This is a genomic window from Curvibacter sp. EU05-FHT14A10, from assembly GCF_058791075.1.
In genome coordinates, this window is the sequence record NZ_JBYTDE010000008.1 from 1 (window position 1) to 56,753 (window position 56,753).

Consider the following 56,753-nt stretch of genomic DNA (forward strand, 5'->3'; position numbering starts at 1 on the left):
AGTTTAGCGGGGACCCCCCTGGCGCGAGCAGCGCAGGGAACCACGAAGTGGCCCTGACTTCGGGTCGCCTTTCTTTGGGGTACTTTGCTTTGGCGAAGCAAAGAAAAGTGCCTCGGCCGCCGGGACGAACCCCCGGCCTCCGCCCTTCAACAAAGAGCAGAAGGCACCGAGCGAAGCGGCAACAAAGAACCCACAACAGGTGGACAAGGCAAATCAGCCATTCCCGCAACAAACCCAAAAGCTGGCTTCAAAAACAAAAAGCCGGGCAAGCCCGGCTCTTTCAACCCGCGACCGGCGATGCAAACCACATCGCCAGCCAGCGTCGGCGATGCCCCTGCATCACCAGTTGTTGTCGTCCGACGACGACCCACCCCCACTGTCCCACGAGTCGCTGCCGCCACTGCCGGCATCAAACGAGCCATAGTCTGGCGGGTTGTCGATCGGGCTGTAGCCGCCGCCACTGCCCAGGTTGCTGCCACCACCGCCACCGCCCGAGTCGCGGTTGCCGCGGTCCTCGTTGCCGTGCTCCAGCACCTTGGCCAGCCCGTAACCGGCCGCGGCGCCGGCCAGGCCGCCAAGCACCACGCCACCGATGCCGGGGCCGCTGCTGGGCGGGGCACCGTAGCCGGGTTGGCCGTAGCCTGCCTGGCCGTAGCCGGGTTGGGCCACGGGGCCGCGACCGAAGGCGGTGTCAGCCGCCATGCCCGGGGCCGGGCTGGGCGAGGGCAGCACGCGGGTGGCCAGCTTCCAGACCACGAACAGCACACCGCCCGCGATCAGGATGTAGCCCCAGGGAAACGAGGAACCCGGGTTGGCCGGGGCCGGCGCACTCTGGCTCACCACGGCCGGGGTGTTGTGGGTCGGGGCCGGCTTGGCGGCCGGGCTGCCCAGCGAGGCGCCAGGGGCGTTTGACGACAGCGAATCGGTCTTGGGGATCTTGGCGAGCAGGTCGTTGAAGCGCTGCGGGCTGGAGGCGAACTTCAGCGAGGGGTCCAGGCGCTGGGCCTCTTGCAGGGCAGCGCGGGCCTCGATGTTGCGGCCTTCGCGGGCCAGCACCTCACCGAGTTCGTACTGGGCCTTGGCGCTTTGAGGCTTTTCCTTGATCACCTCGCGCAGCAGGGTTTCGGCCTGCCGGTACTCGCCGGCGTTCACGGCCTGTTCGATGTCCTTGGGGGTGGGCAAGGCCCAGGCGAAGGACGCCGCCAGGGCCAGCGCCAAGCCGGCCAGCAGGCGCCGCCCGTGGGCGCCGGTGCGGCTCGCGGCAGAGGGTTCAAGGGCAGTCAGCATCATGTTCAAGAGCTCCTTCAAGCGGCTGGCAGCGCGTTCTGTGCGTGTTGCCCAAAATTGGGCTGCCGGCTTCAAAACGCCATATGGTGCCACCTGGCTGACAAACAAGGCCTCGAAAAGCCCTTCAAGGTTGAATCAATTTGATACAGCGAGCGGCGCCGTGGCGCTCAGGCCCAGCATCTGGCGGGCTTCGGCTGGCGTGGCCACCTCGCGCCCGGCGTCGCGGGCGTAGCGGGCCAGTTGCTCGATCAGCGGTCCGTTGGACTGCACCTTCTCGCCGGTGGGCAGGTAAAAGGTGTCTTCCAGCCCGCTGCGCAGGTGGCCACCCAGCTCGGCGGTACGGCGGTGCACCGGCCAGATCTCGGCGCGGCCGATCACGGTGCTCTGCCACTGGGCGCCGGGCAACTTGAGCTTGAGCAGGATGGGCAGCAGATCGGGGTCGGCGGGCATGCCCGACTCCACGCCCATGACAAAGTTGTACTCGGGCAGGCCACTGTACATGCCGGTCTGCACATACATCTCGACGCAGCGCACGATGCCCACGTCAAAGCACTCGAACTCGGGCAGGGTGCCGGTTTCGCGCATCACGTCCAGAAAATCCTGCACCTTGGCCGGGGGGTTGTCGAACATCATCGGCGGCCAGGCCCACTGGCCGTTGCTGCGCACCTTCAGGTAATTGAGCGAGCCGGCATTGCAGGCCGCCATCTCGGGGCGGGTGGCGCGCAGGCAGTCCAGCGGGCCCTGGTAGTCGGGGCCGACCACGCCGGTGGTCTGGTTGATGATCAGGCCTGGGCAGGCCTCGCGCATGGCTTCGGTGCAGGCCAGCGCCACGGCCGGATCCCAGCTGGGCAGGTGCCCTTTGCCCGGGCTTTGCTGGCGAAAGTGCACATGCACCACCGAGGCCCCGGCGTCGTAGGCGCGGCGCGCCTCGGCCGCGAGTTCGGCGGGGGTCACGGGCACATGGTGCTGGCCGGGGTCGGTCAGCACGCCGGTGATGGAGCAGGTGATGATGGCCTTGTCGCTGGGGGTCATGGAAGTCTCCTGAGGTGACGCCGGCACGGCGAGGCCATGCCGTCGGGTTATGAAACGATGTAGGCGGCCGTGCCGGTCGACATCAAGGTGCCGTCGGGGCCGCGGAACTCCATGCGGGTCGAAGCCACCCGTGAGCCCAGGCGCAGCACCTCGGCATGCAGGGTGAAGAATTCGCCAATGGCCGGGCGCAGGTAGTCGATGCGCAGGTCGATGGTGCCCAGCTTGGAAAAGCGCTTGAGCCTTTCCAGAGGCGGCTCGTCCATGTGGCGTGCGCCGATGGCCGCCATCACGGCCAGGCCGGCCAGGGCGTCCAGGCCCGACGCGATCACGCCGCCGTGCAGCCGGTTGTAGCTGAAGTGGCCGATCAGCTCGTGCTTCATGTCGATGCGCGCGGTCACGTTGTCGGGCTTGAGCGAGGTGATCTTCAGGCCGAGCACGGTGTTGAAGACGATCATCTCCTCGAAGATCTTCTTCAGGCCGGTTTCAAACTCGGGCTCGAAGGCCAGGGGCAGGGGGGCTGGGTGTTTGCTCATAAGCCCCATTGTCGTGCGGCCAGGTCTTTCATGATTTCCTCGGCGCCGCCCCCGATCATCATCACCTTGACCTCGCGGTAGATCCGTTCGCTGACCGTGCCGCGCATGAAGCCCATGCCGCCGAGGATCTGCACCGCCTGGTCGGCACAGAACTGCATGGTCTGGGTGCTGTGGTTCTTCAGCAGGCAGACCTGGGCCACCCAGTCGGGGCCCGTGTCACCTGCGTCGGCGCGGGCCGCCACCTGCTCCAGCCAGGCCGCGGTCGAGTGGATGCGCATCTGCATGTCGACCAGCTTGTGCCGGATCACCTGGCGTTCGACCAGGGCGGCGCCAAAAGTCTTGCGCTGGCGCGCCCAGGCCAGGGCCTCGTCGTAGCAGGCCTGGCTGAAGCCCAGTGCCGCGGCCGACATGCCGAAGCGCTCGGCATTGAAGTTGCCCATGATGATGCGAAAGCCGGCCCCTTCTTCGCCCAGCAGGTGGCTGGCGGGCACGCGCACGCCGTCGAAGTGCAGCTGCGCCGTGTCGGAGCACAGCCAGCCCATCTTCTGCAGGGGCTGGCGCGTCAGGCCGGCGCTGGCGCCGGGCACCACGATCATCGAGAGGCCCCCTGCACCCTTGCTGCCGGGCTCGCCGGTGCGCACCGCCAGCGTGATCCAGTCGGCCCGCAGGCCCGAGGTGATGAAGGTCTTCTCGCCATCGATCACATAGTGGTCGCCCTCGCGCCGCGCCGTGGTGCGCAGGGCGGCCACATCCGAGCCGCCGCCGGGCTCGGTGATGGCCAGCGCCGCGATCTGCTCGCCGCGCAGCACCGGCGGGATCACCTGCTCGCGCAGGGCCTCGCTGCCGTGGTTCAGGATGGGGGGCAGGCCGATGTTGTGCGACAGCAGGCTGGCCAGCACGCCACCGCTGCCGCCGTGGCGGCACAGCGCCTGCCACAGCGACAGGCGCAGCGCGTAAGGGGCCGGGGTGCCGCCATAGGCCTCAGGGTAGCCCAGGCCCAGCAGGCCCAACTCGCCAGCGCGCTGGTACAGGCTGCGCGGGAACTCGCCTGCCGCGTCCCAGTCGCCCACGTGCGGGGCAATTTCGTGGCGGGCAAAGCGGGCCACCAGATCGCTCAGCGCAGTCCGGTCGGCCTGCAGGGTGTCGTCGGTGCGTTCACTCATGGCTGGGCCTCCTGGGCTGGGGTGTGGAGCGGTTCCAGGCGAAGCAGGCACTGGCCGGGCCCCACCTGCTGGCCTGGGCTCACCAGCAACTCGGCCACCCGGGCCGGGCCGGCCGCGGCCAGGTTGTGCTCCAGCTTCATTGACTCGATCACCACCAGCGCGTCGCCTGCGGCCAGCACCTGGCCCACTTCGGCCGCGATGCGGATCACCCGGCCATTGAAGGGCGCGCGCAACGCCAGGGCCTGGGCTCCGCCGGGCCCCCGCCCGGGGGGCTCGAACGAGGCATCGTCCAGCCACAGGTCTGCGCCGGCCACCTGCACATGCCAGCGCCGGGCATCGAGGGCCACGCCCTGCACGCTCAGGTGGCGGCCTTGCAGGCTCAGCAGCCAGCCGCCACCGGGCCGCGTCTGCAAGCCGATCTGCAGCGGGGTGGCCTCGCCCTGCCGGGCCTGGGCCTGGCCGGCGCCGGTTTCGCGTACCTGCCAGTCGTGCAGCCGTTCGCGATGGCGCACGCGCAAGGGGCGTTCCAGCGCGCAGGCCAGTGGGCTGTGCAGCCCTTGCCGCCCCCACAGCAGCAGTGGCCAAGCACCGTTCAGGTGCGCGGCCTCCTGGGTGCTCAACTGGGCGCGCAACTCATCACCGTGCTCAGCCAGGAAGGGGATCAGGGCCTGACCGGCGCGGAACTCCGGGTGGTCCAGGCAGGCAGCCAGAAAGGCCCGGTTGCTGGGCAGCCCCAGCAGCACGGTGGCGGCCAGGCCCTGGCGCAGGCGGGCGATGGCCTGATCCCGGGTGGGCGCATGGGCGATCAGCTTGCCCAGCATCGCGTCGTAGTGGGGGCTGACCTCGGTGCCCACTTCAAGCGCATGGTCGAAGCGCAGCCCGCCCCGGGCGTCGGGGTTCTGGAAATGCAGCACGCCCGGCGGTTCGACAAAGCCCAGCACGCGGCCGGTGTGGGGGCGGAAGTGCTCGTCTTCGGCGCACAGGCGCACCTCGATGGCATGGCCCTCGAAGCGGATCTGCGCCTGTTGCAGCGGCAGGGGCTCGCCCCGGGCCACACGCAACTGCCACTCGACCAGGTCCAGCCCGGTCAGGGCCTCGGTCACCGGGTGTTCGACCTGCAGCCGGGTGTTCATCTCCATGAGGTAGAAGTCGTCACCGTCGAGCAAGAACTCCACCGTGCCGGCGCCCACGTAGCCAGCCGCCCGGGCCAGCGCCACGGCGCACTCGCCCATGCGCTGGCGCAAGCCGGGGCCCACGGCGGGGCTGGGGGCTTCTTCGATGATCTTCTGGTGGCGCCGTTGCACCGAGCAGTCGCGTTCGCCCAGGTGCACGGCGTGGCCGTGGCGGTCGGCAAACACCTGCACTTCGACGTGGCGGGGCCGCAGCAGCGCCCGTTCGATCAGCAGGCCACCATCGCCAAAGCCGGCCAGGGCCTCGCTGTGGGCGCTGGCCAGTGCGGCGGCCAGTTGCGCCGGGGCGCTCACCAGGCGCATGCCGCGTCCGCCGCCGCCGGCCACGGCCTTCACCATGAGGGGGTAGCCGATGTGTTCGGCCTCGGCGGCAAAGCGCTCGGGGCGCTGGTCTTCACCGGCATACCCAGGCAGACAGGGCACGCCATGGGCCTGGGCCAGGGCCTTGGCACCGGCCTTGCTGCCCAGTGCCCGGATGGCTTCGGGGGGCGGGCCGATCCAGTGCAGACCCGCATCGCGCACGGCCTGGGCAAAGTCGGCGTTCTCGCTCAGAAAGCCATAGCCCGGGTGCAGCGCGTCGGCACCGGTGGCGCGGGCGGCCTCCAAAAGCCGTTCTACCCGAAGGTAGCTGTCGGCCGAGCTGGCGCCCCCCAGGGCAAAGGCCTGGTCGGCCTCACGCACGTGCAAGGCCTGGGCGTCGGGTTCGGAGAACACGGCCACCGTCTCCAGGCCCAGGGCCCGGGCGGTGCGGATGATCCGGCGGGCGATCTCGCCCCGGTTGGCGATCAGCAGTCGTTTGAACATCAGGCCCTCGTACTTCCATCTGGGGCGCGCCAGGGCGCGGGTTGCTTGCGGGCAAAGGCCTGCAGGCCGGCGGCCGCCTCGGGGCCGCGCAAGGCACTGGCGAAGGCCTGGGCGGCCTGGTCCAGCCAGGCCGGCAAGGGCGGCTGCCCGGCTTGCAGCAAGGCCTTGGTGGCCGCCACCGCGCCCGGGGCGGCGGCACTCAGGGCCAGCAGGCGGGCCGCCAGGCCGGCTTCCAGGTCAGTCACCACCTCGGTCACCAGGCCGTCGGCCAGGGCCTGGGCGGCCGAGTGGCGCTCGCCGCCGAGCAGCCAACGGCGGGCCCGGGCGTCGCCCAGCCGGCGCAGCACAAAGGGGGCGATCTGGGCCGGCACGATGCCCAAGGTCACCTCGGGGGCGGCCAGCACGGCGCCCGGTGTGGCCAGCACCCAGTCGGCGCAGCACACCAGGCCCAGGCCGCCGCCCATGGCGGGGCCGTCCACGGCGGCCAGCAGGGTCTGGGGCAGGGCGCACAGCGCCTCCAGCAACTGCCCGAACTCGCGGTTCATGGGCACCAGCGGGTCGGGCTGGCCGGGGGCCAGAGCCTGGCCCAGGCTGCTGGCAAAGCCGCCCAGGCTGCCGCCAGCGCAGAAGCTGCCGCCAGCGCCGCGCAGCACCACGGCGCGAAGGGGGGTGTCTTGCGCGGCCCGGGCGCACGCTTGCAACAGGGCTTGCACCAGTTCGGCCGTCAGCGCGTTGCGGCTGGCCGGGTCGTTCAGCACCCAGTGTTCCACCCAGCCCGGGCCCAGGGGCTGGCGGTCGATCAGCAAGTGGGACATGGCGGGTGCCTCAGCTGCGTGCACGCTTGGCGATGCCCATGACCTTGGCCAGGATGCCCAGCATCACCTCGTCGGCGCCGCCCCCGATCGAACCGAGTCGGCCGTCGCGGTACAGCCGCGACACCTTGTTTTCCCAGGTGAAGCCCATGCCGCCCCAGAACTGCAGGCAGCCATCGGGGATGCTGCGGTTCAGCCGGCCCGCCTTGAGCTTGGCCATGCTGGCCAGCTCGGTCACGTCCTGGCCTTGCACGTACAGCTCGCAGGCGCGGTAGGTGAGGGCGCGCAGGCACTCCAGCTCGGTCTTCATCTCGGCCAGCTTGAACTGCACCCATTGCTGGTCGGCCAGGGTGGCGCCGAACATCTTGCGCTCCTGGGCCCATTCGATGGTGGCTTGCAGGCAGTTCTCCAGCGATTGCAGGCAACTGGCGGCCGCCCACAGGCGCTCTTCCTGGAACTGCTGCATCTGGTAGATGAAGCCCTGGCCCTCCACGCCGATCAGGTTGCGTTGTGGCACCCGCACCTCGTCGAAGTAGATCAGGCCGGTGTCACTGCTGTTCATGCCGATCTTCTTGATCTTGCGCGCCACCTCGATGCCGCGGGTGAGGCGGCCGTTGCGGCCTTCGCGCATGGGCACCATGATCAGGCTCTTGTTTTTGTGCATCGGGCCTTCGCCGGTGTTGACCAGCATGCACATCCAGTCGGCCTGCAGGCTGTTGGTGATCCACATCTTCTGGCCGCTGATGAGGTAGTCGTCGCCATCCTTGCGCGCCACGCTCTTGATGCCGGCCACGTCGCTGCCGGCGCCGGGCTCGGACACGCCGATGCAGCCCACCACATCGCCTGCGATGGCCGGGGCCAGGAATTCGCGTCGCAGGGCGTCGCTGCCGAAGCGCGCCAGCGCGGGGGTGCACATGTCGGTCTGCACGCCGATGGCCATGGGCACGCCGCCGCAGTCGATGTGGCCCAGGGTCTCGGTCATGGCCAGGCCGTAGCTGTAGTCCAGGCCGGCGCCGCCATAGGCCTCGGGCTTGGTCAGGCCCAGCAGACCGAGCTGGCCCATCTTCTTGAACACCTCGTGGGCCGGGAAGATCTCGGCTTCTTCCCATTCGTCCACATGGGGGTTGATCTCGGTGTCGATGAAGCGCTTGAGCGTCTTCTGGATTTCGCGGTGCTCATGGGTGAATTGCATGGGGTGTCTCCGTTTTTGTCGTTCATGAGAGGGGCGCGGCGGGCCTGGGGTGGCATGGGGTGGCCGTGGGGGGATGGGCTTACATGCGGGCCACCCCGAACTGCATCGGCCGCACGGGGCGGGTTTCGGCCTCGGCGCACAGGGCCAGGCACTGGGCCAGCACGGCGCGGCTGTCGCGCGGGTCGATCACGCCGTCGTCCAACAGCAGGGCGCTGGTGTGGAACACATCGGCCTGGGCCTCGAACATGGCCACGATCTGCTCGAACTGGGTCTGGGCCTGCTGCGGGTCGGGGGTCTGGCCTTTGCGCGCCAGGGCCGCCTCGGTCACGATCTGCATGGTGCGGGCCGCCTGCTCGCCACCCATCACCGCGGTGCGGGCCTGCGGCCAGGTGAACAGAAAGCGGGGTGCATAGCCGCGCCCGCACATGCCGTAATTGCCGGCGCCAAAGCTGGCGCCGCATTGCAGCGTGATCTGAGGCACTGTGGCGTTGGTCACGGCCTGGATCATCTTGCTGCCGTGCTTGATCATGCCGCCTTGCTCGCTGTCCTTGCCCACCATGTAGCCCGTGGTGTTCTGCAGGTAGACGATGGGGTGGCCCAGCTGGCACATCCACTGGATGAAGTGCGTGGCCTTGTTGGCACCGGCCACGTCGATGGGCCCGTTGTTGCTGATGAAGCCCAGTGGCCTGCCCTCGATGCGGGCCTGGGCGCACACCGTGGCGGCGCCGTACAGGGGTTTGAATTCGAGCAGGTCGGAGCCATCGGCCAGGCGGGCCATCACCTCGCGCATGTCCACGGGCTGGCGCAGGTCGTCCGAGATCAGGCTCAGCAGGTCGTCGGCTGGGTACAGCGGCGGCGGGGCGCTGGGGTCGACGGGGGCGGGGGCCCAGGCTATCCCGGCCAGCACCTCGCGCGCCAGGGCCAGCGCGTGGCGGTCGTCCTCGGCCAGGTACTCGCCCAGGCCCGAGGTGCTGCAGTGCATCTCAGCCCCCCCGAGCTCTTCTTCGGTGGCGATCTCGCCGGTGGCGGCCTTGAGCAGGGGCGGCCCGGCCAGAAAGGCCCGTGAGCGGGCGCGCACCATGATCACCACGTCACTGAGGCCGGGCATGTAGGCCCCGCCAGCAGTGCCCGAGCCGTGCTGCACAGTGATCACCGGGATGCCGGCCGCCGACAGGCGCGCCAGGTTGCGAAACAGGCTGCCGCCATGCACAAAGCCTTCCACGCGGTAGCGCATCAGGTTGGCGCCGGCGCTTTCCACCAGGTGCACAAAGGGCAACCGGTTCTGCAGGGCGATCTCCTGCACGCGCAGGATTTTTTCCAGGCCCATGGGCTGGATGGCGCCGGCCTCGATGCCGGAGTCGCTCGCCACCACCATGCAGCGCACGCCGGACACCTGGCCGATGCCGGCGATCATGCCGCCACCGGGCACCGAACGGGCCGGGTCTTTCACGTCGTGCAGGTAGCCTGCCAACGAGGCCAGCGGCAGCCAGGCGCTGCCCGGGTCGAGCAGCAGGGCCACGCGTTCGCGTGGCAGCAACTGGCCGCGTTTTTCGAACACCGGGCGCGAGCGGGCCGAGGCGGCGGCCGCCCGGTCTTCCAGCGCGCGCAGCGCGGCCAGCCGGGCCAGCACGGCCTCCCGGCGTTGCTGGGCGGCCGGGGCCTGGGGGTTCCAGCGGGTTTCGTACCGGCTCATGGCTGTGGCTCCTGCTGGGTGGTGGGGGCGGTTGAGGGCGGGGGCGCTGCGAACACGCGCGGCACCTGGGCCCGGTGAAAGCCATCAAAGGGGTGCACGGCGGCGCGGTCGCGCTGGGCCGGCGTGGGCACTGCCATGGGCCAGCCCAGGCGGGTCTGGGGCCGGGCACCGTCGACCCGCAGCGTGCTGCCGCTGATGAAGCTGGCGGCCGGGCTGAGCAAAAAGACGATGGCGGCCGAGACCTCGGCCTCGTTGCCGAAGCGGCCCAGGGGCACGGTCTGGCGCATGGCGCGCAGGTGCTCGGCGGCCTCGGGCGGGTAGTGGTCCATGCCGCTGGAGGCGATGTAGCCCGGGGCCACGGCGTTCACGCGCACGCCGTCGGCGGCCCATTCGAGCGCGGCGGTCTCGGTCAGGCTGACCATGCCGGCGCGCGCGGCGCCACTGTGGCCCATGCCCGGCATCGAGCCCCAGATGTCGGCCACGATGTTGACGATGGCCCCCCCATGAGCGGCCATGTGCTGGCGGTAGCACTCGCGCGCCACCAGGAAGCCACCGGTGAGGTTGGTGTTGACCACCGCCTCCCAGCCTTTGGCCGAGATGGCCGCCAGCGGGGTCATGTACTGGCCGCCGGCGTTGTTGACCAGGCCGTCCAGGCGTCCGTGGCGGCTCAGCACCCGCTGCACCATGGCCACCACCGCGTCCTCTTGGCGGATATCGCACAGCTCGGTGCTGGCCTGGCCCCCGTCGGCCTCGATCTCGGCCTGCACGGTGGCCAGTTTGGCGGCTTGGCGCCCCAGCAGCACGACCTGGGCGCCCAGGCGGGCCAGTTCGTGGGCGGTGCAGCGCCCGATGCCCGAGCCGCCGCCGGTCACCAGGATCACCTGGTCCTGAAACAGTCCGGGCGCGAAGGCCGAACGGTAGTGCGGGCCGGGGGGTGGGGTGGGGGTGTTCATGGCGTCTCCCGGGTGAACAGGGCCAGGGCCTGATCGGTGAGCTGGTCCAGGCTCATGCCGCGTTGCGGGTCGAACCACTGCACCGACCAGTTGAGGGCCCCGAAGATGAAGAGGCGCGCCACGGCCGGCTCGGCCTGCAGCGCCCCCTGGTCGGCCAGGGCCTGCAGCACGGGCATCCAGAGGTTTTCGTAGTCGTCCTTGACGCGGGCGATGCTCTTGCGCTGAGCCGGGCTCAGCGAGCGCCACTCGTACAGCATCACTGGAATGAAGTCGCTGTGGGGGCCCAGCAGGATCTCGAAGTGGTGGCGCACCAGCACGCGCAGGCGTTCGCGCGGCGGGGCGCTGGGCGGCAGCAGGGCCAGGGCGTTCTTCTGGCTGTGCAGGGCCAGCACCATGCCCTCGTCCATCACGGCATGCAGCAAGGCGCTCTTGCTTTCGAAATGGTAGAAGGGCGAGCCGCTGTGCATGCCCGCCGCGGCCGCGATGTCTCGGGTGCTGGTGGCATCGAAGCCCTGGCTGCGGAACAGGCGTGCTGCGCCCTCGATGAGGGCGCGACGGCGGTTGCCGTCGTCCAGCTCGTCCACGGTCTTGCGCGGGCGGCCGCGCGGCCGCCGGGCTTCGGCGACCTCGGCCGCAGGGGTGTCAACCAGCGGGGCGGCGGGTGCCGGTGCGGTGGCTTTGGGGGGGGCTTTCGAGGGGGCGCGTCGGCGTGCAGGGGCTTCCATGCACGGCACGATAACAAAACCTTTTATTTATAGCAAGCAGTTGCTTTGTGAAAATAAATGGATCAAAGGCGGGGCTGTTGGCTCAGTTGCCGCACGGTCTCTTGCAGCACGCGGGCATCGGCGCTGGCCCGGTGGCGCTGCAGCTGCAGGCGTTGGGCCACTTGAAGGCGCGTGGTGTCCCAATGGGCCAGGCGGGCCTCGTCCAGCAGCACGAAAAGGTTGTCCAGCCGAAAGCTGGGCAGCAGGTCGGCCGCTTCATAGAGGCGGCCCAGCCAGCTGTAATCGTGGGCCCAGCCATCGGTGTAGACCGTCAGGCCGCGCAGGCGCCGGTTGAGCAGTTCGGCCAGGTCGCGGCACGATCGGCCATGGCGCTGCAAGGCCTCCTGCGTGATGTGATGTACCTGCTCGGCGGCAGGGTCCCAGTGCAGCCAGTCCGGCTCGGGGCGGACCAGGCTGCACCAGGCCTCACCATCGGGCAGCACAAAGCCAACCTCGATGGGGTAGCTGCCGCGTCCGAATCCGGAAGCTTCGATATCGATCACTGCGGGGGCCAGGGTGGCCTCCTCCAGCGTGGCGTCTGCGTGCATGCCGCGCTCCTCCCTTTGTTGGTGTGACGGGCCGCCGCAGCGGCCCTGCTCGGGGGTTAGCAACTTTGAGGCCTGCCGGCTGGGGGCATGAGGTGGTCGCGCAGGGCGGGGCGTGGGTGGGGCTGCTGGTCAGGGTTGGAAGCCTGATTTGCGCACCACCGGCGCCCACTGGGCGGCATAGGCCGTGAGCATGCGACGCGTCTGCTCGGCGCTGCTGCTGACGGGCTCCATGTCGGCCGCGGCAAAGCGGGCCTGCAGCTCTTTCTGGGCCATGGCGGCGGTGACGGCCGCGCCGATGCGCTGGGCCCGTGCGGCTGGCAGGTTGGCCGGCGCGTAGAGCACATTCCAGCCCAGTGCCGACAGCTTGAGCCCCACATCGCGGAAGGTGGGCACGTTAGGCAGGGAGGCCGCCCGTTCGTCGCTCGACACGGCCAGGATGCGCAGCTTGCCGGTCTTGTGCAGGGGCTCCAGCGCGTCCAGCGTGTCCACGGCCACAGGCACATGGCCTCCCATCAGGTCGTTGAGCAAAGGGGCCGAGCCGCGGTAGCCGACGATGGGCAGGCTCAGGCCGAGTTGTTCGCCCAGCATCAGGGCAAAGAAATGGGGCAGGCTGCCGGTGGCTGGCACGCCGGCCGCTACCTTGTCCTGGTTGGCTGTCATCCAGGCGCGCAAGTGGGCGAACTCGCGCACTGGCACGCCTGCGCCCACGGCCAGGCCGAAGGAATAACGGGTGATCTGGGCCACCGGGCGGTAGTCCTTGTCGGGGTCGTAGCCCACGTCCTTGAACACCAGCGGGGCCACCAGCATGGTGGCGGGGTTGGCCAGCAACAGCTGATTCTGGCCCGAGCTGTCGCGCCACAGCTGTTGGGCTGCCAGGCGGCCACCGGCACCGACGTGGTTCTCGACGATCACGGGCACGCCCAGGCGCGGGGCCAGGGCGTCGCCCAGCAGCCGGGCGGCACGGTCGGACGTACCGCCAGCCGGGTAGGGCACGACGATCTTGAGGGGGCCGCCTTCGAGCGGCGCTTCGGCGCGGGCGGGGCCGATCAGGCTGGCGGCACCCAGCAGGCTCAGCGCTTGCAGGGTCTGACGGCGGTCTAGGTCTGGACGGGGCTTGTGCATAAAGGCTCCAGGATTTCAGTGCAGCCAAGAATGTAAGCGCATGTCACCCGTCTTCCGGGCCGGGATAACCAGTCCCTGCAGCACCCGCTCAAGCCTTGCACTAGAGCTCGAAGCCCATCCACAGCAGCATGCCTTCCAGCAGGTCGCGCACCAGGCCCGGTGGCTGGGCCCGGTAGGGCCGAGCCCCCTGGCGTTCGCGTTCGAACCAGGCGGCAAAGCGCTGCACGTCGTGGGCGGACTGAAAGGCCACCATCAGCTCGTAGTTGAGGAACAGGCTGCGGCTGTCCAGGTTGGCCGAGCCGGCCAGTGCCAGTTGGTCGTCGACCACGGCCAGCTTGGCATGCAGCATGCCCGGTAACAGCCAGACCTGACCGCCGGCCTGCACCAGGGCCCGCAGCGCCCGGGCCCGGGCCAGGTCCGACAGTCGGTGGTTGGATCGAGCCGGCAGCAGCAGTTCGACCTGGACCCCCCGACGTGCCGCCAGGCACAGGGCATTGAGCAGGGCCGGGTCGGGCACGAAGTAGGGGGTGACCAGGCACAGCCGGCGGCTGGCCCGGTAGGCCGCCGTGAGCAACATGGCGTAGACCGTGTCGTCGGCCTGGTCGGGGCCCGAGGCCACCCACTGGGCCTGACCGGTGGGCGCACTGGGGTTGTCCCCCCGAGGGTGGCTTGGACTGGGCGGCGCGCGGCGACCGCTGGCAAAGGCCCAGTCGTGTTCGAACTGCCAATGGGCCAGCGCCACCAGCGGGCCTTGCAGGTCAAAGCTCAGGTCGCGCCAGGGTGGCTGATGGGCCTCTCCCTCGAAATACTCGGCCGCCAGATTGCGACCGCCGCACCACAGGCGGGCCTGTGGCCCGCCGGCGTCGGCCACCACCAGCTTGCGGTGGTTGCGCAGATTGATGCGGCCCTTGAGGGGCGAGTGCAGCGGCGGAACGAACAAGACCAGTTGCCCGCCGGCCCGGGTGAAGCGGCTGAGTCGAGGGCGTCCGGCCATCAGGCTGCCCAGGCCGTCGAGCAGCAGGCGCACGCGTACACCCGCCACCGCCTTGGCGCACAGGGCATCGATCAGGGGGCTGCCCAGGGCGTCGTCCTTGAGGATGAAGGTGGCGATGTCCAGGCTGTGGCGGGCGCCTTCGATGACCTGCAACAAGGCTTGCCGGGCCTCGTGCCCGTCGGCGTGCACCTGGAGGCTGTGGTAGCCCGCAGGGCCGGCCTGGCCCAGGGCGAGCAGGGTGTCGCAGGCCCAGTGCGCCGGGGTGTCGCTGCTCGGCGGGGCATCGCCTGCCGTTGGGTTCTTGGGCGCCGGCGTGGGGCGCTGGCGCTTGCGGGAGCCAAAGGTCAGGTAGGCCGGCAAGGCCACGTAGGGCATCAGCAGGATGAAGAACACCCAGGCGATGGCGGCCGTGGGGTGGCGGCGCTGGCGCATCACATGCGAGGTGACCACATAGATCAGCACCGACACCACCGTGACCAGGCCGTGCAGGGTCAGCCAGTCGAAGGGGGTGAGAACGAAGAGCATGAAAGGGGCCCAGGGTTGCGGCGCATTCTAGGCGCGGCCTGCGGCGGGGCACTGCGTTATCACAACTGCTTGCGTTTGGCGGGTCGCCTTGCGGGGTTTTCTACAACAGGCAGTAGTCGACCGGTTGCAGTGGAGGCGGCAGATCGGACTCGCCCAAGGCCTCGCGCAGGTGGATCTCGATGTGGCGGCACAGGGCGTCCAGCGGCAGGTCATTGGCCAGCAGGCCGAAGGGCTCTTCGATCTCGTCGCCCAGGGCGTCCAGGCCGAAAAAGGTGTAGGCCACGATGGCTACCACCACCGGGGTCATGAAGCCCAGGGTGTCCACCAGGCCGAAGGGCAGCAGAAAGCAGTAGGCATAGGCCGTGCGGTGCAGCAGCAGGGTGTAAGAAAAGGGCACGGGAGTGTTCTTGATGCGTTCGCACGAGGCTGCGGCCGAGGTCATGGCCGACAGGGTGGCGTCGATGTGCACCAGTTCGTTGGGCCCCAGCAGGCCGGCGCGGCGGCAGGCGGCCAGGTCGGCGCCCATGCGCATCATCAGGGCCTGCGGCTTGTTGCTGCTGGGCGCCACGGCCGTCCATTCTTCGGCGGTGACCAGGGCTTGCAGTTCGCGCGGGTCGCCCCCGTTGCGCAGCAGCAGGCGCAAGGCATGGCAGAAGGCTGCGGCGCGCAGCACCATGATGCGTCTCAGGTCGGGCTGCCCGGCGGGCGGCGCGTCGATCAGGTGCAGGCACTGACGCGCCAGGTTGCGGCTGCGCAGCACCAGTTCGCCCCACAGCTTGCGGGCTTCCCAGTAGCGGTCGTAGGCGGCGGTGTTGCGAAAACCCAGGAAAATGGCCAGCGGCAGGCCGATCAGTGAAAACGGAATCGCTGTGAGCGTGACCTTGGTGTGGAACAGGGCCCCATGGGTCACGGTGACCACCGTGGCCAGCAGGATGTTGAAGGCCAGCACGCGGAAGATGCGCGGCATGATTGAGCCGCGCATCAGCAAGAAGAGCTTGAGGCCGTTGGGCCGGTCGCGGACGATCATGCGGGCCACCCGCCGGGCTGGTGGCCCGGCTGGATGATGTGCGGCACCCAGGGCTGTGTCATCGTCACATTTTGCCTGTTTCGAGGAAGCGGCTGTGCCAGCTCAGGGCCTCGTTGAGCAGGTGCGGTGTGTGCAGGCCGGACGAACTCTTGGCTGCGCGGTCCAGGTAGTCCTGCAACTGGGGCCTGAAGCTGGGGTGGGCACAGCGTTCGACGATCAGTTTGGCTCGTTCCGTGGGCGCCAGGCCACGCAGGTCAGCCAGACCCTGTTCGGTGACGATGATCTCGACGTCGTGCTCGGTGTGGTCCACGTGCGACACCATGGGCACGATGCACGAGATGGCACCGTCCTTGGCCACCGAGGGCGTGACGAAAAAGGACAGGTAGGCGTTGCGGGCAAAGTCGCCCGAGCCGCCGATGCCGTTCATGATGCTCGAGCCCATGATGTGGGTGGAGTTGACGTTGCCGTACAGGTCGGCCTCGATCATCGCGTTCATGGCGATCACGCCCATGCGCCGCACCAGCTCGGGGTGGTTGCTGATCTCTTGCGGGCGCAGCACGATGCGTTCTCGGTAGAAATCGATGTTCTGGTTGAAGTCTTCGGTGGCCTGGGGGCTCAGCGACAGGGCGGTGGCCGAGGCAAAGCTCAGCTTGCCTGAGCGCACCATGTCGAGCATGCCATCCTGCAGCACCTCGGTGTAGGCGGTCATGTTCTCGAACGGGCCCTTGTTGAGCCCGGCCAGCACGGCGTTGGCGATGTTGCCCACGCCCGACTGCAGCGGCAACAGGTTGTCCGGCAGGCGGCCTTGCTTCACCTCGTGCTTCAGAAAGTCGATGATGTGCGCGGCAATCTGTTCCGAGACCGCATCGGGCGCTGCAAACACCGAGTTGCGGTCGGATTGGCGGGTGCGCACGACGGCGATCACCTTGGATGGGTCGCAGCGCAGATAGGGTTCGCCAATGCGGTCACTGGGGTGGGTCAGCGGAATGGGCTTGCGGTTGGGGGGCAACTGGGTGCCGTAATAGACGTCGTGCATGCCTTCCAGTCCGGCGCTTTGCAGTTCGTTGACCTCAAGGATGATCTTGTCGGCCTGGTCCAGCCAGGTCTTGTTGTTGCCCACCGAAGAGGAGGGGATCAGGCGGCCGTCGGGCAGAATGCCCGCCACCTCGACCACGGCCACATCCAGGTGGCCCAGGAAGCCGAACCAGGCCATCTGGGCCACGTGGGACAGGTGCATGTCGATGTAACGCACCTGGCCGTTGTTGATCAGCTTGCGCAGGGTGGGGTCCGACTGGTAGGGCAGGCGTTTTTCGATGCCATTGACCTTGGCCAGTGCGCCGTCCAGTTCAGGCGCGGTGGAGGCGCCAGTCCACAGGCCGATGCGGGCCTCGGTGTGGCCTGCCGCATGGCAGGCCGCCAGGCGTTCGGCCAGTGCCTGGGGCACGGCCTTGGGGTAACCAGCGCCGGTGAACCCGCTCATGCCCACGTTGGCGCCCAGGGGAATCAGGGCGGCGGCTTCTTCGGCGCTCATCACCTTGGACAGAAGTTCGGGGCTGCGGATGCGATCAGTCGGGCTCATGCGGTCAGGTCTCCAGTCGGTTTGCTGGCGTCTGGGATTGCGCCAGAAGCGCGGGAGTCTAGCAGGCAGAAACTTACAAATTAGTAGAAACCCTTGCTATTTCCTGAACAACATTTGACCAAATGTGCTTTGTCGAAAAAACGGATTAAGAGAACAAAGGATTAAATTTTGATGAAAATAATGAATCTTAAGATTGTTTTGTCGTCGGACAGCGCAGTCTCAACTTGATTTTTCAGTGGTGATGCATCAACAAAAAAGGTTTCCATGTCACAGTCCTTGAAGCCGTTCCGATTGACTTGGCGTCGTCGCCTGACCCCCTGGCTCCTGGTCAGCGCGGGCTGGGCGAGCGTGTTGGCAACAGGTGCCCACGCGGCGGAGCCCGCCGCGCTGCAGTCGATCGAACGGCTGGATCTGCCGCGTTATCTGGGCACCTGGTACGAGGTGGCCAAGTTTCCGAACCGGTTCCAGAAACAATGTGTGGCCGACACCCGTGCCGACTACCAGAGCAACCCTGATGGGACGGTGCGCGTGGTCAACCAATGTCGCCTGGCCGACGGCCGTGTCGACAAGGCCATGGGGCAGGCCCGCCAGATCGGCCCGGCCGACTCGCCCCGCTTGCAGGTGCGTTTTGCGCCGGCCTGGTTGTCCTTCATTCCGGCGGTGTGGGGGGATTACTGGGTGATCGACCTCGACGAGGCTTACCAGTTGGCGGCCGTGAGTGAACCGCGCCGAGAATACCTGTGGGTGTTGTCGCGCACCCCCAGCGTACCGGCGCCCGTCTATGAAGCCTTGCTCAAGCGCCTGGCGGCACAGGGCCTGGAGGTGGGGCGCCTGGAGCGCTCCCCGCAGGGCGCTGCGCCCTGAGAGCCTGTTCAATGTCTGCGCGACCCGAGAGAGGCTTTGAACAGGCGCAGAGCGCCCCGGCCTAGCTCAAGGCTTCACGTAGTCCGAAACCACCTTCCAGCGCCCGTCCTGGATCTGCGAGAGCCGGCTGAGGGTGTTGCCCAGGCGTTTTTGCGGGCCAAAACTGGCCTCAGGGCTGCCGAAGATGTCGGGCGGGATGACCATGGTGTCCATGGCCTTGATGAAGCTGTCGGTGCTCAGGTTGGGGCCGGCTTTCTGGGCCGCACGGATGAACGCGTCGATCGCGTTGTAGCCATAGACCGAGAACACGGTGGGGTCTTCGTTGAACTTGGTCTTGTATTTGTTGGCCCAGAAACGGATCGGCTGCGCGGCTTCGTCCAGGTAAGGGTGCTGCACCGTCATGGTGGCGTACAGCCCATCCATGGGTTTGCCGCCCAGTTTGTGGATCAGGTCGGTGTAGGCGGCGCTTGAGCCCAGGAAGGTGGGGTTGAAGCCGATCTTGCGCGATTCGCCAATGGCGCCGATGGTCTCGCGGATGATGGTGCCCAGCACCACGAAGTCGCAGTTGGCGGCCTTGAGCTTGGCCACCTGCGACGAAAAATCGGTGGCGCCACGCTTGTACGAGGTTTTTTCTGCGAAGTCGGTGCCCATGGCCTTGAGGGCTGCCTCACCCCCGCGCAGCACCTCCAGGCCGAACTCGTCGTCCTGGTACAAGGCACACACCTTCTTGGCCTGCTTTTCCTTGATCAACTGCGGTGCGGCCAGCCGGATCTGGTCGTAATAAGTGGCGGCGAATGAGTACTTGAGCCGATGGAAGGGCTCGTACATCTCTCGCGCGGCGGTGACCGGGAAGAAGTTGATCACGTTCTTGTCAAACTGCACCGGCATGGCCGCCAGGTTCTGGGCCGTGCCGATGTGCGCCACCATGGCAAAGATCTTGTCCTGATTGACGAGTTTCTGGGCCGCCAGCACCGCCTTCTTGGGGTCGTAGCCCGAGTCTTCGACCAGCAGCTTGATCTTGCGGCCGTTCACGCCGCCTTGCTCGTTGATTTCGTCCACCCGCAGCATCATGCCCAGGCGGTCTTGCTTGCCGAAACCGGCCAGCGGACCGGACAGGTCTTGAATCGATCCAAGCACGATGGTGTCCTTGCTCACCCCCTGGCTTTGGGCCAGGGCGGCGGTGGCGCTGAGGGTGAGCACGGCGAAGGCCGGGGCGAAACGTCTCTTCATGCGGGTCTCCTTTTTGGGTGCTTCCGTTATACGGCTCGCCCCTGTCTGCGCCACCGGCACTTTCCCTAGGACGGATGGGGGTGTGGGGCGCTTGTCGATAATGGGCGTTTTGTCTGAGCTCTCCACGCATGCGGTTTTCATTCCCTGACTCCCTCCGACCGGTCCGCCTGGGCAGCGCCTTGCGAGTGCATTGGCGCCGGGTGCTGGCCTGGGGGGCGCTGGCGCTGGTCCTGTTGTCGGTGCTGACCGTGGTGGTCGGCGTGCTGATGTACCCGAACCTGCCGGACACCAGCGCCCTGTCCAACTACCAGCCCAAGCAGCCGCTGCGCGTGTACACCGCCGACGGGGTGGAGATCGGCGGCTTCGGCAGCGAGCGCCGGGTGTATCAGCGCATCGACCAGATTCCCCAGCTGATGCGCGACAGCCTGCTGGCGGTGGAGGATTCGCGCTTTTACCAGCACCACGGCATCGACCCCATCGGCATCGCTCGGGCGCTGACCTCCATCGTCACCGGCGGGCGGCTGCAGGGGGCCTCCACCATCACCCAGCAGGTGGCGCGCACCTTTTTTCTGAACCGATCACGCAGCCTGGGGCGCAAGTTCAAGGAAGCCTTGCTGTCGCTGAAGATCGAATCCCAGCTCAGCAAGGACCAGGTGCTGGAGCTGTACATGAACCAGATCTACCTGGGCTCACGCGCCTACGGGTTCGAGGCGGCCGCACAGACCTACTTTGGCAAGACGCTGGCCGCGCTGACGCCGGCCGAATGCGCCATGCTGGCCGGCCTGCCGCAGAACCCCTATTTTGTGAATCCGATCCGCAATCCCGAGCGGGCCCGGGCGCGGCAACTGGTGGCGCTGTCGCGCATGCATTCCCAGGGGGTGATCAATGATGCACAGTACGAACAGGCCAAGGCTCAGAAGCTGCTCATCCGCAAGCTCAACGAGGTGGATGTGCACGCCGAGTACGTGGCCGAGATGGCGCGCCAGCAGGTGTATGCCCAGTTTGGTGAGCTCAGTTACACCACCGGTCTGAAGGTTGAAACCACGCTGCGTGCCGATGAGCAGGAGGCCGCTTACAAGGCCCTGCGCCGCACCTTGATCGAGCGCGAGCTGCGCCAGTCCTGGCGTGGCCCCGAGGGTGAAGAGACCTTGGCGACCGGGCTGTCCGACACCGACCCGGCCGTGGCCCAGAGCCTGTCTGACTACGACGACGACGATGAACTGCGCGTGGCCATCGTGACCCAGGCGGCGTCGAAGGCGGCCACCGTGGTGCTGGCCTCGGGTGAGGTGTTGCACCTGGAGGGCGCCGCCCTGCGTCAGATCCAGCCTGGCCTGGCACCCAATGCCAGCAACAAGTTGCGTGTGCGCCGCGGCGCTGTGCTGCGGGTGCTGCAGCAGGGCAAGGGCTGGGTACTGACCCAGTGGCCCGAGGCCGAGGGGGGGCTGGTGGCGCTGGACCCGGCCAATGGTGATGTGCGGGCCCTGGTGGGAGGCTTTGACTTTCACCGCAACCAGTTCAACCACGTGACCCAGGGCTGGCGCCAACCGGGCTCCAGCTACAAGCCTTTCATTTACGCCGGTGCCATGGAGCGTGGTGTGCAGCCCGAAACCCTGGTCAATGACGCACCGCTGAGCCATGTGGGGGATTGGTCGCCTGAGAACGACGACGGCAGCACCGACGGCCCCATCACGGTGCGCCAGGCGCTGATCCGCTCCAAGAACCTGGTCTCGATCCGCCTGCTGCAACTGCTGGGCCCCCAGGCCGCGCGCGACTGGACCAGCCGCTTCGGCTTTGACCCCGAGCGCCAGCCCGACAACCTGACCCAGGCCCTGGGCTCGGGTTCAACCAACCCGATGCAACTGGCCGGTGCCTACGCCGTGATCGCCAATGGCGGCCTGAAGGTCAAGCCCCAGTTCATCCGCCGCATCAGCGATGCGACAGGCAGGGCGGTGTTCGAGGCGCCCGAGATCACACTCACCGAGGCCGACCGCGTGGTGCCGCAGCGCAACACCTTTCTGATTGCCAGCCTGCTGCAGGACGTGGCCCGGGTGGGCACCGGGGCCCGCGCCCAGGCCGCACTCAAACGCCCCGACTTGTATGGCAAGACCGGGACCACCAACGATGTGGTGGACGCCTGGTTCGCTGGTTTCCAGCCGCGCATTGCCGCCGTGGCCTGGGTGGGCTACGACACTCCGCGCAGCCTGGGCAGTCGGTCTTCGGGGTCGGCGTTGGCCTTGCCGGCCTGGATCGATTTCATGAGCACCGCGCTCAAGAACGTGCCGGTGCAGGAGCTGCAAGCCCCCGAGGGCGTGGTGCGGGTCAATGGCGACTGGCGTTACAGCGAATGGGCCGAGGGCGGTTTCATCCGCTCGCTGGGGCTGGAGGATCAGATCGTCAGCCCGGCCCTGGCGCTCAGCCCGCCAGTGCCGCTGGTGCCTGTGGTCGGCCCCGGGCCCGTGGTGCCCGTGGAAGTGCCGGCCACCGCGGCCCGCTGAGCGGGGCCTGCACACCACCGTTTTACAATCTCGCGGCCCGGTTCGCCCTGGCCGACGGTGCCAACGCTGGGAAGACTCTGAAGCCCGGAGCCTGGGCGGGTGGTGCCGACGTCACTGATGTTGAAGGGTTCTCAGTCTTGTCGACGACAGAAAAACAAATGGCGCCCAGCCTGGCGCCCCAAGCGCAGCACCGCTTTCTCTGGATCACCCATGCCCTGGGCGGCGGGGTGGAGCGCCATGTGGCCGATCTGCGCGCGCTGCTGGCAGGCCGCGCCCGGGTCGATGTGCTTCGACCGGCCGGTGCCGGCCTGGTGCGCCTGGAGCGTGCCGAAGGCGGTGAAGAGGTCTTGAGCGCGGCGTCCTGGCCCCGGCTGGCCGCGGTGCTGGGTGGGCAGGGCTACAGCCGGCTGCACATCCACCATGTCGACGGCTTCGAGGCCGAGGTGCTTGACTTGCCGGGGCTGCTGGCCCTGCCTTACGACGTCACCTTGCACGACTACCTGACCTATTGCCCCCTGTACAACCTGTCCACGGCCGAGGGGGGGTATTGCGGCGAGCCAGATCTGGCCGGTTGCCAGCGCTGTCAGAAGGCGCGCCCTCATGCCTGGGGCCTGCCGGTGGCCACTTGGCGCGCCCTGATGCACCGCCTGCTGGCCGACGCCGACCGGGTGTTGGCCCCCTCGAACTTTGTGGCCGAGCGGGTGCAGAGTCATTTTCCCGATCTGCGCCTCACCGTGCTCGCCCACCCACCCCGGGCCGAATGGCTGGCTGCCCCGGTGCGCAGCGCCCGGGTGCTGTTGATCGGTGGCTTGACGCGTTTCAAAGGGCTGGACGTGCTGCGCCATTGCGCTGAGGCGGCTCGCCAGCAGATGCTGCCATTGGAGTTCACCTTGCTGGGCGCCCCCGAAGCCCCCATCGACGAGACCCCGGTGTTGCCGATCCAGCTGCGTGGCCCCTATGACGATGCGGACCTGCCGCACCGATTGGCACTGGAACGCGCTGATGTGCTGTGGTTTCCCGGCCCTTACCCTGAGACCTATGCCTACACCCTGGATGTGGCCCTGGCCTCGGGCCTGCCCATCGTGGCCAGCGCGCGCGGCGCCTTGATCGAGCGCCTGGCGCAACACCCCGGCGCACACCTGTTACCGGCCGACAGTCCAGCCGAGGTCTGGAACCAAGCCTTGCTGCAAGCCGTGCGAGCGCACCAGCCGGCCCCGGGCGAGGCCGAGCCCTGGCTTGACCTGCCGGCCCAGGCCCGCCTGCGCCAGGCCTATGCCGACAAGCTGATGCAGCCACTGGCGGGCGTGATGCCCGGGGTGCCGCAGCATCCGCTGCCTGACCTGTCGCCATTGCGGGCCACGGTGCCTGCCGGTGTGGACCTGCCCTTGCAGGCCTTGTATGACTACGGGGTGCGCTGTGGGCATCGCCAGGCGCGCGAAGTGCTGCAACAGCGGCTCGCCGAGGTGGCCGCGCAGCAGGCCTTGCTGGCCCGTGCGAGTGAAGCGGCGGGCAGGCCATGGCAAGAGGTATTCAGCAGTTATCTGGACGATGTTCAGGCGCTTCGTGGCGAGGTGTTGCAGGCGCAGCGACACTTGAGCGAGGCCCAGGCGGCCACCCGTGCCCAACAGGAGGAAACCCGTCGAGTCGAGCGCCTGTTCGAGTCGCGCGGCCAGGATCTGGTGCGCAGCCAAGCCCGCATCGAGGCGCTGGAGCAAAGCACCTCCTGGCGCGTCACCCGGCCACTGCGCTTCGCGAGCCGGGTGTTCAAGGCCTTGCGTTCGCGGGCGGGCAGCGCCCGTCGTCAAGGCCGGCGTGCCGTCGAGCGCCTGCCCATGATGCTGCGCATCTTGCGCACCGAGGGGCCGGCGGCCCTGGTGCGGCGCATCAATGACAAGCTCAATGCCCCGGCCTACCAGGCGCCCCAGCGCCCGGCGCCGGCGCAGGCCGAGATCGCGCCGCTGAGCCTGGCCACTTGCCCGGCAGACAAGGTGCCACGCTACTCGATCGTGATCCCGGTCTACGAGCAGCACCTCTACACCTTCAACTGCCTGAAGAGCCTGGGCGAGCACACCGACCTGTCGGATGTCGAGATCATCGTCGTGGATGACGCCTCGCCCAACCCGGCGGCCCAGGCACTGCCCGACCTGCAAGGCGTTCGCCTGGTGCGCAACCCGCAGAACCTGGGCTTCATCGGCAGTTGCCACCATGGTGCCGACCTGGCCCGCGGCGACATGCTGGTCATGCTCAACAACGACACCCAGGTCACGCCGGGCTGGCTGGCCGCGCTCCAGTGGGTGTTTGACACCCGCTCGGACGCCGGCCTGGTGGGCGCGCGCCTGGTCTATCCCAATGGCACTTTGCAAGAGGCCGGCGGCATTCTTTGGCAGGACGGTTCGGCCTGGAACTGGGGCCGCGGCGACGACCCCGAGCGCCCCCCCTACAACTACCTGCGCGAGGCCGACTATTGCTCCGGCGCCTGCCTGGCCATCATGCGCAACGACTGGGTGGCGCTGGGCGGCTTCGACCGGGCCTACACACCGGCCTATTACGAAGACACCGACCTGGCTTTCCGTGTGCGGGCCGCAGGCCAGCGCGTGTACTACCAGCCTCAGTGCACCATCGTGCATTACGAGGGCATCAGTTCAGGCACCGATGAGACCCAGGGGGTGAAGCGGCACCAGGTGATCAACAAAGAGGTGTTCTTCAAGCGTTGGGAGGGCGTGCTCAAGCACCACCGCCTCAACGGTGTGGAACCCCAGCGCGAGGTGGACCGCGAGGCCCGGGCCCGGGTGCTGGTGGTCGAGGCCTGCATGATCACCCCCGATCAGGATTCGGGCTCGGTGCGCATGCTGGCCATGCTGGAGCTGCTGGTCGAGCAGGGTTGCAAGGTCAGCTTTGTGGCCGACAACCTCGAATGTCGCCAGCCTTACGTGGCCCAACTGCAGCGGGCCGGAGTCGAAGTCTGGTTTGCGCCCTACATCAACTCGGTGGCCCAGTTGCTGGAGCAGCGCGGCAAGCTGTACGACACCATTCTGTTCTGCCGTCACTACATCGCGGCGCCCTACATGGCGCGCATTCGCGAATGGGCACCGCAGGCCCGCATCGTGTTCGACACGGTCGACCTGCACTACCTGCGCGAGCAGCGCCTGGCCGAGCTGGAGAACTCCTCGGCCCTGATGGGCACGGCGCTCAAGACCCGTGAACAGGAGTTGGGCGTGATCCGGGCCTGCGACGTCACCCTGGTGGTGAGCCCGGTCGAACTCGGTGTGCTGGGCCGGGAGGTGCCGGGCGCGGATGTGCGCATCCTGTCGAACATCCACGAGGTCGAGCCCGCCGGGCCGAGCTATGCCGAGCGCGAGGGCCTGCTCTTCATCGGTGGCTTCCGGCACCCACCCAACATCGATGCGGTGGAGTGGTTCCTGTCCGAGGTCTGGCCCCGGGTGCATGCGCGTCTGCCCGAGCTGATTTTCACCGTGGTGGGCAGCCACATGCCCGCGCGCATCCAGGCCATGACGGGCCCGGGCGTGAACATCGTGGGCTATGTGGAAGACGTGAACCCGCTGATCGCCCAGGCCCGCATCTCGGTGGCGCCGCTGCGTTACGGTGCGGGCGTCAAGGGCAAGGTCAACCAGGCCATGGCCCACGGCCTGCCCGTGGTGGCCACCGGCGTGGCCTCCGAAGGCATGGGCCTGCGCCCGGGTGTGGACCTGCTGGTGGCAGACGACCCCCAGGCCTATGCCGACGAGATCGTGCGCCTTTACGGTGATGAAGCACTCTGGAACGGCCTGGCCGCCAATGGTCGCGCCAACATCCAGCGTCATTTCTCAAGGGCCAATGCCGCCAAGACTCTGGCCGGGCTGGTGGCGCCCAAAACCCCGCACTGATCACGCGGGCTGCCCACTCCTTTGTGGCTCCCAGGCTCGTGGCGCCTGGGCTGACCGCAAAGGGGTCAATACATCGCCTCAATCCGCTCGGCGTATTTCTTCTGCACCAGTTGGCGCTTGAGCTTCATGGTGGGGGTCAGCTCTTCGTCCTCGGCGCTGAGCTGGGTGTCGAGCAGGAAGAACTTCTTGATCTGTTCGACGCGGGCGAAGCGGGTGTTCACCTGGTCGATCACGCCCTGGATCAGCTGCTGCACTTCGGCGGCTCGGGTCAGGCTGGCGTAGTTGCTGAAGGGCACGTCGTGGTCCTGGGCGTACTTCTCGACGTTCTCCTGGTCGATCATGATGATCACGGTCAGGTAGGGGCGGCGGTCGCCGATCACCACCGCATCGGTGATGTAGGGCGAGAACTTGAGTTCGTTCTCGAGTTCGCTCGGGGTGATGTTCTTGCCACCGGCGGTGATGATGATGTCCTTCATGCGGTCGGTGATGCGGTAGTAGCCGTCGGCATCGACCTGACCCACGTCGCCGGTGTGCAGCCAGCCGTCGGGGGTGATGGTCTCGGCGGTCTTTTCGGGCAGGTTCAGGTAGCCCTTGAAGACGTTGGGGCCGCGCACCAGGATTTCGCCGGTGGCGGGGTCCAGCCGCACTTCGTTGTAGCCGGCAGCCGGGCCGATCGAGCCAGGTTTGATGCGCGTGGCCGGCACGCCCGTGGCGGCGCCACAGGTCTCGGTCATGCCCCAGACCTCCAGCATGGGGACGCCGAGGGCCAGGTACCACTTGACCAGTTCAGGTGAGATGGGGGCGGCCCCGGTCACCAGGAAACGCGCGCGATGGATACCGATCAGCTTGCGCACGTTGTCCAGCGCCAGCCAGCGCGCCAGTGTGAACTGGGCTTTGAGGGCCGTGCTCACGGGCCGGCCGGCCAGCACCCGGTCGGCGATGCGCGTGCCGACGCCGATGGCCCAGGCATACACGGCCTGCTGCAAGGCGCTGGATTCCTTCAACGCGATCATCACGCCTGAGTAGAACTTCTCCCATACCCGGGGTACGGCGGTGAACACGGTCGGCGCGATTTCGCGCACGTTTTCGGGCACGGTCTCGGGGTTTTCGACAAAGTTGAGCCGGGTGCCGGTGTACAGCGAAAAGTACTCGCCGCCCAGGCGCTCTGCGATGTGGCACAGGGGCAGAAAGCACATCGCCTCGTCGTGCTCGTCACGCGCGATCAGGGTGTTGTAGCCACGCACGGTGTAGACCAGGCCGGCGTGGGTGTGCATGGCCCCTTTGGGCTTGCCGGTGGTGCCCGAGGTGTAGACCAGGATGGCCAGGTCCTCGGGGCGGCAGGCCTGAACGCGGCGCTCCAGCTCGCCCGCGTGCTGCTGCAGGTGGGCGCGGCCGCGCTCGCGCAGCGCGTCCAGGCTGATCACGCCGGGGTCTGCCAGTTCGCGCAGGCCCTTCATGTCAAAAACCACGATCTGGCGCAACAGGGGCAAACGCTCGCGCACCTCCAGTGCCTTGTCGAGCTGTTCGTCGTCTTCCACGAACAGCACGGTGGTGCGCGAGTCTTCGCACAGGTAGTGCACCTGGGGGGCGGCGTCCGTGGGGTAGATGCCATTGGCCACGCCCCCCGCGCTGAGCACGGCGAGATCGGCCAGCACCCATTCGATCACCGTGTTGGACAGGATGGAGGCGGTGTCGCCGGGGGCGAAGCCCAGGCTCATCAGCCCGCCTGCGATCTCGCGCACCGCCTCGGCCGTCTGGGCCCAGGTCCAGCTGCGCCAGATGCCCAGCTCTTTCTGTCGCATCCACACCTGCGGGCCACGGCGCTCGACCGCGTTCCAGAACAGGGCCGGGATGGTGTCGCCCGGCACCACGATGTCGGTGCTGGCTTGCAGGCGGTCGGGTTTCCAGAGTCCGGTCATGGCTTACCTCCAGTTCTTTTTCTTTTTCCAGCGTCGCTCGCCGCGCACGCCTTCGTCTTTGAGACCGAGGTAGAACTCCTTGATATCGTCCTTCTCGCGCAGGCGTTCGCAGCTGTCTTCCATCACGATGCGCCCGCTTTCCAGCACATAGCCATGGTCGGCGGCGTTCAGCGCCATGTTGGCGTTCTGCTCAACCAGCAAGATGGTGGTGCCGCGTTCGCGGTTGATGCGCACCACGATCTCGAAGATCTCCTTGGTCAGCTTGGGGCTCAGGCCCAGGCTGGGTTCATCGAGCAGGATCAGCGAGGGCTGGGCCATGAGGGCGCGCGAGATGGCCAGCATCTGCTGCTGGCCGCCCGAGAGCAGCCCCGCCTCCTGGGTGGCGCGTTCGCGCAGGATGGGAAAGTAGCCATACACTGCCTCGATGTCGCGCGCCACCGCATCGCGGTCGTGCCGGGTGTAGGCGCCCATCAGCAGGTTGTCGCGCACCGAAAGCAGCGGGAACACCTCGCGCCCTTCGGGCACATGGGACAGGCCCAGGCGCACGATGGCCGAGGGGTCGCGGGCCGTGATGTCCTGGCCGCGGAAGCTGATCGAGCCCTTGCGCGGGTCGATGATGCCGGAGATGGTTTTCAGAATGGTGCTCTTGCCCGCGCCATTGGAGCCCAGCACGGTGGCGATCTCGCCTTCGCGCACCTGCAGGCTGACGCCCCGGATGGCCTTGATCGGGCCGTAGGCGCTTTCCACATTGAGCAGTTGCAGCAGCGCCGGTGCCGCGTCTGCGGTCGGGCTGGGCAGGGCGGAGCGGGCGGTGTCTGGCTGGGCCAGGGTGGCGCTCATGCGGCTTTCCTTTCAAACCGGGCCCCGGTACCGGTGGGCCGGCGCAAGTTGCTCACGTCATCGATGGTGCCCAGGTAGGCCTCGACCACGCCCGGGTGGGTCTGCACCTCGCGCGGGCTGCCCAGGGCCAGCACCTCGCCCTGGTTCATGGCCAGCACCCGGTCGGACACGCGTGAGACCAGGGTCATGTCGTGTTCAACCATCAGCACCGTGATGCCCAGCTCTTTCTGGATGTCCTGGATCCAGTAGGCCATGTCTTCGGTTTCTTCGACGTTGAGGCCCGACGACGGCTCATCGAGCAGCAGCAGGCGTGGCTCGGTGCACAGGGCGCGTGCCAGCTCGACCACCTTGCGCACCCCGTAGGGCAGGCCGGCCACCAGGGCATCGCGGTGGTGTTGCAAGTCCAGCAGGTCGATCACCTCTTCGGCCTTTCGCCGGGCCCGCAGTTCGGCCTCGCGGGTGCGGCGGGTGAAAAACAGATCGCTCCACAGTCCGCTGTCGCGGTGGGTGTGCCGCCCGATCAGCAAGTTGTGCAACACGGTGGCGTGCTCGAACAACTCAATGTTCTGGAAGGTGCGCGCAATGCCCAGTCGGGCGATCTGGTGTGGTGGGCGATCGGTCAGGCGCAACGGGCCCTCGGGGCCGGCGTAGTCGATCTCGCCGCTGGTGGGGGTGTAGATGCGGCTGATCAGGTTGAACACCGTGGTCTTGCCCGCGCCATTGGGTCCGATCAAGGTGAAGACCTCGCCCTGGCGCACCTCGAAGCTGACCTTGTTGACCGCCAGCACGCCACCGAAGCGCACGCTGAGATCTCGGGCCGATAGAAGGATGTTGCTGTCCATCGGTGGCCTCATTTCAAACGGTCGGACTTCTGGAAGGACTTCTGGCGCTTGAACATGCCCTTGCGATAGAACGGGAACATCTGCAGCCAGGTGCGCACCTTGAGCCAGCGCCCATACAGGCCCAGGGGCTCGAACAGCACGAAGGCGATCAGCACCACACCGTAGACCAGGCCTTGCAGGCCGGGGGCCTGGGCGATGGCATCCGGCAGCGAATCTTTGGACAGGGCGATCACCTGTGGCATCGAGATCAGGAACAGGGCCCCCAGAAACGCACCATGCACCGAACCCAGGCCGCCGATCACGATCATCAGCAGCAGGTCGATCGACTGCAGGATGTCGAACTGGTCGGGCGAGATGAATTGCAGTTTGTGCGCATACAGCGCCCCGCCCATGCCTGCCAGGGCGGCCGACAGTGCAAACGACAGGCTTTTGTAGCGGGCCAGGTGGATGCCCATGCTCTGGGCTGAAATTTCCGAATCGCGGATGGCCACGAAGGCCCGTCCGGTGGGTGAGCGCAGCAGGTTCAGGATGCCCAGTGTGCTGGCCACGGCGATCACCAGGCAGACAAAGTAGAACGATTCGGCGCTGTCGGCCTTCCAGCCGAAGAAGTCGGGGGCCTGCACATGCTTGCCGGCATTGCCCCCGGTCACGCTCTCCCAGCGGGCGAACACCTCCTCGACGATGAAGCCGAAGGACAGCGTGGCCATGCCCAGGTAGATGCCCTTGACCCGCAAGGCCGGCAGGCCCACCAGCAGGCCCGCGGCGGCCGACAGTGCGGCGGCGCAGGCCAGGGCCAGCGGAAACGGCCAGCCCAGGCCGCACAGCGCGGCCTGCGTATACGCCCCCACCCCCAGGAAAGCGGCATGCCCCATGGAGAACAGGCCCGTGAAGCCTGCCAGCAGCATCAGTCCCAGGCCCACGATGCCGTAGATCAGCACAAAGGTGAGTTGGGCCAGCCAGTACTCGGGTACCAGCCAGGGCGCCGCCAGCAAGGCCAGCAGCAAGAGCCCGTACCAGAAGCGGTGGCCGCCATGTTTGGCCAGGCGGATGTCCTGGTCGTAATCGGTCTTGAACAGAAAGCGCATGGTGGGTCAGACTTTCTTACGCAGCTTGTCGCCGAACAGGCCATTGGGCTTCAACATCAGCATCAGCAACACCACGATGTAGGCCGCGATGTCCTTGAAGCCTTCGGGCAGGTAGAAGCCCGACAGTGATTCGACGATGCCGATCACCAGCCCGCCGACAATCGCCCCGGGCAGGCTGCCGAAACCCCCGACCACGGCCGCCGGGAAGGCTTTCAGGCCGATGAACCCCATGTTGGCGTGCACGAAGGTGATGGGTGCCAGCAGCAGGCCTGCCACCGAGGCCACGGCCGCGGCCAGCCCCCATACCAGGCCATTGAGTCGTTTCACCGGAATGCCCATGTAGTAGGCCGCCAGCTGGTTCTGCGAGGCCGCCTGCATGGCGATGCCCAGCTTGCTGTAGCGGAACATGGCAAACAAGCCGGTGCACAGCACGGCGGTGGCGGCGATCACCACGGCCTGCTCGGCGTTCAGCACCAGTCCGCCCAGGCTCAGGCTCAGGTCCTTGTAGGGCACGGGCAGGGTGTGGGTTTCTGTGCCGATGTTCGGGATCATCGTGACCAGGCCGCGCAGCACGTAGCCGATTCCGATGGTGAGCATCACCACTGAAAACGCGGGCTGCCCCAGGATGGGGCGCACCACGGCGCGCTCCAGCACGATGCCGAACAGGCCCATCGCCACCAGGGTGGCCGGCACCGCGAGCCAGAAGGGGAAGCCCAGCACCGTCATCAGGCCCAGGCCGCAGAAGGCGCCCAGCATCATCAACTCACCCTGGGCAAAGCTCACGGTTTCAGTGGCCTTGTAGATGAGCACAAAGCCCAGCGCGATCAGGCCGTAGATGCAGCCCTGAGAGACCCCGCTGATCAGCAGTTGCACGAATTGCACATCGGCTCCCCAATGATTTATGCCAAGCGATTGCTTGGCATAAATAATGTAGCGGTGCGGGCCGAGGCCACACACTCGGGGCTAACCCTGAGCATGTGCCATGCATGTGCCATGCATGTGCCATGCATTTGCCAGCGTCGGCCTGCAGGCGCATGTTGAGGCCCGCAGCCGGGCTCTGCCTATCGGGGAAAAGGCGCTATCGCAGTGAGCGCGCCTGAGGTAGAGGAGGCGGCTTCAGCTGCGCGGAATCTCGCGCGGGCGGCCCTGCTCATCGATGGCCACATAGGTCAGCGTGGCATGGGTCACCTTGATGTACTGGCCCTGTGACCGGAAGCGCTCGGCAAACACTTCGACCCGCACCGTCATCGAGGTGCGGCCGATGCGCTCCATCGAGGCGTAGAACGACAGGATGTCGCCCACCCGCACGGGTTGCTTGAAGATGAACTCATTCACCGCCACGGTGGCCATGCGGCCCTGGGCGTAGCGCGCCGGCAGCACCGAGCCGGCCAGGTCGACCTGGGCCATGACCCAGCCGCCGAAGATGTCGCCGTTGGCATTGCAGTCGGCTGGCATCGGAATGACCTTGAGCACCAGCTCCTTGTCTTGCGGCAGGGGTTCTTCAAAGGCCCGCTGGGCACTGGGTTGGTCGGACATGGGCACAATCTCTTGGTTTCACAAGCTTGGAATTGTCCCCTATGCGCCGCTCTGGCGAATCCTCACCCCCTGCGTCCATCCCTCAAGGTGACCGTTCACCCTCCCGCGACTGGCAGACGCTGGCACGGCTTTTCCCCTACCTGTGGCAGTACAAATGGCGTGTGCTGGCCGCACTGGGCTTCATGGTGGGGGCGAAGCTGGCCAATGTGGGTGTGCCGGTGCTGCTCAAGTCGCTGGTGGACGCGATGTCGTTCAAGCCGGGCGATCCGCAGGCTGTGCTGGTGGTGCCGGCCGCCTTGCTGCTGGCCTACGGGGGCTTGCGCTTGTCGACCTCGCTGTTCACCGAGCTGCGCGAGCTGGTGTTTGCCAAGGCCACCCAAGGGGCGGCGCGCAGCATCGCGCTGCAGACCTTCGAACACCTGCATGCGCTGAGCCTTCGTTTTCACCTGGAGCGCCAGACCGGCGGCATGACGCGCGACATCGAGCGCGGCGTGCGCGGCATCGAGTCGCTGATCTCGTACTCGCTCTACAGCATCGTGCCCACGCTGATCGAGGTGACCCTGGTGCTGTCCATCCTGGCCGTCAAGTTTGATGTCTGGTTTGCCTGGATCACCCTGGCTGCGCTGGCCTTCTACATTGTGTTCACGGTCAAGGTCACCGAGTGGCGCACCCAGTACCGGCGCCAGGCCAACGAGTTCGATTCGGCGGCCCACACCCGGGCCGTGGATTCGCTGCTCAATTACGAGACCGTCAAGTACTTCAACAACGAGACCTTCGAGGCCCGGCGCTACGACGAAAGCCTGGAGCGCCTGCGCCGTGCCCGGCTGAAGGCTCAGACCACGCTGTCCATGCTCAACACCGGGCAGCAGCTGATCATTGCGGTCGGCCTCGTGGCCATGCTGTGGCGGGCCACCCAGGGCGTGGTCGATGGCCGCATGACGCTGGGCGACCTGGTGATGGTCAACGCCTTCATGATCCAGCTCTATGTGCCCTTGAATTTTCTGGGCGTGATCTACCGTGAGATCAAACAGAGCCTGACCGATCTCGACAAGATGTTCACCCTGATGGAGCGCGAGCGCGAGGTGGCCGATGCGCCGGGCGCCACGCCGCTGCAGCCTGGCGAGGCGCCCGAGCTGCGTTTTGAGAACGTTCACTTCGCCTACGACCCCCAGGGCGGACGCTCGATTTTGCAAGGCGTGAGCTTTGTCGTGCCGGCTGGCAAGACCGTTGCGGTGGTGGGCCCTTCGGGCTCGGGCAAGTCGACCCTGGCGCGGCTGCTGTATCGCTTTTATGACGTGCAGCAGGGCCGCATCACGATTGGTGGGCTCGATGTCCGCGCCGTGACCCAGGCCAGCGTGCGTCAGGCCATCGGCATCGTGCCGCAGGACACCGTGCTGTTCAACGACACCGTGGCCTACAACATCGCCTATGGCCGCCCCGGCAGCAGCCAGGCCGAGGTGGAGGCGGCCGCCCGCGCGGCCCGCATCCACGACTTCATTGCCGCATCGCCAGCGGGCTACCAGACCCTGGTGGGCGAGCGTGGCCTGAAGCTTTCGGGCGGCGAGAAGCAGCGGGTGGCGATTGCGCGCACGCTGTTGAAAAACCCGCCCATCCTGATCTTTGACGAGGCCACCTCGGCGCTGGATTCGGCCAACGAGCGCGCCATCCAGGCCGAGTTGAGCTCGGTGGCCCGCAACAAGACTTCGCTGGTGATCGCACACCGGCTCTCCACGGTGGTCGATGCGCACGAGATCCTGGTGATGGAGGGCGGCCGCATCATCGAGCGCGGAGCCCATGCAGATTTGCTGGCCCAGCAGGGCCGCTACGCCCGCATGTGGGCGCTGCAGCAAAGCGGTGAGTGACCCGCACCCGGCGCCGATTTGAGTTTTCATTCCTTTGTTTTTTGAGTTCATGCCATGAATCCGACCAAGCCCTTGTTGTTGGCCCTTCACTTCTTGTCTGAAGAGCACCGAGCCCAGATGGGCGAGCTGCTGCAGGTGATCTACGCCCCCAGCCCGGCCGAGCGCGCCGCCGCCGTGGCTGAGCACGGTGCGCAGGTGCAGGTGGTGCTGACCGTGGGCGCGGTCGGTCTGACCGCCACCGAGATGGACCGCATGCCGCAATTGCAACTGATCTGTGCCCTCGGCGCGGGCTACGAGATGGTCGACGTCGCCCATGCGCGCCAGCGTGGGGTGGTGGTGGCCAATGGCGCCGGCACCAATGACGACTGCGTGGCCGACCACGCCCTGGGCCTGCTGCTGGCCGCCGTGCGCGGCATCCCGCGCCTGGATGCGCTGACCCGCCAAGGGGTCTGGCGCGAGGCCATCCCCCTGCCACCCAATGTGTCGGGGCGTCGCCTGGGCCTGCTGGGCCTGGGCACCATCGGGCGCAAGATCGCGCGCCGGGCCGAGGGTTTTGACATCGAGGTGGGCTACCACAACCGCAGCCCGCGCGAGGGTGTGAGCTACCGTTACTTCGACCAGTTGCAGGCCTTGGCCGACTGGGCCGACTTCCTGGTGGTGGCCACCCCGGGCGGCCCTGCCACCCGGCACCTGGTGAACGGGCCTGTGCTGGACGCGCTGGGCCCCCGCGGCGTGCTGGTCAACATCGCGCGCGGCAGTGTGGTCGACACCGCTGCGCTGGCGCAGGCCCTGCGGGAGGGCCGCCTGGGCGCGGCCGGCCTGGATGTGTACGAAAGCGAGCCCCAGCCCCCGGCCGAACTGATCGACCTGCCCAATGTGGTGCTCACGCCCCATGTGGCCGGCTGGTCGCCCGAAGCCGTGCAGCGCTCGGTGAACCAATTCCTGGCCAACGTCAAGGGGCATTATTCCGGGCAAGGCGTGGTGGCGCCGGTCTGATCACGGTGCTCTGGGGCGGCTCATAATCGCCCCCCATGGAAACCAAATGGCTTGAAGACTTTGTCAGCCTGGCCGAGACCCGCAGTTTCAGCCGGTCGGCCCAATTGCGGCACGTGACCCAGCCGGCGTTCTCGCGCCGCATCCAGGCGCTGGAGGCCTGGGCCGGGGCAGATCTGGTGGATCGCAGCTCCTATCCCACGCGCCTGACACCGGCCGGCGAAACGCTGTATGCGCAGTCGCTGGAGATGCTGCAGTCGCTGCAGACCACCCGCGCCATGCTGCGCGGCCACACCAGCGCGGGCAAGGACGTGGTCGAGTTTGCGGTGCCGCACACGTTGGCCTTCACCTTCTTCCCGACCTGGGTGACCACCCTGCGTGAGAAATTCGGGCCACTCAAGAGCCGCCTGATTGCCCTCAACGTGCACGACGCGGTGCTGCGGCTGGTCGAGGGCAGTTGCGATCTGCTGATCGCCTACTACCATCCCTCGCAGCCCTTTCAGATCGATCCCGATCGCTACGACATGGTGAGCCTGGGCGAGGAGGTGTTGGCCCCCTACGTGAAGCCCGATGCCGATGGCCGCCCCATGTACCTGCTGCCGGGCCGCCCCGGCCAGCTCTTGCCCTACCTGGGGTATGCCCCCGACGCCTACCTGGGGCGCATGGTCGAGCTGATGCTCAAACAGTCGGGCACCGCCATCCACCTGGACCGCGTGTACGAGACCGACATGGCCGAAGGCCTCAAGGCCATGGCGCTGGAAGGTCATGGCGTGGCGTTTCTGCCCTACAGCGCGGTGCGCAAGGACCTGCGGGCGCGGCGCCTGGTCAGTGCCTTGCCGCCCGACGCCCCGCCGCTGCAGATCACCATGGAGTTGCGTGCCTACCGCGAACGGCCCTCCGCCCAGGCGGCCGGACGCGAGGCGCCCAAGGACCGTGCCGAAGCCCTTTGGCGCTATCTGGTGGCCAACACGGTGCGTCCAGATGAATCGGCCGCAAGATGATCGGGCGCCTCATGCTTTTTTTGCATGAGGGCCATTTAATCCGGCATTGGCCTTGGGTCTGGCGCTTCTCTACAGTCTGGGCCCACCAACCTGCCGCCTGTCCAAGACACAGGCGTGACAGGTTCTTAGAACAACAGGACCATCACCATGCGTCACGGTGCCGAGACAAGCCACTTCTTCTTTCATGCAAACCATTCATCTGGATACCGGTGCGGCCCGCGCTGCGATGGCCTGAATGGTCTACTTTTCCCCTGATTTGTCCTGATCCCTCGCATTGGGCGTCTGCCCTGGCACAAAGGCTGCTTGCCTGGATCATCCCCATGCCCAGTCCTGTCATTGAGTTGGCGGGCTTGCATGGCGGGATGGGTAGCGCAACCCGGAGTGGCCAGGAAATGAGTCCTTCAGTGCATTTTTTGCATGCTGGGACGCCGGGTATTCCCTGGGTGCTGGTTCCCTAAAATTTACCCTTCCCTTAATCTCATCGTTCCCATTCCTAGGAGATTCCATGAAGAAACATTTGCTCGCTTTTGCAGTCGCCGCCCTGGCGACGGGCAGCGTCCTGGCCCAAGCCAATGACACGTTGGCCAAGGTCAAGGCGTCGGGCGCCATCACCATGGGTGTGCGCGATTCCTCGGGTGCACTGTCCTACACGCTGGGTGATGGCAAGTACGTGGGCTACCACGTCGAGCTGTGCCAGCGCATCGTCGGCAACGTCGAAAAGGCCGTGGGCAAGAAGCTCGAAGTGAAGTACGTCTCGGTCACTTCGCAAAACCGCATCCCGCTGGTGCAGAACGGCACCGTGGACATCGAGTGCGGCTCGACCACCAACAACGTGGCCCGCCAGAAGGACGTGTCGTTCCTGGACACCGCCTACGTCGAAGAAGTGCGCATCGCGGTCAAGGCGGCTTCGGGCATCACCGGCATCGCCCAGCTCAATGGCAAGAACGTGGCGACCACCACAGGCACCACTTCCGTGCAATTGCTGCGCAAGCATGAGCGCGCCACCGGCGTCGACTTCAAGGAAGTCTTCGGCAAGGACCACGCCGACAGCTTCCTGCTGCTCGAATCGGGCCGCGCCGATGCCTTCGTGATGGATGCGCAGATCCTGGCGGGCAACATCGCCACCTCCAAGAGCCCGGCCGACTACAAGATCGTGGGCGAAGTGCTGAACGTCGAGCCCATCGGCATCATGGTGCGCAAGGACGACCCGGCCTTCAAGAAGATCGGCGACGACACCATCAAGGATCTGGCCAAGTCGGGTGAGCTGGCCAAGCTGTACGACAAGTGGTTCGTGCAACCCATCCCGCCGAAGAACACCCGCGTGGGCCTGCCGGCCAGCGAGGCCACCAAGGCCGCCTGGGCCAACCCCAACGACAAGCCCGCCGAAGACTACGCCAAGAAGTGATGGCGTTTTGCGGCGTCCGCCTGCCCCCTGGGTGAGCTGACGCCCGCCCCGGCTGGGCCTCTGCCTGGCAGCCTGGTGGCTGCCATGGCCGATGTGGGCCTGGCCGGTTCCCTGTTTTCAATTTTCAAACTGGAGAAGCCTGTATGGCCATGAACTGGCAATGGGAAGTCTTCCTGCAAGACCCCGGCGGGGCTTACCCGACCTACTGGCAATGGATGCTGTCGGCCTGGGGCTGGACCGTGTCTGTGGCCTTGCTGGCCCTGGCAGTGGCCCTGATCCTGGGGTCGGTGATCGGCACCATCCGCACCCTGCCGGACAGCCCCTGGCTCACCCGACTCGGCAATGCCTGGGTTGAGCTGTTTCGCAATATTCCGCTGCTGGTCCAGATCTTCCTCTGGTACCACGTGATCCCTGCATTTGTGCCGGCCCTCAAAGAGGTGCCGAGCTTCATCCTGGTGGTGCTGGCCCTGGGCATCTTCACCTCGGCGCGGATCGCCGAGCAGGTGCGTGCCGGCATCCAGGCCCTGCCGCGCGGTCAGCGCTATGCCGGCATGGCCTTGGGCTTCACCACGCCGCAGTACTACCGCTATGTGATCTTGCCGATGGCGTTTCGCATCATCATCCCGCCGCTCACCAGCGAGACCATGAACATCTTCAAGAACTCGTCGGTGGCCTTTGCCGTCTCGGTGTCTGAGCTGACCATGTTCGCCATGCAGGCGCAGGAAGAGACCTCGCGCGGCATCGAGGTCTACATCGCCGTGACCGGCCTGTACGTGATCTCGGCCTTTGTGATCAACCGGCTCATGGCCTTCATCGAAAAGCGTTCGCGAGTCCCCGGCTTCATTGTCCAGGGCGGCACCGGAGGGGGACACTGATGAATTTCGATCTCTCGTTCTACAGTTGGGACCTCATCAGCAAGTTCGTCGCCAAGGGCTTCTACTTCAGCATCCTGCTGACCGTGGTGTCCACCATTGGCGGCGTGATCTTTGGCACGGTGCTGGCGCTGATGCGCCTGTCAGGCAAGAAGGTGCTGGATGTACCGGCCACCATCTATGTCAACGGCATGCGCAGCATTCCGCTGGTCATGGTCATCCTGTGGGTGTTCCTGCTGGCGCCGTTTGCCATCGGGCGCCCCATCGGGGCCGAGGTGTCGGCCACCATCACCTTCATCGCCTTCGAGGCGGCCTACTTCAGCGAGATCATGCGCGCCGGCATCCAGTCGATCCCGCGCGGGCAAGTCTTTGCTGGGCAGGCACTGGGCATGACCTATGGCCAGAACATGAAGCTGGTGATCCTGCCGCAGGCCTTCCGCAACATGCTGCCGGTGCTGCTGACCCAGACCATCATCCTGTTCCAGGACACCTCGCTGGTGTATGCCATCGGCGCCTACGACATGCTCAAGGGCTTCGAGACCGCGGGCAAGAACTACGGCCGTCCGATCGAGGCCTACGTGCTCGCCGCCGTGGTCTATTTCGTGATCTGCTTTGCCCTGTCCACGCTGGTCAAGCACCTGCACAAGAAGATTGCCATCATCCGCTGACGCGGCATTGAGAGTGAGAAATTTCCATGATTGAACTCAAGAACGTTTCCAAGTGGTATGGCAGCTTTCAGGTGCTGAACGACTGCTCCACCAGCATCAACAAAGGCGAAGTGGTGGTGGTGTGCGGGCCCTCGGGCTCGGGCAAGTCCACCTTGATCAAGACCATCAACGCGCTCGAACCCTTCCAGAAGGGCGAGATCTACGTCAATGGCACGGCGGTGCATGACCCCAAGACCGACTTGCCCAAGCTGCGCAGCAAGGTGGGCATGGTGTTCCAGCATTTCGAGCTGTTCCCGCACCTGTCGGTGACCGAGAACCTGACCATCGCCCAGGTCAAGGTGCTGGGCCGCAGCCCTGACGAAGCGAAGAAGCAGGGGCTGAAGTACCTGGAGCGCGTGGGCCTGATCGCCCACAAGGACAAGTTTCCCGGTCAGCTCTCGGGCGGCCAGCAGCAGCGTGTGGCGATTGCCCGTGCTCTGTCGATGGACCCGATCGTGATGCTGTTTGACGAACCCACCTCGGCGCTCGACCCCGAGATGGTGGGCGAGGTGCTCGATGTGATGGTGGGCCTGGCCAAGGAAGGCATGACCATGATGGTGGTCACGCACGAAATGGGCTTTGCGCGCAAGGTCAGCAACCGCGTGATCTTCATGGACGTGGGTGGCAAGATCCTCGAGGACTGCTCCAAGGACGATTTCTTCAACAAGCCCGACGAACGCCAGCCCCGCACCAAGGACTTCCTCAACAAGATCCTGCAGCACTGAGGCCGGCTGCGCTGCGAGCGCTCCAAAAAGAAAGCCCCGCCGGGATTCCGGGCGGGGCTTTTTGTATGGGCCCGCGGCCTTGCAGGCCGCAGGCCTGAGATCACTTCCGCGCCGCGATGGCCTTCTCGGCCTGGGTCACCAGATCGGCGCCGACGGTGTTCTTCCATTTGTCGTACACCGGGCGGGTGGCCTTCACAAAAGCCTCGCGCTCGGCCGCGCTGAGTTGCACCACGTTCACGCCGTGGCCCGCGATTTCCTTGAGCAGCGGCTTGTCGGCCTCGACCAGGCCCTTGCGGGCCAGGGCGGTTTCTTCTTTGCCGGCATCCAGCGCGGCCTGGCGAACGATCTCACGGTCGGCCGGGGTCCAGGAGTTCCAGATGTCCTTGTTGACCACGAACACCAGCGGGTCGCAGATGTAGCCCCACATCGTCACGTACTTCTGGCCCACGGTGTGCAGCTTCGCGGCCGTGAAGATCGAGATCGGGTTTTCCTGACCATCCACTGCACCGCTGGCGAGTGCGGGCTGGGCATCGGCCCAGCTCATCTGGGTGGGGTTGGCGCCCAGGGCGCTGAAGGTGTCCAGGAACAGGGGCGAGCCCACCACGCGGATCTTCAGGCCCTTGAGGTCTTCGGGCTTCTTGATCGGCAGCTTGGAGGTCGAGATCTCGCGGTAGCCGTTCTCGCCCCAGGCCAGGGGCATCACGCCAGCCTGATCCAGCACCTTGAACAGGTTCTTGCCGACATCGCCCTGGGTCAGCGAGTCCACGGCAGCGTAGTCGGGCATCAGGAAGGGCAGCGAAAACAGGTTGAGCTGCTTGACCTGGGGCGACCAGTTGATGGTCGAGCCCACGGCCATGTCGATCACGCCCTGGCGCAGGGCGCTGAATTCACGTGTCTGATCGCCCTGGATCAGCGACACACCCGGGTACAGCTTGATGTTGATGCGACCCTGGGTGCGTTCACGCACCTTGTTGGCCCAGATCTCGCCGCCCTTGCCCCAGGGGAAGGCCGGGCCCAGCACCAGGGACATCCGGTACTCGGACTTGTAGTTCTGCGCCGAGGCCGTGCCCGGCAGCGCCGCCAGGGCCACGCTGCCCACGGCCAGCGCCAGCAAAGTGCGCTTGAAAGTCTGGAAAGTGTTTTTCGTCATGAAGGTCTCCTTGGGTCGAATCGAATGGGACAGATCTGAATCGGTATGAACGAGCGGGTGGGCGGCTTTCAATAGCCCATCTGCCTCGGCAGCCACAGGGCCAGCTCGGGGAAGGCAATCACCAGCACCATGATGAGGAACATCGAGAACAGCATCCAGCCCACCCATTGCACGGTCTCTTCCATGCGCACCTTGGCAATGCGGCAGGACACCATCAGGTTGACCGCCAGCGGCGGGGTGAACTGACCCAGTGCCACCTTCAGCGTCAGGATGACGCCAAACCACACCGGGTCCCATTTGTAGTACTGCACGATGGGCAGGAGCAGGGGCACGAAGATCAGGAAGATCGACACCCCGTCCAGGAACATGCCCACCGTGATCAGCAGCAGAATCAGCAGCGCCAGCACGCCATATTCGCCCAAGCCCGAGTTCACGATGGCCCGGGTCACGGGGTCGATGATGCCCAGGGTGGACAGCGAGTAGGCAAAGATGCCGGCCAGCGACACCACGATCAGGATCACCGCCGACAGCTCGCCCGACTCGCGCAGGATCACGAACAGGTCGCGGAAGCGGATCGTGCGGTGGATGAACATGCCCACGAACAAGCCGTAGAACACGGCCACCACGGCGGCCTCGGTCGGCGTGAACCAGCCGGCGCGCATGCCGCCCAGGATCAGCACCGGGGCCGCCAGACCCCACACCGCTTCGCGCAGGCTCTTCCAGAAAGCGGGGCGGGGCAGGCTCGATTCGAGGGCGCCCATCTTGTGTTTGCGTGCCATCCACACGGCGGGCACGATCAGCGCCAGGCCGGCCAGCACACCGGGCACCATGCCGGCGGCGAACAGGGCCGGCACCGAGGCCCCGGGCACCAGCACCGAATACACGATGAAAGCAACGGAGGGCGGGATCAGGATGTCGGTGGCCGCCGCGGCACCCACCACGCTGGCCGAGAAGCTGGCAGGGTAGCCGGCGCGCGACATGGCCGCGATCATCACGCCGCCCACGGCGGCGGCATTGGCCGGGCCCGAGCCCGAGATGCCACCCAGGAACATGGCCACGGCAATCGCCACCAGGGGCAGCATGCCGGGGCCGCGCCCCACGATGGCCACGGCGAAATTGACCAGCCGCAGGGCCACGCCCGAGCGGTCGAAGATCGAGCCCACCAGCACAAACATGGGGATCGCCAGCAGCGGGTACTTGCCCAGGCCGGCATAGAAGTTCTGCGGCACGGCCAGCAGGCCAAACCATTGGGCGTCCAGGTTGGCGGCAGCGATGGCGGCCGTACCGGCCAGGCCCAGCGAGGCCCCGATGGGCACGCCGGCCAGCATCATGGCCAGGAAGGCGATGAACAACAGGGTGGCAATCATGGTTGGGCCTCCACCTCGGCCACGGCACCGCGCAGGCGGCGCAGGAACAGGCCGAAGGCCCGCAGGCTGATGGCCGCCGAGATGATCGGCATCCAGATCGAATACCACCATTGCGGCACCCCGATGCCGGGTGAGGTTTCGCCGAAGCGGTAGTCGTCCCACACCACGCGCACGCTCAACACGGCGATCGCGCCGAACAGCAGGGCCACCATCAGGGCTCCAAAGCAGGCCAGGCCGCGCCGGCGCGCCATCGAGCCGCTGTCCGAGAAATACTCGATGCGGATGTGGCGGTCGCGCGCCACCGCAGCCGAGCCGGCCACCAGGGCCAACACAATCATCAGGAAAACCGAGAACTCCTCGGTCCAGGCAAACGAGGAGTTGGTGAAATAGCGCACCAGCACATTGGCAAAGGTGATCAGGGCCAGGGCCGCCATGATCAGCACGGTCAGCCAGTCTTCGATGGCCAGGGGCACGCGCGTGGGTTCGTCGGCTTCTGGTTCAGGCAGGTTGGCGGGGTCAAGCTCGGGCGGCTTGGCTGGAGAAGAGGACATGTTGGGCAACAGGGTTGGCAAAAGAACGCAGGAACGCGGCACGCGGATGGCGCGCAGCAGAGGGCCGGTTCGCTGCAGGGCCCGGATAACAGCCTCGGCGACGACCGCGGGCCATGGTAGCGGTGAATCCACCAGGCGCGCATCGGTATTATCGTCTTACCATTTGTAGCGTCTTGTGCCCGTTGGCACCCCGGTGACCCCGGGTTCATTCCACGCCATTTACAGGTTGAAACACTGGAGCGGCCTTCCGCTTCTAAGATGCTTGTTCATGAATCCAATCCGACTTCACCCCTTGCGCCGCGGCGTCCTCGCCGCAGACCCCCGAGCCCGGTGATTCGTTCGTTCGTTTTGGCTGAATCGCCGGGCCCTCAGTGCGGCCTGGCCTTGAAGCCCAGCCGCCAGCCACCGAGCCGGCCGGTCCACGCCGGTGACTCTCTGTCTGAATTCTTGCCTGAGCGAACTGACCATGGATTCCAAACCTTTTGCCCCCCACCCCTCGCCAGCGGCCGAACACCGCGTGTTGACCGAACTCGACGAGGTGCGCCTGCGTCGCCTGCGTGAGCGCCAACCCCTGCCCGAACCCCTGGCCAGCGCCCTGGCCACCGTGCTTGACGAGTCAGACGTCGTGCCATCGCGCGACATCCCGCGCGGTGTCGTGACCATGCAGTCGCGTGTCACGGTGAAACCTGTCGACGGGGGGCCGCTGCGCCACATCACGCTGGCCTACCCCGCCGAGGCCCGGCCTGAAAAAGGGCAGTTGTCAGTGCTGTCGCCCGTGGGGCTGGCCCTGCTGGGCTGGCCGGTGGGCCAGCAGGTGCAGTGGCAGACCCCCGATGGGCGCGAGGCCTGCTGGGTCATCGTGTCGATCGAATACCAGCCCGAGGCGGCCGGGCATTTCACGGTCTAAGAGCCCAGGCAGGGCTCTGGTGCGGGGCGCCCCTGGCCCAGGAGTGCGAAAATCCCCGCCCATGACCGACCTCCTCAAGATCACCCGCCCCGACGACTGGCACCTTCATGTGCGCGATGGCGACGCGCTGAACACCGTGGTGCCACACACGGCCGCCCAGTTCGGGCGCGCCATCATCATGCCCAACCTCAAGCCCCCGGTGACCACGGCCGAGCAGGCGCTGGCCTACCGTGACCGCATCCGCGCCGCCGTGCCGGCCGGCTTGAACTTCGAGCCGCTGATGACGCTGTACCTCACCGACAAGCTGCCGCCCGAGGAGATCGTGCGTGCCAAGGCCGCCGGTGTCGTGGCCTGCAAGCTCTACCCCGCCGGGGCGACCACCAACAGCGACGCGGGCGTGACCGACCTGCGCAAGATCTACCCCACGCTGGAGGCCATGCAGCGCGAGGGCCTGCTGTTGCTGGTGCATGGCGAGGTCACCTCGTCCGACATTGACCTGTTCGACCGCGAAGCCGTGTTCATCGAGACCCAGCTGATCCCGCTGCGCCGCGACTTCCCCGAGCTCAAGATCGTGTTCGAGCACATCACCACCCGCGAAGCCGCTCAGTATGTGCAGGAGGCGGACCGTTTCACCGGCGCCACCATCACCGCCCACCACCTGCTGTACAACCGCAACGCCATCTTCACGGGCGGCATCCGCCCGCACTACTACTGCCTGCCCGTGCTCAAGCGTGAAACCCACCGCCAGGCCCTGGTGGACGTGGCCACCGGTGGCAACCCCCGCTTCTTCCTGGGCACCGACAGCGCACCGCATCCGGCCCACCTGAAGGAGCACGCCACAGGCTGTGCCGGCTGCTACACGGCGCACGCCGCCATCGAGCTGTACGCCGAGGCTTTTGACCGCGTGGGCCGGCTGGATCAGCTGGAGGCCTTCGCCAGCTTCAATGGGGCCGACTTTTACGGCCTGCCGCGCAACACCGGCCACATCACCTTGAAGCGCGAAAGCTGGACCCCGCCCGAAAGCTTCACTTTCGGCCAGGCCGAACTCAAACCGCTGCGCGCTGGCGAAGCCCTGCCTTGGCGCCTGGTCTGATCGACATCGACTGGGCCGCCCCCTGGCTGGCCCCCTGGCGCGCTGTGGGCGAGCCGCTGGCCGCCTCAGTGCTGGCCGGGGCTTCGGTGGCCGGTGCGCTCAACCAGGCCGCCCTGGCGGCCGGGCTGGCGTGCCGCTTCCAGCCGCAGACCCAGGCCGCCGGTGCCGCCGCCTATGAGCAGGGCATCCACGATCAAGGCCTGGTGCCGACCCGCGACAACCTTCACGACTTTTTCAACGGCCTGGGTTGGTTGCATTGGCCCCAGGCCAAACAGCGGCTCAACGACCTGCATGTCCGTGAGCTGGTCCAACCGACCCGGGGCCCGGCCGACAGCCGCTCCCTGCGCGGGCCGGTGCGAGACGCCCTGACGTTGCTGGATGAGAACGGCGCGCTCTTGCAGGCCCCCGATCCCCTGTGGCAGGCCCTGCAGGAGCGCCGCTGGGTCGATCTGTTCGGCCCCTTGCGACCCCTCTGGGGGCAGGCCCGCCTGTTGTTGTTCGGCCACGCCCTGTTGGAGCAACTGGTGCGACCCTACAAGGCCGTCACGGCCCATGTCTGGCACGTGCCGGGCGACTGTGACGGACAGGCTGCCGCCCTGGACGCCTGGCTGGCGACCGATCTGACACCTGCCAAGCTGGCCACCAAGCCCTTTGTGCCCTTGCCGGTGCTGGGCGTGCCGGGCTGGTGGGCGGCGAACCAAAGCCCCGACTTCTACCTCGACAGCCAGGTTTTCAGGCCCTTGCGCCCGACGGTCGAGCGGCGCCTGCCCGTCGCCGCGGCCTGACCCGGGCGACGGTGCCCCCGGCCGGATGCGGCCCTTCCCGGCTGTCCGGAACTTTTCCCACTAAGATCCCTCTTCGGAACAAGGCCTGCGCAGGCCTGCAAAAGCATTCGATAACAAAGCACATTGCGCATGGGCCTGGGGGTTGGCGGCCATCGAGTCGCCCCCACCTCAAGACCTGACCGACAACCCTAGATGGAGCTTTGATGAAACGTATTCTTTTGCTGGTGCTCACCAACGTGGCCGTGGTCGTGGTGCTGGGCATCGTGGCCAGCCTGCTGGGCGTGAACCGCTACCTCACGGCCAATGGCCTCAACCTGGGTGCGCTGCTGGGCTTTGCCCTGATCATGGGCTTTGGCGGCGCCTTCATCTCGCTGCTGATCAGCAAGCCCATGGCCAAATGGACGTCGGGTGTGCGCGTGATCAACCAGCCCCAGTCGCCTGACGAGGCCTGGATCGTCGACACCGTGCGCCGCTTTGCCGACAAGGCCGGTATCGCCATGCCCGAGGTGGGCATCTACGAAGGCGAGGCGAACGCCTTTGCCACCGGTGCCTTCAAGAATTCGGCGCTGGTGGCCGTGTCCACCGGGTTGTTGCAAGGCATGACGCGTGAAGAGGTCGAGGCCGTGATCGGCCACGAGATTGCCCACGTGGCCAATGGCGACATGGTCACCATGACCCTGATCCAGGGCGTGATGAACACCTTTGTGGTGTTCCTGTCGCGCGTCATCGGCTACGCCGTCGACAGCTTTTTGCGCAAGGGCGACGACGAACGATCGGGCCCGGGCATCGGCTACATGATCACCACGATCGTGCTCGACATCCTGCTGGGCTTCCTGGCCTCGATGATCGTGGCCTGGTTCTCGCGCCAGCGCGAGTTCCGTGCCGATGCCGGCGCAGCCCAGTTGATGGGTCGCAAGCAGCCCATGGTGCATGCCCTGGCGCGCCTGGGTGGCATGGTGCCCGGCGAGCTGCCCAAGAGCGTGGCCGCAATGGGCATCACCGGCAGCCTGGGCAAGCTGTTTTCCACCCACCCGCCGATCGAAGAGCGCATTGCGCGCCTGCAGGCCAGCTGATCCTTCTGGATCATCTGCCGGCTCATCACAGGGCCTGGGCGCTGGCCTTGTCCCATTGCGCCGGGTCCAGCCGCCAACGGGCTCTCGGGGCCCGCAGTGCATGGGCTTCGCGGTAGGCCGAAGGCGTGCACCCGCTGTGGCGGGCAAACACCCGTCGGAAGGCATGGGGGTCGCTGTAGCCGCAGGCCAACGCGATGGTGGGCACGCTCTCCAGGGTGATCTCCAGCATCACGCGGGCCCGGGCGCAGCGCATCCGGTGCAGTTGGTCCAGCGGGCTGCGGCCCAGTTCCTGGCGGAAATGCCGCAGCAGGGTGCGTGGGCTCACCGCCGCTGCGGCGGCCACGGTGGCCAAGTCGTAGGGCGCCTCCAGGTGCTGTTCCAGCCACGCAATGGCCCGCGCCAGCGTGCTGTCGCGGGTCTTGCGAATCTGGGCGCTGGCCTGGGCCGCGGCCCGGCTGCGCTCGGGGTCGAACTCGAAGGCCTGGCGGCACAGCTGGGCCAGACCGGGCCCGGTGCTGTGTTCCAGCAGGGCGCAGACCAGCCCACCCAACTGCTCAGCCCCGGCCGCGCTGAACCAGGGCGCCTCGACCACGCAGGCCTGATCGGCGACCAGCCGCACCTCCGGATGGTCGTCCCGAAACGCTGATGCGTAGAACCAGGGCAACACGAGCGCGCGGCCCCCAGCCCGCCCGGTGGCGGCGGCCAGCCAGGCACTGTTGCCTTGACAGGCCAGCAGGCCACCGGCGTCCAAGGCCTGGCGCAGTGCCGTCACCAGAACGCCTTGGTCCTGCACCAGAGCGCGCACGCTGGGGATGTCGGCCGCGAGCATGGGGGGCAGGAACACGGCGTGTTGAACCACGCCTTGTCCGGTGGGTGGGGCGCTGCCCAGGTAGTCTTCAAAGCGAGAGGCCAGGGTGACGGGCACCGGGTGTGTTGTGGCCTGCGAGGCCGCTGGCGGCCAGGCGCCGCCTTCGGCCGTGAGCAGGCGCCAACTGATGGGGGGCGCCAGCACCCCCAGGCGAAGCTGGGCCAGCATGCGCGCCGTGCGCAGCAGATCGATCAACGTCAGGGCGCTGCCCAGCGTGACCTGGGGCAGCAGCGGGATGTCCACATGCAGGCCTTGGCGAGGCGACAGGGCGGTGGTCGGTGCAGGCGGGCGGGTGAGGGTGGGCGGCATGGTTTGGCGAAGGGCCGGTGGGCGCTGCGTTAGCAGCTTGGCCGGTGGCTATTTTGGCTGTAGCAATGGCGATTCCAGCGCCCTCTGTGTGACACAAGCCGCCCTAGCATGGATGTTTTCCAACAGTCCAAGGCGAAACCCCCATGAAACTGCGTTCACCGTCCTCGTCCCATCGTGCCGCTCTGGCGGCTGTCTCCAGTGCCCTGCTGGTCCTGGCCTCGGCCGCGCAGGCCCAGGGGGTGGATGCCCCCACGCTGCAGGCGCTCGATGCACAGATCGCCAAGGTGTCGCCTCAACTGGTGAGCTGGCGGCGCGACATCCATGCCCACCCTGAGCTGTCGGGACAGGAGCAGCGCACCGCAGCCCTGGTGGCAGAGCACCTGCGCGGTCTGGGGTTGAGCGTGCAGACGGGCGTCGGTGGTACGGGTGTGGTGGCCACCCTGCAGGGCGCCCACCCGGGCAAGCTGGTGGCCTTGCGTGCCGACATGGACGCGCTGCCCGTGCCCGAAGGCACGGGCCTGCCATTCGCCTCCAAGGTCAAGGCCCAGTACCTGGGCAAGGAGGTGCCGGTGATGCACGCCTGCGGGCACGATGGGCACACCGCCATCCTGATGGGCGTGGCCCAGGCCCTGGCGGGCATGAAAGACCAGATCCACGGCTCGGTGCGCTTCATCTTCCAGCCCGCCGAAGAAGGCGCTCCGAGCGAGCCGGATGCCAAGGGCGTGTCACCCAGTTTTGGCGCCAAGGCCATGATCGAACAGGGTGTGCTCAAGGATGTGCAGGCGATCTATGGGCTGCACCTCACCGCCAATATTCCTTTCGGTGTGGCCGGCTACCGCAGTGGCCCATTGATGGCCAGTGCCGACGACATCTACATCAATGTGCTGGGCCGGGGGGCGCATGGCTCGGCACCCTGGGCCGGGGTCGACCCCATCGTCGCCGCCAGCCAGGTGGTGCTGGGGCTGCAGACCGTGGTGAGTCGCCAACTCAACATCACTGAAGAACCGGCTGTGCTCACGATCGGCGCCATCCATGGCGGCACCCGCTTCAACATCATCCCCGACAAGGTTGAGATGCAGGGCACCCTGCGCACCTTTGACGAGGCCATGCGCAGCGATGCTCAAAAGCGCATCCGCACCACGGCCCAGTTGATCGCCGAGAGCAGCGGAGCCAAGGCCGAGGTGCGCTTTGGCCCGGTGGCCTACCCGGTCACGGTGAACTCGCCTGCGCTCACCCAGGCATCGGTACCCGCCCTGAAGCAGGCCATGAATGGTCAGGCGGTCGTGGTGCCCAAGATCAGCGGCTCGGAAGACTTCTCTGAATTCCAGAAAGTGGTGCCCGGCTTCTTCTTTTTCCTGGGCGCCACCCCCAAGGGCCAGCAGGCCGCCACGGCGCCGTCCAACCATTCGCCGCGCTTCGACTTCAACGAAGAGGCGCTGCCCATGGGCGTGCGCTCACTGAGCGTCCTGGCACTGGATTTCCTCAACCGGAGTTGAGGCGGGCTGTTGCTGCGCGGAAATTCCGCTTGGCAGCGTCATACCGCTGAACTATTCTGGTGCTCCGTTGGTGATTTACCCTGGAGCATCGGTATGGCATTGCTGGCTTCGTCCCGGATTCGCCTGGCCCCCCGCCTGGCCCTGGCTTTTGGTGTGGTGTGCCTGGTGATGTCGCTGGCGGCGGCCATCGGGGTGTGGCGCCTGGTCCAGCTGCAAGGCATTGCCGATGACCTGGGTGGGGACTCTTCCGAGCGCGCCTTGCTGGCGCGCGAGTTGCACGCCATCGTGGTCATCAGCTCCAGCCGGGCCGAGACCCTGTTGTTGATTGACAACCCCGCCTTTGCCGCCCGCATCGATGCCGACCGCAAGGCCACCTCGGCGCGCTCAGCCGAGGTGCGCAAGCGCCTTGATGCGCTGGCCACCGATGCCGCCTCGCGCGATCTGTTCACCGCCATCGACCAGGCCGGCAACGCTTTTCGCGAGGCCCGCGACAAACTCGTCAAGCAGAAGGCCGCGGGGGAGGCTGTTTCAGAGGATTCGATTCGCGGGTTGCTGCGCCCGGCGGCCGATCGCTACGCCGCCGCTGTCGATCAATTGGCCGAACACCAGCGCCAGCGCGTGGCCGAGGCCCGGGCCGCAGCGCTCAGCAGCCAGCGCCAGGGCATCAGCTTGCTGGTGACGGGCTCGGTGGGGGGCTTGCTGCTGAGCGTGGTCAGTGCCCTGTGGCTGGCCCGCTCGATCCTGCGCCCGGTGGACCAGGCCTCGGGCCTGGCGGCGCACATCGCCCAGGGCGACCTGACCCAGCCCGTGCCGGCCGAGCAGGCCGGCCAGCGCGACGAGGTGCTGGCCCTGTTGGCCCGCCTGGGCCACATGCAGGCGCGTCTGGTCGAGCTGGTGGCCGGCATGCGCAGCGCCAGTGCCCAGGTGGCCAATGCCAGCCAGGAGATTGCGGCGGGCAACAACGATTTCTCGGCCCGCACCGAGCAGACTGCCTCCAACCTTGAAGAGGTGGCGGCCAGCATGGAGGAGTTGCTCAGCACCGTGCAGCACAGTGCCGCCTCGGCCCAGCAGGCCGAAGGCCTGGCGGCGTCTGCCAGCCAGGTGGCTGTTCAGGGCCGGGAGGTGGTGCAGCGCGTGGTGGCCACCATGGATGCGATATCGGGCTCGTCGCGCCGCATCGCCGACATCACCAGCGTGATCGATGGCATTGCCTTTCAGACCAATATCCTGGCTCTCAACGCGGCCGTCGAGGCGGCGCGGGCCGGCGAGCAAGGGCGGGGCTTTGCCGTGGTGGCCGGCGAGGTGCGTGTGCTGGCCCAGCGTGCCGCCACTGCCGCCAAGGAGATCCGCGACCTGATCGCCAGCAGCGTGAATGAGGTGGGCACGGGGGCGCAACTGGTGCAGCAGGCCGGCACGACCATGGGCGACATTGTCGATTCGGTGGCCCGGGTGGGCACCATCGTGGCCGAACTGAGCCACTCGGCCCGTGAGCAAAGCACCGGGCTGGGCCAAGTCAACGAAGCGGTGGTGCGCCTGGATCAGATCACGCAGCAGAATGCCGCCTTGGTCGAGGAGTCGGCTGCGGCCGCGCAGGGTTTGCGCAGCCAGGCCCAGCAACTCGCAGAACTGGTGGAAACCTTCCGCCTGCCGGCCTCGGCCGGGGCGGCGGCTCAGCTTCGGCTGGGCTGAGGTGTCGCTTCAGCGTGGGGGCACGCCCAGCAGGCTTTTGGCCACCGCCTCGCCCACCTTGATGCCGTCCACCCCGGCCGACAGGATGCCACCGGCGTAGCTGGCGCCTTCACCGGCAGGGAACAGGCCGCGCGTGTTCAGGCTCTGGTAATGCTCGTCGCGTGTCATCTTGAGCGGCGACGAGGTGCGCGTCTCGACACCGGTCAGCACCGCGTCGTGCAGGTCAAAGCCCTTGATCTTGCGACCAAAAGCCGGAAAAGCCTCGCGCATGGCCGTGATGGCGTATTCAGGCAGGGCCAGCGACAGGTCGCCCATCTTCACGCCGGGCTTGTACGAGGGCTCCACCGAACCCAGTGCCGTGGACGGGCGCCCCGCCACCAGGTCGCCCACCAGCTGTCCGGGGGCTTCGTAATTGCTGCCGCCCAGCTCATAGGCGCGCGATTCCAGTTGCCGCTGCAACACCACGCCGGCCAGAGGGTGCACGCTGCCGTCGGCAGGCGCCTGCCAGCGTTGTTGATCGCCCAGCGCCCATTCAAAGGCCGCGGCATCGCTGGGGTAATCGACCGGGTCGATCCCGACCACGATGCCGGCGTTGGCGTTGCGCTCATTGCGCGAGTACTGGCTCATGCCGTTGGTGACCACGCGCCCCGGCTCGGAGGTCGCCGCCACCACGGTGCCGCCCGGGCACATGCAGAAGCTGTAAACCGCCCGCCCATTGCTGGCGTGGTGCACCAGTTTGTAGTCGGCCGCGCCCAGCAGCGGGTGGCCGGCGTGGCGACCCCAACGGGCCCGGTCGATCAGACTTTGCGGGTGCTCGACCCGGAAGCCGATCGAGAAGGGCTTGGCCTCCATGTAGACGCCACGCTGGTGCAACATGGCAAAGGTGTCGCGCGAGCTGTGACCCAGGGCCAGCACCGCGTGCCGGGTGGGCAGCTCGTAGGTCTGGCCGCTGGCCACGTCCAGCACCTTGAGGGCCTGCAGGCGGCGGCCCTGAGGCCCTTCGTCCACCGTCACATCGACCACACGTTGTTCAAATCGGATCTCGCCACCCAGGGCAACGATCTGCTCGCGCAAGGTCTCGACCACCTTCACCAGCTTGAAGGTGCCGATGTGGGGGCGCGCCACGTACAGGATCTCTTCGGGCGCGCCGGCCTGCACGAATTCTTCCATCACCTTGCGGCCCAGGTGGCGCGGGTCCTTGATCTGGCTGTACAGCTTGCCATCCGAGAACGTGCCGGCACCGCCTTCGCCGAACTGCACGTTCGACTCGGGGTTGAGCACCTTCTTGCGCCACAGGCCCCAGGTGTCCTTGGTGCGTTCACGCACCGTCTTGCCGCGCTCCAGCACGATGGGCTTGAAACCCATCTGGGCCAGCACCAGGGCCGCAAAAATGCCGCACGGCCCAAAGCCCACCACCACCGGGCGCTCGTTGGCCTGGCTGGGGAAACCTTCAGGCGCGTGGCCTGGCGGGTGCCAGACCATGTCGGGCGTGGGCAGGATGTGTGGGTGCTGGGCATGGCGGGCCAGCAGGGCGGCCTCGGCGCCGGGGTCCTGCAGGTTCAGGTCGACGATGTACACCGTCAGCAGTTCGGGCTTGCGCGCGTCGAAGCTGCGCTTGTGCACGTGCAGCGTGGCAATGTCGCTGGGGGCAATGCCCAGGATCTGGGCCGCCTGGTCGCGCAGCGCCTGCTCGGGCTGGGTGCTGCTGTCCTCGGGCAGGGTGGACAGGGGCAGCTTGAGTTCGGAAATTCGGATCATGGTCGGGCCGGCTTGTGTTGATCAAGCAAAAGGCAATGCGGGGCCCGGATTTTAAGGGGCCGTCCCGCCGGCCGCCAAAAAGCGCCGGGCCTCAAGGCCACGGCGCTCCTGGTTCAGGATTCGATCCTGGGGACTCACGAGGGCAGGAAACCGTCCACCGACAGATAGCGTTCACCCGTGTCGTAGTTGAAGCCCAGCACCTTGGCGCCAGCCGGCAGTTCGGGCAGTTTCTGGGCGATGGCGGCCAGCGTGGCGCCCGAGGAGATCCCCACCAGAATGCCTTCTTCACGCGCCGAGCGACGAGCGTATTCGCGGGCCGCCTCGGCTTCGACCAGGATCACACCGTCCAGCAAGCTGGTGTCGAGGTTCTTGGGAATGAAGCCTGCGCCAATGCCCTGGATCGGGTGCGGGGCCGGTGCGCCCCCCGAGATCACGGGTGAGGCTGTGGGTTCGACCGCATACACCTTGAGCTGGGGAAACTTCGCCTTCAGCACCTGCGCCGTGCCCGTGATATGGCCGCCGGTGCCCACGCCGGTGATCAGCACGTCCAGGCCGTCCGGGAAATCGGCCAGGATCTCCTGCGCAGTGGTGCGCACGTGCACCGCGATGTTGGCCGCGTTCTCGAACTGCTGCGGAATCCAGGCCCCCGGGGTCTGGGCGGCCAGTTCTTCGGCCCGGGCAATGGCGCCCTTCATGCCTTTTTCGCGCGGGGTCAGGTCGAAGCTGGCACCGTAGGCCAGCATCAGGCGGCGGCGCTCGATCGACATGCTGTCGGGCATCACCAGGATCAGCTTGTAGCCCTTGACGGCGGCCACCATGGCCAGGCCCACGCCGGTGTTGCCCGAGGTGGGTTCGATGATGGTGCCCCCGGGCTGCAGGCGGCCCGAATTCTCGGCGTCTTCGACCATCGCCAGCGCAATGCGGTCCTTGATCGAGCCCCCAGGATTGCCGCGTTCGGACTTGATCCACACCTGAGCCGAAGGGCCGAACAGGCGGTTGATGCGCACATGGGGTGTGTTGCCAATGGTCTGGAGGATGTTGTCGGCTTTCATGCGGTCTCCACGGTGGTTGGGATGAGTTGGCGGATAGGGGCCGAAGCCGGCCCGTCACCTGCGCATTCTGCCGTGCTTGATGTCGACTTGTCGGTCTAAGCTCATGTCTTGCCGTCATAATGGCGCCCGTGAAGTCAGCCAGACCGCCGCTGGTGCTAGCCGAAAGGGCGGCGACGCAAGTCGCCGTGTGGAAACACCGCACTGGAGGAACGTCCGGACTGCACAGGACAGCGTAGGAGCTAACGGCTCTCCACCGCGAGGTGAGGATCAGAGCAACAGAGACGAGTTTGGTCGATCCGGCCCAATCAGGGTGTTCTGTGGGGTAGCGGCGCAAGCCGCGTAGGGGTGGGCGAAAGCCAGCCCCATCACGCGCAAGCGTGATCCCCACAGCCACCTTGGTCGGTGCCCGACCAAGGTGAAACGGGCAATCTCTACGCGCAGCAATACCAAGTAGGCCAACGTTGATGTGGTTCCGCAGAGTTGGCGGGTAGGTAGCATCGAGCCGGGTGGGTGACCCCCGGCCAAGAGTAATGGCGGTCACACCGTGCGCAAGCACGGTGCACAGAATCCGGCTTATCGGCTGACTTCACACTTTATTTCATTCATTTCCACCTTGCGAGATGATTCCGAATGCCACCGGCGAGACCTTGGTTTCGCCGGTTTTCTTCTTTTTGGATTCTGCTTTTGCCATCTTTGTGCGCTGTCCGTGGCGAAGGTCTGTGGCCGGATGCCTGGATTGATTTTGATTATCTCGGTGATGCCTGTCTCATGATTCGGTGCTGAATATTCAGCTTCTAAAATCATTTTCCCTTCATTTGATTGGATTTTGATTTCATGAGATTTTTTGTGCTTCGATCTGTAAGTGCTGTAATTGTTTCTGCTTTGGTGGCGGGCTCGGTTTCGGCGGATGTTTTGACGCGTGATAATGGCGCGCCAGTGGGGGATAATCAAAACTCCCAAACGGCTGGCGCTGCAGGGCCTACTTTGCTGCAAGACGTCCACCTGATTCAGAAGCTGCAGCGTTTTGACCGTGAGCGGGTGCCAGAGCGCGTGGTGCATGCGCGCGGTGCTGGTGCCTACGGGGTGTTCAAGGCCACGGCAGATGCCTCTGAACTGACCCGCGCCAAGGTGTTCATGCCCGGCCAGGAAACGCCGGTGTTCGTGCGCTTCTCGACGGTGGTGCATGGTCAGCATTCGCCCGAAACCCTGCGTGATCCACGCGGATTTGCCACCAAGTTCTATACCCCTGAAGGTAACTGGGATCTGGTGGGCAATAACCTGCCGGTGTTCTTCATTCGCGATGCCATCAAATTCCCGGACATGGTGCATTCACTGAAGCCGGCCCCCGACACCAATCTGCAGGATCCGAATCGGTTCTTTGATTTCTTCTCGCATGTGCCCGAGGCTACCCACATGCTGACGCGGCTATATTCTGATTATGGAACCCCCAAGGGCTACCATTTGATGGATGGCAACAGCGTGCATGCCTACAAAATGGTCAATGCACAGGGCCAATATGTGTATGTCAAGTTCCATTGGGCATCGGTGCAGGGGCAGCACAACCTGACTGCCGGCGAGGCCAGTGCCCTGCAGGCCCAGGATTTCAACCACGCCACGCGGGCCCTGATGCAGGTGATCGAAAGCGGCCGATACCCGCAGTGGGATCTGTACGTGCAGGTGCTGCGCCCTGAGCAACTCAACAGCTTTGAGTTCAATCCGCTGGATCCGACCAAGATCTGGACCAGTGTGCCGGAGCGCAAGCTGGGCACCATGACGCTGAACCGCAATCCGGCCAACGTGTTCCAGGAGACCGAGCAGGCCGCGTTCGCGCCGTCCAATCTGGTGCCGGGCATTGAGGCTTCGGAAGACCGTTTGCTGCAGGGCCGCGTGTTCTCGTACGCCGACACCCAGATGCACCGCGTGGGCGTGAATGCGCTGCAACTGCCGGTGAACCGCCCGCGCGCCGAGGTGGTCTCGAACAACCAGGACGGTGCCATGAACGGTGGCCAGCGCAGTGGCTCGGTCAACTACGAACCCAGCCGTCAGGTGGCGGTGAAGGAAGACCCGCAATTCAAGTCCAGCGCCTTGCCCCTGGCCGGCAGCACGCAGCAGGCGGCCATCGGCAAGACCCTGAACTTCCGCCAGGCCGGCGAGTTTTACCGCAGCCTGAGCCCGGCCGAGCGCAAGAACCTGGTGTCCAACCTGGCTGGCGATCTGGGGCAGGTGAAGAGTGCAGAAACCCGCGACACGGTGCTGGCTTTCTTCTACAAGGCCGATGCCGACTACGGCCGGGCCATTGCCCAGGCTTTGTCGGTCGATCCGGCCATGATCCAGCGCCGGGCGGCCCGCCTCAGCGAGTAAAGCGACTGGCGCGAACGAGGGGCCGGCTCAGAACTTCTCGTGCGGGCCCATGAAGCGCCACTGGCCGGGCTCCAGCCCGGCCAGACCCACCCGGCCCAGTCGGGTACGGCGCAGCGCCAGCGGCCGCAGGCCGGCCCTGGCACACAAATCCAGCACCCCTTGGGCACTGCTGGCCTTCAGGGCAAAACGCAGCCGGGTGCCTTGCGGCCCGCGCGCGTTCAGGCTCAGCTTGCCCACCACAGGCACCTGGGGCCAGAGCCGGGCCTGTTGCAGGCGGGCGGCCAACTGGTCGATGGCCTCGTTGGTCAACTGGCCCGGCAATTCCAGCATGAATTCCTGCTCGATCTCGGCTTCGTCTTCCAGCAGGCGTCGCCGCATGCGGCCATCCTGCGTGAACACCACCAGGCCGGTGGCCAGCCCCCCCAGGCCGGCAATGGCCTGCTGCTGGGTGAAATGCCGCTTCAGCACCCGCACCGGAAACCGGCTGATCGGGGCGCTTGCCTGCAAGGCCAGCGCATCGCAAGGGGTCTCCGGGTCGGGCCGGTACCACAGCAGGGTGGCGGGCGGCACGGTCTCGGGACGGGCCTGCGGGTCGACCAGCACCTCGTCGGCACCGGGCGTGACCCGGTGCTGGGGCTCTTCCACGATCTGCCCGTTGACCTTCACCCAACCTCCCTCGATCAGCAATTCGGCTTCGCGGCGTGAGCAGGCGGCCTGGTCGGCCACGTGTTTGGAGAGTCGGATGGGGTCAGTCATGGGGGTGGGGCTGGGCTGGGGCGGGGCGCCGAGTTTACGCGCCCATGCTGACTTGATTGT

The 56,753-nt window shown here is 66.7% G+C and carries 46 protein-coding genes and 1 other RNA gene; 18 read left to right on the top strand and 29 right to left on the bottom strand.

Annotated elements, in window-relative coordinates:
- Nucleotides 1–339 precede the first annotated feature (339 nt).
- The 15 genes from AC3WUT_RS16315 to scpC all read right to left on the bottom strand — a co-directional run bounded on the left by AC3WUT_RS16315 (nt 340) and on the right by scpC (nt 17,218).
- Nucleotides 340–1,290, bottom strand: a complete 951-nt coding sequence (locus AC3WUT_RS16315; RefSeq protein ID WP_492348129.1) for a tetratricopeptide repeat protein — start codon at nt 1,288–1,290, stop codon at nt 340–342.
- Nucleotides 1,291–1,422: 132 nt separating this feature from the next.
- Nucleotides 1,423–2,319 carry a beta-keto acid cleavage family enzyme gene (locus AC3WUT_RS16320; protein ID WP_492348130.1) on the bottom strand — a complete coding sequence of 299 codons (897 nt, stop codon included), beginning with the start codon at nt 2,317–2,319 and terminating at the stop codon, nt 1,423–1,425.
- Nucleotides 2,320–2,366: 47 nt separating this feature from the next.
- A complete protein-coding gene (locus tag AC3WUT_RS16325; RefSeq protein WP_492348131.1) occupies nt 2,367–2,852 on the bottom strand; it encodes a thioesterase family protein in 486 nt (161 codons plus the stop codon).
- The gene (locus AC3WUT_RS16330; protein ID WP_492348132.1) at nt 2,849–4,015 is read right to left on the bottom strand and encodes an acyl-CoA dehydrogenase family protein; all 1,167 of its coding nucleotides are present in this window, start codon (nt 4,013–4,015) and stop codon (nt 2,849–2,851) included. The genes AC3WUT_RS16325 and AC3WUT_RS16330 overlap by 4 nt, the downstream gene beginning before the upstream one ends.
- Complete coding sequence (locus tag AC3WUT_RS16335; protein ID WP_492348133.1) at nt 4,012–6,009, bottom strand: acetyl/propionyl/methylcrotonyl-CoA carboxylase subunit alpha; 1,998 nt, start codon at nt 6,007–6,009, stop codon at nt 4,012–4,014. The genes AC3WUT_RS16330 and AC3WUT_RS16335 overlap by 4 nt, the downstream gene beginning before the upstream one ends.
- On the bottom strand, nt 6,009–6,824 hold the full coding sequence (locus AC3WUT_RS16340; RefSeq protein WP_492348134.1) for an enoyl-CoA hydratase/isomerase family protein: 816 nt from the start codon (nt 6,822–6,824) through the stop codon (nt 6,009–6,011). The genes AC3WUT_RS16335 and AC3WUT_RS16340 overlap by 1 nt, the downstream gene beginning before the upstream one ends.
- A gap of 10 nt (nt 6,825–6,834) precedes the next feature.
- Nucleotides 6,835–8,013, bottom strand: a complete 1,179-nt coding sequence (locus AC3WUT_RS16345) for an acyl-CoA dehydrogenase family protein (protein WP_492348135.1) — start codon at nt 8,011–8,013, stop codon at nt 6,835–6,837.
- A 79-nt stretch (nt 8,014–8,092) separates the two neighbouring features.
- Nucleotides 8,093–9,706 (bottom strand): acyl-CoA carboxylase subunit beta, encoded by a 1,614-nt coding sequence (locus tag AC3WUT_RS16350; protein ID WP_492348136.1) that lies wholly within the window; start codon nt 9,704–9,706, stop codon nt 8,093–8,095.
- Nucleotides 9,703–10,659: an SDR family oxidoreductase gene (locus AC3WUT_RS16355; protein WP_492348137.1), complete on the bottom strand. Its 957-nt coding sequence runs from the start codon at nt 10,657–10,659 to the stop codon at nt 9,703–9,705. Before AC3WUT_RS16355 ends, AC3WUT_RS16350 begins: the two co-directional genes overlap by 4 nt.
- Nucleotides 10,656–11,384 (bottom strand): TetR/AcrR family transcriptional regulator, encoded by a 729-nt coding sequence (locus AC3WUT_RS16360; RefSeq protein ID WP_492348138.1) that lies wholly within the window; start codon nt 11,382–11,384, stop codon nt 10,656–10,658. Before AC3WUT_RS16360 ends, AC3WUT_RS16355 begins: the two co-directional genes overlap by 4 nt.
- Before the next feature lie 62 nt (nt 11,385–11,446).
- Nucleotides 11,447–11,971, bottom strand: a complete 525-nt coding sequence (locus tag AC3WUT_RS16365) for a 3'-5' exonuclease (RefSeq protein ID WP_492348139.1) — start codon at nt 11,969–11,971, stop codon at nt 11,447–11,449.
- A gap of 129 nt (nt 11,972–12,100) precedes the next feature.
- Nucleotides 12,101–13,093, bottom strand: a complete 993-nt coding sequence (locus AC3WUT_RS16370; protein WP_492348140.1) for a tripartite tricarboxylate transporter substrate-binding protein — start codon at nt 13,091–13,093, stop codon at nt 12,101–12,103.
- A gap of 100 nt (nt 13,094–13,193) precedes the next feature.
- Nucleotides 13,194–14,612 carry a phospholipase D-like domain-containing protein gene (locus AC3WUT_RS16375; protein WP_492348141.1) on the bottom strand — a complete coding sequence of 473 codons (1,419 nt, stop codon included), beginning with the start codon at nt 14,610–14,612 and terminating at the stop codon, nt 13,194–13,196.
- A gap of 100 nt (nt 14,613–14,712) precedes the next feature.
- Complete coding sequence (locus AC3WUT_RS16380) at nt 14,713–15,639, bottom strand: bestrophin family protein (RefSeq protein ID WP_492348142.1); 927 nt, start codon at nt 15,637–15,639, stop codon at nt 14,713–14,715.
- A gap of 64 nt (nt 15,640–15,703) precedes the next feature.
- Nucleotides 15,704–17,218: a succinyl-CoA:acetate CoA-transferase ScpC gene (scpC, locus tag AC3WUT_RS16385; RefSeq protein ID WP_492348143.1), complete on the bottom strand. Its 1,515-nt coding sequence runs from the start codon at nt 17,216–17,218 to the stop codon at nt 15,704–15,706.
- Nucleotides 17,219–17,482: 264 nt separating this feature from the next.
- On the opposite strand from scpC, the gene AC3WUT_RS16390 reads away from it, so the two are divergent.
- Entirely contained in the window at nt 17,483–18,082 is a 600-nt protein-coding gene (locus AC3WUT_RS16390) for a lipocalin family protein (RefSeq protein ID WP_492348144.1), read from the top strand.
- Nucleotides 18,083–18,148: 66 nt separating this feature from the next.
- Here AC3WUT_RS16390 and AC3WUT_RS16395 read toward each other — a convergent pair whose 3' ends face one another.
- Nucleotides 18,149–19,312 (bottom strand): ABC transporter substrate-binding protein, encoded by a 1,164-nt coding sequence (locus AC3WUT_RS16395; RefSeq protein ID WP_492348145.1) that lies wholly within the window; start codon nt 19,310–19,312, stop codon nt 18,149–18,151.
- A gap of 128 nt (nt 19,313–19,440) precedes the next feature.
- Between AC3WUT_RS16395 and AC3WUT_RS16400 the strand changes: the two genes are divergently transcribed.
- Nucleotides 19,441–21,807, top strand: a complete 2,367-nt coding sequence (locus tag AC3WUT_RS16400; RefSeq protein ID WP_492348146.1) for a penicillin-binding protein 1A — start codon at nt 19,441–19,443, stop codon at nt 21,805–21,807.
- A gap of 158 nt (nt 21,808–21,965) precedes the next feature.
- Entirely contained in the window at nt 21,966–25,691 is a 3,726-nt protein-coding gene (locus AC3WUT_RS16405; protein ID WP_492348147.1) for a glycosyltransferase, read from the top strand.
- A 65-nt stretch (nt 25,692–25,756) separates the two neighbouring features.
- Here the strand turns inward: AC3WUT_RS16405 and AC3WUT_RS16410 are convergent, their stop codons facing one another.
- The 6 genes from AC3WUT_RS16410 to AC3WUT_RS16435 all read right to left on the bottom strand — a co-directional run bounded on the left by AC3WUT_RS16410 (nt 25,757) and on the right by AC3WUT_RS16435 (nt 31,913).
- On the bottom strand, nt 25,757–27,610 hold the full coding sequence (locus AC3WUT_RS16410; RefSeq protein WP_492348148.1) for an AMP-dependent synthetase/ligase: 1,854 nt from the start codon (nt 27,608–27,610) through the stop codon (nt 25,757–25,759).
- A 3-nt stretch (nt 27,611–27,613) separates the two neighbouring features.
- Nucleotides 27,614–28,450 (bottom strand): ABC transporter ATP-binding protein, encoded by an 837-nt coding sequence (locus AC3WUT_RS16415; RefSeq protein WP_492348149.1) that lies wholly within the window; start codon nt 28,448–28,450, stop codon nt 27,614–27,616.
- Nucleotides 28,447–29,292: an ABC transporter ATP-binding protein gene (locus AC3WUT_RS16420; RefSeq protein ID WP_492348150.1), complete on the bottom strand. Its 846-nt coding sequence runs from the start codon at nt 29,290–29,292 to the stop codon at nt 28,447–28,449. Before AC3WUT_RS16420 ends, AC3WUT_RS16415 begins: the two co-directional genes overlap by 4 nt.
- 8 nt (nt 29,293–29,300) lie before the next feature.
- Nucleotides 29,301–30,377, bottom strand: coding sequence for a branched-chain amino acid ABC transporter permease (locus tag AC3WUT_RS16425; RefSeq protein ID WP_492348151.1), 1,077 nt, complete (start codon nt 30,375–30,377; stop codon nt 29,301–29,303).
- A 6-nt stretch (nt 30,378–30,383) separates the two neighbouring features.
- Complete coding sequence (locus tag AC3WUT_RS16430; protein WP_492348152.1) at nt 30,384–31,259, bottom strand: branched-chain amino acid ABC transporter permease; 876 nt, start codon at nt 31,257–31,259, stop codon at nt 30,384–30,386.
- A gap of 234 nt (nt 31,260–31,493) precedes the next feature.
- Entirely contained in the window at nt 31,494–31,913 is a 420-nt protein-coding gene (locus AC3WUT_RS16435) for an acyl-CoA thioesterase (RefSeq protein WP_492348153.1), read from the bottom strand.
- Nucleotides 31,914–31,954: 41 nt separating this feature from the next.
- Here AC3WUT_RS16435 and AC3WUT_RS16440 point away from each other — a divergent pair, with 41 nt between their 5' ends.
- From AC3WUT_RS16440 to AC3WUT_RS16470, 7 genes are all read left to right on the top strand, one after another.
- Nucleotides 31,955–33,775: an ABCB family ABC transporter ATP-binding protein/permease gene (locus tag AC3WUT_RS16440; protein WP_492348154.1), complete on the top strand. Its 1,821-nt coding sequence runs from the start codon at nt 31,955–31,957 to the stop codon at nt 33,773–33,775.
- A gap of 54 nt (nt 33,776–33,829) precedes the next feature.
- Nucleotides 33,830–34,771, top strand: a complete 942-nt coding sequence (locus AC3WUT_RS16445) for a 2-hydroxyacid dehydrogenase (protein WP_492348155.1) — start codon at nt 33,830–33,832, stop codon at nt 34,769–34,771.
- A 35-nt stretch (nt 34,772–34,806) separates the two neighbouring features.
- Entirely contained in the window at nt 34,807–35,769 is a 963-nt protein-coding gene (locus AC3WUT_RS16450) for a LysR substrate-binding domain-containing protein (protein ID WP_492348156.1), read from the top strand.
- A 505-nt stretch (nt 35,770–36,274) separates the two neighbouring features.
- Nucleotides 36,275–37,174 carry a transporter substrate-binding domain-containing protein gene (locus AC3WUT_RS16455; protein ID WP_492348157.1) on the top strand — a complete coding sequence of 300 codons (900 nt, stop codon included), beginning with the start codon at nt 36,275–36,277 and terminating at the stop codon, nt 37,172–37,174.
- A gap of 149 nt (nt 37,175–37,323) precedes the next feature.
- Nucleotides 37,324–38,049, top strand: a complete 726-nt coding sequence (locus tag AC3WUT_RS16460; protein ID WP_492348158.1) for an amino acid ABC transporter permease — start codon at nt 37,324–37,326, stop codon at nt 38,047–38,049.
- Nucleotides 38,049–38,714 carry an amino acid ABC transporter permease gene (locus AC3WUT_RS16465; protein WP_492348159.1) on the top strand — a complete coding sequence of 222 codons (666 nt, stop codon included), beginning with the start codon at nt 38,049–38,051 and terminating at the stop codon, nt 38,712–38,714. Before AC3WUT_RS16460 ends, AC3WUT_RS16465 begins: the two co-directional genes overlap by 1 nt.
- Nucleotides 38,715–38,740: 26 nt before the next feature.
- Entirely contained in the window at nt 38,741–39,478 is a 738-nt protein-coding gene (locus AC3WUT_RS16470) for an amino acid ABC transporter ATP-binding protein (RefSeq protein ID WP_492348160.1), read from the top strand.
- A gap of 100 nt (nt 39,479–39,578) precedes the next feature.
- Here the strand turns inward: AC3WUT_RS16470 and AC3WUT_RS16475 are convergent, their stop codons facing one another.
- The 3 genes from AC3WUT_RS16475 to AC3WUT_RS16485 form a co-directional block, all read right to left on the bottom strand.
- Nucleotides 39,579–40,628, bottom strand: a complete 1,050-nt coding sequence (locus AC3WUT_RS16475; RefSeq protein WP_492348161.1) for a DctP family TRAP transporter solute-binding subunit — start codon at nt 40,626–40,628, stop codon at nt 39,579–39,581.
- 68 nt (nt 40,629–40,696) lie between these two features.
- Nucleotides 40,697–41,995 carry a TRAP transporter large permease gene (locus tag AC3WUT_RS16480; RefSeq protein ID WP_492348162.1) on the bottom strand — a complete coding sequence of 433 codons (1,299 nt, stop codon included), beginning with the start codon at nt 41,993–41,995 and terminating at the stop codon, nt 40,697–40,699.
- Nucleotides 41,992–42,546, bottom strand: coding sequence for a TRAP transporter small permease (locus AC3WUT_RS16485; protein WP_492348163.1), 555 nt, complete (start codon nt 42,544–42,546; stop codon nt 41,992–41,994). Before AC3WUT_RS16485 ends, AC3WUT_RS16480 begins: the two co-directional genes overlap by 4 nt.
- A 466-nt stretch (nt 42,547–43,012) precedes the next feature.
- Here AC3WUT_RS16485 and rnk point away from each other — a divergent pair, with 466 nt between their 5' ends.
- The 4 genes from rnk to htpX all read left to right on the top strand — a co-directional run bounded on the left by rnk (nt 43,013) and on the right by htpX (nt 46,404).
- Nucleotides 43,013–43,453: a nucleoside diphosphate kinase regulator gene (gene rnk, locus AC3WUT_RS16490; RefSeq protein WP_492348164.1), complete on the top strand. Its 441-nt coding sequence runs from the start codon at nt 43,013–43,015 to the stop codon at nt 43,451–43,453.
- Nucleotides 43,454–43,514: 61 nt separating this feature from the next.
- Nucleotides 43,515–44,546 (top strand): dihydroorotase, encoded by a 1,032-nt coding sequence (gene pyrC / locus AC3WUT_RS16495; protein ID WP_492348165.1) that lies wholly within the window; start codon nt 43,515–43,517, stop codon nt 44,544–44,546.
- On the top strand, nt 44,531–45,331 hold the full coding sequence (locus AC3WUT_RS16500; protein ID WP_492348166.1) for a DUF3025 domain-containing protein: 801 nt from the start codon (nt 44,531–44,533) through the stop codon (nt 45,329–45,331). Before pyrC ends, AC3WUT_RS16500 begins: the two co-directional genes overlap by 16 nt.
- Before the next feature lie 203 nt (nt 45,332–45,534).
- Nucleotides 45,535–46,404, top strand: a complete 870-nt coding sequence (htpX, locus tag AC3WUT_RS16505) for a protease HtpX (RefSeq protein WP_031254624.1) — start codon at nt 45,535–45,537, stop codon at nt 46,402–46,404.
- A gap of 25 nt (nt 46,405–46,429) precedes the next feature.
- Here htpX and AC3WUT_RS16510 read toward each other — a convergent pair whose 3' ends face one another.
- Nucleotides 46,430–47,581 carry a GlxA family transcriptional regulator gene (locus tag AC3WUT_RS16510; RefSeq protein WP_492348167.1) on the bottom strand — a complete coding sequence of 384 codons (1,152 nt, stop codon included), beginning with the start codon at nt 47,579–47,581 and terminating at the stop codon, nt 46,430–46,432.
- Nucleotides 47,582–47,724: 143 nt separating this feature from the next.
- Between AC3WUT_RS16510 and AC3WUT_RS16515 the strand changes: the two genes are divergently transcribed.
- Nucleotides 47,725–49,077: an amidohydrolase gene (locus AC3WUT_RS16515; protein ID WP_492348168.1), complete on the top strand. Its 1,353-nt coding sequence runs from the start codon at nt 47,725–47,727 to the stop codon at nt 49,075–49,077.
- 93 nt (nt 49,078–49,170) lie between these two features.
- A complete protein-coding gene (locus AC3WUT_RS16520; RefSeq protein ID WP_492348169.1) occupies nt 49,171–50,766 on the top strand; it encodes a methyl-accepting chemotaxis protein in 1,596 nt (531 codons plus the stop codon).
- A gap of 9 nt (nt 50,767–50,775) precedes the next feature.
- Here the strand turns inward: AC3WUT_RS16520 and AC3WUT_RS16525 are convergent, their stop codons facing one another.
- Both AC3WUT_RS16525 and cysK read right to left on the bottom strand, forming a co-directional pair.
- Complete coding sequence (locus tag AC3WUT_RS16525; RefSeq protein WP_492348170.1) at nt 50,776–52,524, bottom strand: NAD(P)/FAD-dependent oxidoreductase; 1,749 nt, start codon at nt 52,522–52,524, stop codon at nt 50,776–50,778.
- A gap of 134 nt (nt 52,525–52,658) precedes the next feature.
- Nucleotides 52,659–53,576 (bottom strand): cysteine synthase A, encoded by a 918-nt coding sequence (gene cysK, locus AC3WUT_RS16530; protein ID WP_492348171.1) that lies wholly within the window; start codon nt 53,574–53,576, stop codon nt 52,659–52,661.
- Nucleotides 53,577–53,706: 130 nt separating this feature from the next.
- On the opposite strand from cysK, the gene rnpB reads away from it, so the two are divergent.
- Nucleotides 53,707–54,168: RNase P RNA component class A (rnpB, locus tag AC3WUT_RS16535), an RNA gene on the top strand.
- A gap of 242 nt (nt 54,169–54,410) precedes the next feature.
- Nucleotides 54,411–55,937 (top strand): catalase, encoded by a 1,527-nt coding sequence (locus AC3WUT_RS16540; protein ID WP_492348172.1) that lies wholly within the window; start codon nt 54,411–54,413, stop codon nt 55,935–55,937.
- Between the two features lie 27 nt (nt 55,938–55,964).
- On the opposite strand, the gene AC3WUT_RS16545 is transcribed toward AC3WUT_RS16540, so the two are convergent.
- Nucleotides 55,965–56,693: a S4 domain-containing protein gene (locus AC3WUT_RS16545; protein WP_492348173.1), complete on the bottom strand. Its 729-nt coding sequence runs from the start codon at nt 56,691–56,693 to the stop codon at nt 55,965–55,967.
- Nucleotides 56,694–56,753: the final 60 nt, after the last annotated feature.

Coding starts and splice junctions, on each gene's coding strand:
- AC3WUT_RS16440 (WP_492348154.1), top strand. CDS start 31,955: ATGCGCCGCTCTGGCGAATCCTCACCCCCTGCGTCCATCCCTCAAGGT.
- AC3WUT_RS16375 (WP_492348141.1), bottom strand. CDS start 14,612: ATGCTCTTCGTTCTCACCCCCTTCGACTGGCTGACCCTGCACGGCCTG.
- AC3WUT_RS16435 (WP_492348153.1), bottom strand. CDS start 31,913: ATGTCCGACCAACCCAGTGCCCAGCGGGCCTTTGAAGAACCCCTGCCG.
- AC3WUT_RS16480 (WP_492348162.1), bottom strand. CDS start 41,995: ATGATTGCCACCCTGTTGTTCATCGCCTTCCTGGCCATGATGCTGGCC.
- AC3WUT_RS16350 (WP_492348136.1), bottom strand. CDS start 9,706: ATGAGCCGGTACGAAACCCGCTGGAACCCCCAGGCCCCGGCCGCCCAG.
- scpC (WP_492348143.1), bottom strand. CDS start 17,218: ATGAGCCCGACTGATCGCATCCGCAGCCCCGAACTTCTGTCCAAGGTG.
- AC3WUT_RS16330 (WP_492348132.1), bottom strand. CDS start 4,015: ATGAGTGAACGCACCGACGACACCCTGCAGGCCGACCGGACTGCGCTG.
- AC3WUT_RS16325 (WP_492348131.1), bottom strand. CDS start 2,852: ATGAGCAAACACCCAGCCCCCCTGCCCCTGGCCTTCGAGCCCGAGTTT.
- AC3WUT_RS16320 (WP_492348130.1), bottom strand. CDS start 2,319: ATGACCCCCAGCGACAAGGCCATCATCACCTGCTCCATCACCGGCGTG.
- AC3WUT_RS16410 (WP_492348148.1), bottom strand. CDS start 27,610: ATGACCGGACTCTGGAAACCCGACCGCCTGCAAGCCAGCACCGACATC.
- AC3WUT_RS16340 (WP_492348134.1), bottom strand. CDS start 6,824: ATGTCCCACTTGCTGATCGACCGCCAGCCCCTGGGCCCGGGCTGGGTG.
- AC3WUT_RS16510 (WP_492348167.1), bottom strand. CDS start 47,581: ATGCCGCCCACCCTCACCCGCCCGCCTGCACCGACCACCGCCCTGTCG.
- AC3WUT_RS16380 (WP_492348142.1), bottom strand. CDS start 15,639: ATGATCGTCCGCGACCGGCCCAACGGCCTCAAGCTCTTCTTGCTGATG.
- AC3WUT_RS16370 (WP_492348140.1), bottom strand. CDS start 13,093: ATGCACAAGCCCCGTCCAGACCTAGACCGCCGTCAGACCCTGCAAGCG.
- htpX (WP_031254624.1), top strand. CDS start 45,535: ATGAAACGTATTCTTTTGCTGGTGCTCACCAACGTGGCCGTGGTCGTG.
- AC3WUT_RS16345 (WP_492348135.1), bottom strand. CDS start 8,013: ATGCAATTCACCCATGAGCACCGCGAAATCCAGAAGACGCTCAAGCGC.
- AC3WUT_RS16405 (WP_492348147.1), top strand. CDS start 21,966: ATGGCGCCCAGCCTGGCGCCCCAAGCGCAGCACCGCTTTCTCTGGATC.
- AC3WUT_RS16400 (WP_492348146.1), top strand. CDS start 19,441: ATGCGGTTTTCATTCCCTGACTCCCTCCGACCGGTCCGCCTGGGCAGC.
- pyrC (WP_492348165.1), top strand. CDS start 43,515: ATGACCGACCTCCTCAAGATCACCCGCCCCGACGACTGGCACCTTCAT.
- AC3WUT_RS16475 (WP_492348161.1), bottom strand. CDS start 40,628: ATGACGAAAAACACTTTCCAGACTTTCAAGCGCACTTTGCTGGCGCTG.
- AC3WUT_RS16425 (WP_492348151.1), bottom strand. CDS start 30,377: ATGCGCTTTCTGTTCAAGACCGATTACGACCAGGACATCCGCCTGGCC.
- cysK (WP_492348171.1), bottom strand. CDS start 53,576: ATGAAAGCCGACAACATCCTCCAGACCATTGGCAACACACCCCATGTG.
- AC3WUT_RS16470 (WP_492348160.1), top strand. CDS start 38,741: ATGATTGAACTCAAGAACGTTTCCAAGTGGTATGGCAGCTTTCAGGTG.
- AC3WUT_RS16450 (WP_492348156.1), top strand. CDS start 34,807: ATGGAAACCAAATGGCTTGAAGACTTTGTCAGCCTGGCCGAGACCCGC.
- AC3WUT_RS16365 (WP_492348139.1), bottom strand. CDS start 11,971: ATGCACGCAGACGCCACGCTGGAGGAGGCCACCCTGGCCCCCGCAGTG.
- AC3WUT_RS16360 (WP_492348138.1), bottom strand. CDS start 11,384: ATGGAAGCCCCTGCACGCCGACGCGCCCCCTCGAAAGCCCCCCCCAAA.
- AC3WUT_RS16445 (WP_492348155.1), top strand. CDS start 33,830: ATGAATCCGACCAAGCCCTTGTTGTTGGCCCTTCACTTCTTGTCTGAA.
- AC3WUT_RS16315 (WP_492348129.1), bottom strand. CDS start 1,290: ATGATGCTGACTGCCCTTGAACCCTCTGCCGCGAGCCGCACCGGCGCC.
- AC3WUT_RS16415 (WP_492348149.1), bottom strand. CDS start 28,450: ATGAGCGCCACCCTGGCCCAGCCAGACACCGCCCGCTCCGCCCTGCCC.
- AC3WUT_RS16525 (WP_492348170.1), bottom strand. CDS start 52,524: ATGATCCGAATTTCCGAACTCAAGCTGCCCCTGTCCACCCTGCCCGAG.
- AC3WUT_RS16465 (WP_492348159.1), top strand. CDS start 38,049: ATGAATTTCGATCTCTCGTTCTACAGTTGGGACCTCATCAGCAAGTTC.
- AC3WUT_RS16460 (WP_492348158.1), top strand. CDS start 37,324: ATGAACTGGCAATGGGAAGTCTTCCTGCAAGACCCCGGCGGGGCTTAC.
- AC3WUT_RS16485 (WP_492348163.1), bottom strand. CDS start 42,546: ATGTCCTCTTCTCCAGCCAAGCCGCCCGAGCTTGACCCCGCCAACCTG.
- AC3WUT_RS16335 (WP_492348133.1), bottom strand. CDS start 6,009: ATGTTCAAACGACTGCTGATCGCCAACCGGGGCGAGATCGCCCGCCGG.
- AC3WUT_RS16355 (WP_492348137.1), bottom strand. CDS start 10,659: ATGAACACCCCCACCCCACCCCCCGGCCCGCACTACCGTTCGGCCTTC.
- AC3WUT_RS16420 (WP_492348150.1), bottom strand. CDS start 29,292: ATGGACAGCAACATCCTTCTATCGGCCCGAGATCTCAGCGTGCGCTTC.
- AC3WUT_RS16515 (WP_492348168.1), top strand. CDS start 47,725: ATGAAACTGCGTTCACCGTCCTCGTCCCATCGTGCCGCTCTGGCGGCT.
- AC3WUT_RS16545 (WP_492348173.1), bottom strand. CDS start 56,693: ATGACTGACCCCATCCGACTCTCCAAACACGTGGCCGACCAGGCCGCC.
- AC3WUT_RS16390 (WP_492348144.1), top strand. CDS start 17,483: ATGTCACAGTCCTTGAAGCCGTTCCGATTGACTTGGCGTCGTCGCCTG.
- rnk (WP_492348164.1), top strand. CDS start 43,013: ATGGATTCCAAACCTTTTGCCCCCCACCCCTCGCCAGCGGCCGAACAC.
- AC3WUT_RS16455 (WP_492348157.1), top strand. CDS start 36,275: ATGAAGAAACATTTGCTCGCTTTTGCAGTCGCCGCCCTGGCGACGGGC.
- AC3WUT_RS16395 (WP_492348145.1), bottom strand. CDS start 19,312: ATGAAGAGACGTTTCGCCCCGGCCTTCGCCGTGCTCACCCTCAGCGCC.
- AC3WUT_RS16540 (WP_492348172.1), top strand. CDS start 54,411: ATGAGATTTTTTGTGCTTCGATCTGTAAGTGCTGTAATTGTTTCTGCT.
- AC3WUT_RS16520 (WP_492348169.1), top strand. CDS start 49,171: ATGGCATTGCTGGCTTCGTCCCGGATTCGCCTGGCCCCCCGCCTGGCC.